Genomic DNA, 57,671 nt, shown 5'->3' on the forward strand with positions numbered 1-57,671 from the left:
CAAGCCAAGTAACGGGTGGTTTAGATACACTATCTGCAGGAGCAGGCCAAATGACAGGCGGAATAACGCAATTAGCAAATGGATCTGGTCAAGTAACAACAGGATTAAGTACATTATCAACCGGCTCAACCCAGCTAATCGACGGAGTAAATAAACTAGCAGATGGATCAGGAAAAGTAACAGATGGCCTCGTAAAAGTAAATGATGGTTCAGGTGAACTTGCTGAGAAACTTGGCGAAGGGGCAGAGAAAACTGGTGAAGTGAAAGGAACGGATAAAACGTATGATATGTTTGCAAGCCCTGTAAAAGTGAAGACGGAGAAAATGGCGGAAGTTCCAAACTACGGAACAGGATTCACACCGTATTTCTTATCACTCGGTTTATTCGTTGGGGCATTACTATTATCTATCGTATACCCATTACGCGATACAGTCGGCGTTCCGAAATCAGGATTCAGCTGGTTTATTAGTAAGTTTGGTGTTTTACTATCAGTCGGTATTATTCAAGCAATAGTAGCAGATGTCATATTACTATTCTGGTTAGGTGTAGAAGTACAAAGTATTCCATATTTTATACTCTTTAGTATTGTTACGAGCTTAGCGTTTATTTCATTAATTCAATGTTTAGTAACAGCATTCGGTGATGCAGGGCGTTTCATCGCAATCATCACATTAATTATTCAGCTTACAACAAGTGCTGGAACATTCCCGCTAGAGTTGATTCCGAAGTATTTACAACCATTTAATGCTTGGTTACCGATGACATATTCTGTATCAGGATTGAAAGCAGTCGTATCAAGCGGAGACTTTAACTTCATGTGGCAAAATATTGGGATACTCATGATCTTTATCGTTTTATTATCACTTGGAACAATTGCTTCATTAACTTGGATGCACAAACGACAGTTTAAAAATATTGCTGAAAATCAATCGATTGAAGCGTAGAAAAAAAGCACCTTTTCGGTGCTTTTTTATTTTAACTTATCGTTTGTATAGGTCAGTCTACTATGTTAGTGTTTCTTTTTATTTTAGTTCTTTAATTCCATTTTTATTCTTTTTAATGCTAATTCAGCTGCCAATTTCCCGTTATGTTGTCCATGTTCTTTAACCCAATTTAGTTTTTCGCTAGCTGGTACGTATCTATGGAAACCTAGAATTTCAGCCGCTCTCTCTTGTACCCACATATCCGGGTCGTCCAAGAGGGGAAGTATTTCATGCAATTGCGCGTAAGGAGTTAAAGCCATAATTAAAAATAAATAGTGAGCTCTTTTTTCTTCAGTTAATTCAGGTTGTTTAAGAAGGTTTTTCAATTCTTTAATGGTGTGTACATCTTGCTGTATTTGCAATTCATCCGTATTTTCTTTGGAACAAGGATAATGTTTTGGAAGTTCATACCAATCGACTTCAGGACTTTCTAATAGAGTGTTTATTAACGTTTGTACATTAGGATATACTGGGGACAAATCCATTTCTTCATGGTCTATAAAACAAACTCTGCCTGATAGCGGCCCTAACATGTAAACACCTACATAATTGGAGTTATCATCTGTCCATAATGGGAAAACTTCTGAAATAGTAACATCTTCATGTAGGTATAAATACACTTCCATGGCTTCTTCAAAGGATAATAAGCGTATTAAAAAGTCATTCTTGTGCTGCAAATAGATTGGATTTTTGAAAGCATTCATCATTTCTTGAGGTAATGATATGTTAAAAAAAGTTGCAATTTGATTAAATAAATTGTCCATTATGTATTCTCCATTCATTATATTTAAAACTAACTCGAAATTTGAACCTCTTCATAAATGGAAATGAATGTTTCTTGGGATTTTTCCGTCATCAACAATTTCGTATTCTATTTACTTATACTCCTATAAATTTTTTACTATACATTTATAATACAAAAGTCCTTTGCAATAACACCAATGTTTTAGAAAATAGATTTTTTATTTTCTTCATTAATTCGGCTATTCTAGAGGCTCAAACAATTTGTCTTTGGAGCTATTGCTTTTAACTTCTGATTGCAGTCTAAACAAAAGAAAAGGAATTACAACAATTTACAGAGAAAACTAGAATAGAGGAGTTGATACGATGAAAGGAAACCTTACTTACTATTTTATCTTATATCCGCTAATCTTCTTTCTTGTTTTCACCCTTTCACCTATCTTGTTTCATAAAGAAGAATATACAAGTATGAAAGATACATTTGGAATACTTACATTCTACTACGTGTTAATGATTGGGAATTACTTTATGGATGTTGTAAGTAAAAGAATGAAGAAAAATAGTAAGGACAAACAATAAAGTTTTATTACATAAAAACTGATGGAGGACAACAAAATGACCGAAAGCCAAATGAAATTTCGTGATACGACCATTCGCAATTTTTTCGATAAAGAGGATCGTTTAAAATCGATTCCAGGTCAAAAGAAGAAAAAACTAGTATTGTTAGAGTATTTAGTGAGCAAGTTAAACGCTGAAAATCAATATACAGAAAAAGAAATTAATACATTCATAAAACAATATCATGATGATTTTTGTACGATTAGACGAGAATTCATAGTGCATGGATTTATGGATCGTGAGGATAATATGTACCATATAAACGGGAGAGAAGTGTGGACGAAGTGGGAGGAGTTATAAGTGTAATAAGGAAGGGGAATTTTCTTGCAAGCTAGTAGTCTTATGCATGAAGAGATTTCGGGAAAACCATCGATTATTGGGATATTCACTTCACCAACACTACAATTCAAAAGGATGAAGAATCAAAGAAATATATTTTTCCCGTTAGCTCTTTTAATTGTGCTTATTATAATTTCAAGTGCCTTAATGTCTTGGAATTCTTTAAATAATCCTGCACTCAGTATGTTTCATGATAAAACGGGATTTACTGCTCCGAAATACATAACTTTCTTTACTACATTTGGATTTTCAGCAGTCAGTGGAATCGTAGCTATACTTTTTGCACCTATATTCTATAAGAACATTATGATTTTCTTTGGAGTTGATATTAACTATAAAGAAACATTCCCAATAATCATTTATGCTTCGTTTGTATTAAGATTAGGGATGATTTTAAACGGATTAATTGCATTTTCTCTAAGTGGGTATGAGATATCTTATACAGGTTTAGGTGCAATAGCGACAGATAATATGATCTTGCATACAATTGCTCAAAGAATAGATATATTTAATATTTGGTATTACGTTTTATTAGGAATAGGTTTAAAAACGATAACGAATTTAAATAAAGACAAACTTATCCCTCTTATTATTGTACTTTTCGTTTTCACTAGTTTATTAGCGAGCATGGCTGGGTTTATGCAGGAAATATCTAAAGCGTAAGGATAGGTGGGAAGTATAATTATAAGCTTGTATGAAAAAGGTGGTTTGGATATGGACAAACCACCTTTTATCATTCTTTACACTAAAACTTTTATCTCCAATCTTTCTTTCTGACGAAGATGATGTGCAAAATGCATAGAAATAAGCTGGAACCACTCTGTCGCATTTAAGTAACCAAGCCCAGGATGCTCTACTTTACAATCATTTGGAATAGAAGTAAGTGTTGGTTTAATGTCTTTAACAATTGTAATTAACTCCAGAAAATGTTCTTGTACTTCTTCTTTAGTAGTTCGATTTTCGGGTGTATATCCCGGATAATCTGGCACTTTTATTTGTATGTCAGGAAAAGCCCCCATTATATATACTTTTTCACCCATATCCGTTTTTTTGTTAGCTACAGATGGTGTTTCAGTTTTACATTTCTCGATTGCATCTAATTGCATATACGTAGCCGAAAGTAAATGATTATACATTTGACCGAGAGACCATTCTTCAGCAGAAGGTTTTGTCCTAAATTGTTCAAGAGAGTACTTTTCTAATTCCTCTAAGTAATACGTTGCTAAACTTTCAAATTTCTCTAAAGTGGTAGTACTGTTCATATTGTTATCCCCTTTTTAAGAAAATGTATTTGTTAATACCTACAATAAAGGAGGGATGCTGACAACATTATGTCAGTAGTAAAATGAAAAATTAAAGTTTTAACATTTTTTTTACTTCATCATATATTTTCTCAGAAAGAATTTTTGGCTCTAGTACTTGCACTTGGCTTCCCCAGCTTAATACCCATTGAAATACTTCGTCTATGCTTCTTGATTTCAAAAAGACGTGAAAATCATTATCTTTATGCTCGTATGAATCTATAAAAAAGTATCGTGATTCAATAATTTTATGTGCAATGTGGGCTGGGAATAATAAATGGATCGTAACAGTACGATTGTTTTCAGGTTGATAGTCTTGTAAAGAAAAGTCCTTCGGTTTTGTAAAAAATTCTTGTTCTTGCTGTAATGTATCCATACGGTCTAAGCGAAAATTACGTATTTGTTTTCGCAGTAAACAATGAGCAACGATGTACCAAATTCCAGAAATGTTGACTAAACCGTAAGGATGAACGGTACGTTTTGTTTTTGTAGTTTCTCTCGGTTTACGATACGAAAAAGAGATAGATTGCTCTCTTTGAATAGCTTCTTGTAACAAGAAAAGTTGGCTCTCTAGTTTTTCTTGCTCGGCTTGCTGGTTTGAAAATATAGGAGAAAGGAAACGGAAAGTTCCTCGCAATTCCTCAATTTTCTTTTGTTGATCAGTAGGGAGGACTATCTCAAGTTTCTCTTTTGCTGATTGCGCATGTACAGAAAAAGAAGAGGTGAAAGCTTTCTCAATATAATCACCGCCCAATAAAAGAGTAACGGCCTCTTCTGGCGTAAGCTGAATGGGTGGTAAGAAATAACCATCCATTAATGAATAGCCGTGACCAGGCATTGAAAAAATGGGAACACCGGATTCGCTGAGTGCGTCCATATCTCGATAAATAGTGCGTATACTTGTCTCGAATTTTTCAGCTAAGCTTTGTGCTGTGACAGTTTGTTTTCTTTGTAATTCAATTAATATAGCTAATAAACGATCCGTCCGATTCATGAAATATCATCCTTTATTTTATAAATATTCTTATTGTGAAATTCTAAAAGTAGTGTGTAATTCCCTGCCATTAACAGACTTTTCCCTATGTATAATATTAATATAGTAAAATCATAAGAACCTATATTGCAGTTTCCAATAATATACTATATAATCAGGATAAGAAAACGTTTTCATGCAAAGGGGGAAATTTCGTGTCGACTATCGAGGACGTGGCGAAATTAGCGGGGTTATCAAGGACAACGGTTTCTAGGGTGATCAATAATCATCCATATGTTTCAGATGAGAAGAAGAAAAGGGTTCAATTAGCAATGAAGCATTTAGGCTTCGTTCCTAATTCTGCGGCGAGAAGGCTTCGTAAACAAAAAACAGAAACAATTGCGGTGCTTGTTCCAAGGATTACAAATCCTTTTTTTAGTAGATTTATTGAAGCAATCGAGATTGCTGCTTCTGAACATAAATATAAACTGATTATTTGTCAAACAAGATATTTACCGGAAAAAGAGATGGAGTATTTACAATTATTATCTACGAAACAAGTAGATGGGATTATTCTATGTTCACTAGAAAATCCATGGGAGAATGTGGAGCCATACTTGCAACACGGTCCAATCGTGTTATGTAATGAATATATTGAGGAAGCAAATGTTCCAACAGTGAAGTTCGATCATGCACAGGGTGCATACATAGCTGCCAATCATGTATTAGAACAAGGATATCGTAATCTGATTTTTTGCCGTGGCAACGAAACGAAAGTAGTGAGCCAACAGCGAAAAATGGGCTTTTTACGCGCTATTACTGAAAAGAGTAGAGAAGTGGAAGCGATCGATTTTCTTGAAAACGCTTTCTCTTGGGATGATGGAAAACGAATATTCAATGAAGTATTAAAGGACAAAAAAAATCCTACCGCGATTTTGGCAGGAGGCGACGAGGTTGCAGCTGGAATTATCTCAGAGGCGAAACGCCATGGTTGGAGTATTCCAGAAGATCTCGCTGTGATCGGTTTTGATAATCAAATTTTAGCGCAGATTACAGAGCCAGGTATTACGACAATTGAACAACCAATCGACGAGATGGCCCGAAAAGTTGTCGACTTAATGATGGATAAAATCCATACGAAAAATTATCGACAAAAAGAATTATATGAGTTTGAACTGGAGCTCTTGGTGAAAGGTTCAACGATGAAGGATAAGATGTTATTAGCCTAGTAGACTATGTCTGCTAGGTTTTTTTATGTTTACAAACTACTATTCTTCGTGAACGCAATCGTCACATTTGTTATGGTATGCTTCGTGCTGCTCATCAATTTCCTTCCCGCAATGAGCACAAGTTTTCGTCGGTAAATTTCGGAAAAACTCCATTGGTTGATCGATCATGTCAATCCCTCCATTTCCATTTCTTACTATCATTGTATTAGTACAAAAAACAAAAGTCAACAACTGTTTTATAACAAAAGTGAAAATTAATGAAAAAGTTTAGGAAATGGATTATAGTTAACAATGTAGGATGTAAGTAAAAAACTTTCTCAAGTACGGAGAAAAACGGCATTCCTACGCGGTTTTAGAAAGGATGGATACATATGAAGATGACTGTTGTCGGCTTTTGGGGCGGCTTTCCAGAAGCGGGAGAAGCAACGTCGGGGTATTTGTTTGAACACGATGGTTTTCGTTTACTTGTAGACTGTGGCAGTGGTGTACTAGCACAGCTTCAAAAATATATAACACCATCTCATATAGATGCAGTTGTACTGTCGCACTATCATCACGATCATGTTGCAGACATTGGGGTATTGCAATATGCAAGATTAATTATGAGTGCGACAAAAGGACAACTACCGGAATTACCAATATACGGTCATACGTTTGATGAGAATGGATTCCGTTCTTTAACACATGAACCGCATACGAAAGGAATCGCGTACAACCCAGAAGAAACACTTCAAGTTGGACCGTTCTCCATTTCATTCTTAAAAACTGTTCATCCTGTTACATGCTTTGCGATGCGTATTACAGCTGGCGATGACGTCGTAGTATATAGCGCTGATTCCAGTTATATTCCTGAATTTATTCCATTCACAAAAGATGCTGATCTTTTCATTTGTGAGTGTAATATGTATGCACATCAAGAGGCTGCAAAAGCAGGGCATATGAATAGTACAGAAGTAGCAAGTATTGCGAAAACTGCGAATGTAAAAGAACTTTTATTAACGCACTTACCACATACAGGAAACCCATCTGATTTAGTAACAGAAGCAAAACAAATTTTCAGTGGCCATATTACGCTAGCGCATAGTGGCTACATTTGGAACTCATGAGGTGATACGATGTTATTTATTGATAATAAAGGGATTACAGATCCTAGAATAAACTTAGCAATTGAAGAATATTGTGTGAAGAATTTAGATATTAACGAAACATATTTACTGTTCTACATTAACAAACCTTCGATTATCATTGGTAAAAACCAAAACACAGTAGAAGAAATTAATGCAGATTACGTAAAAGAACAAGGTATTCATGTCGTTCGTCGTCTATCAGGCGGAGGCGCAGTATATCATGATTTAGGAAACTTAAACTTCAGCTTTATTACGAAAGATGATGGAGATAGTTTCAGCAACTTCAAAAAGTTCACAGAGCCTGTAACGAAAGCGCTTGGTAAATTAGGCGTAAATGCAGAACTAAGTGGTCGTAACGACATTTTAGCTGAAGGTAGAAAAATTTCAGGTAACGCGCAGTTCTCAACGAAAGGTCGTATGTTCAGTCACGGTACGTTACTATTTGACTCTGAAATCGATCACGTTGTATCAGCGTTAAAAGTGAAAATGGATAAGATTCAATCAAAAGGCATTAAATCAATCCGTAGCCGCGTTGCGAACATTACAGAGTTCTTAAACGAAAAAATGACGACAGAAGAGTTTAGACAACTTCTTCTAGAAACAATTTTCGAAGGTGAAACAGAAATTCCAACGTACGAATTAACAGAAAATGATTGGAAAGAAATCCATAAACTTTCTGAAGAGCGCTACCAAAATTGGGATTGGAACTACGGAAAATCTCCGAAGTTCAACTTACAACATTCACACCGCTTCCCAGTTGGACAAGTTGACGTTCGTCTTGAAGTGAAAAAAGGAACAGTAACAGAATGTAAAATTTACGGTGACTTCTTCGGATCACTAGATGTTCATGACATTGAAGAGCGTCTAACAGGCGTACAATTTGATAAAGATACATTCACTGTAGCTTTAGAAGGCGTAGATATCGTACGCTACTTCGGTAATATTACAACAGAAGATTTCTTACATTTATTCTTCTAAAAATGAGGGAGGCTGCCGTAACGGGCAGCCTCTTTTTTGCGTAGATTGTCACGTTTTGTCGGTAAGTCGATATATTTTAAAAATCGCTGATATATTTCGAGTTACGTTCGATATATTCGAAAAATCGCCGATATAATTTCACTTACCGTAAAACGTATATTTACAGGACATCTGCTCCGTATAAAGGAATATATATACTAAAAGGAGGGTGATCGAAATAAAAAGGATAATACACTTTATATTATTGATCAGCTTCGTTATAGGGATGACAGCTTGTAACGATGAAACGTCCTCAAGTCGCACACTTTTATCTATTGGAAAGCCAGCGAAGGATAATGTCATATATTATACGCATACAGATAAAAAACGAAAGATAGATGATATACAAACTATGTTTCAAAATAAGAAATGGAAAAGAAATGAAACGTTTAGTACCGTTTGTAAAACGCCAGATCTTGTCTTGTCGATAGATGGGGACAATAAAGGATTGCCGACATTATATGTTACAGTCTACTTGCATGAAAATGGAGCGGACGCTCTCAATTTGTATGGAGAGTATACGGCTTTAAATAAAGAGGAAGTTGAAAAACTTAGAGAGAAGATGAGTGCATATTATCCTAAAATGATTTTAGCTATAGTTTAACTATATGTTTGTACCTGTTTTTTTTACATATAATTCTCGTATCTTACTAAAGTATTCTGGAAGAAAGTGGTTTATGTATATTCGATTAATAGAATATCACTTGCTACTTTAATTTTCTTTTAATATAATTAATTTAGAATTTTTAAATATTCTAAATTTTATAAAGGTGGGATTTGTGTGAATCTCGTTCAATCTTTGGCTGAAACGGCAAAAAATAAGGGGGATAAACCGGCATACATATTTATGGATCAGTCGGTCTCGTATGACCAATTAAACAAAGTGGTCACTAGGTTTTCTAGCAATTTAGCAAAAATGGGCATTGGAAAAGGGGACAATGTCGCATTAGCTGTAGGCAATTCACCACATTTTTTAGTCGGTTTATACGGAACGATGAAAGCTGGAGCAACTGTCATTCCGATTAATCCAATTTATACAGCAGACGAAATACATTACATATTACAAAATGGAGATGTAAAAACAATCATCGTACTCGACGTCCTTCTACCTGTTATACAATCTCTTACAACAAGACTTCCTTCACTTGAAAATATCATCATATGCGAAACCTCATCAGATTTTACTCATACAGAAACTGAAAAAATGAAAACGTTTACTAGTTTTGTAGGAACTGGAGATGTAACTTACGAAGGTCCTGAACTAGATGAAGAAGATGTAGCTGTTATTTTATACACTTCAGGTACAACTGGAAAGCCAAAAGGCGCTATGTTAACACATAAAAATTTATATAGTAATGCAAGCGATGTGGCGTCGTATTTACAATATACTGCGGACGATCGCGTCGTTGCGGCACTGCCGATGTTCCATGTATTTTGCTTAACAGTGGCGGTCAATGCGCCGATTGTGAACGGGGCGACTATTTTAATGTTACCGAAATTTAGTCCGAAAGAAGTATTCCGTATTTGTCGCACGTACGAACCAACGATTTTTGCTGGTGTACCGACAATGTACAATTATTTATATTTATTCGAAGAAGCAAGCGCAGAAGATGTGAAGACGCTTCGTCTTTGTATTTCAGGTGGTGCGTCAATGCCTGTTGCGCTTCTGCAAAACTTTGAAAAACGTTTTGACGTTATCGTTTCAGAAGGATACGGTTTATCAGAAGCATCACCAGTTACTTGTTTTAATCCATTAGATCGTCCTCGTAAACCAGGTTCGATTGGTACAAATATTTGGCACGTAGAAAATAAAATTGTGAACGAACTTGGGGAAGAAGTACCTGTTGGTGCAGTTGGGGAGTTAATTGTTCGCGGACCTAACGTTATGAAGGGTTACTATAATGCGCCAGAAGATACAGCTGCGACACTTAAAGACGGCTGGCTATATACAGGTGACTTAGCGAAAATGGATGAAGAAGGTTACTTCTATATCGTCGATCGCAAAAAAGATATCGTCCTAGTTGGTGGTTATAACGTATACCCTCGTGAAGTAGAAGAAGTATTATATACTCACGAATCTGTGGCTGAAGTTGTCGTAATTGGTGTACCGGATGAAAACTTAGGAGAAGCAGTGCGAGCTTACGTCGTTCTGAAGCAAACGAGCGTAACAGAAGAAGAGCTTATGCATTACTGCACGTTACATTTAGCGAAATATAAAGTGCCAATGAGCATTGAGTTTTTAACAGAATTGCCGAAGAATACAACTGGTAAATTGTTAAGAAGAGCTTTGAGAGAGAAGGCATTGCAAGTATAAAAATAAAGATATCCATCACTATGACTACATGTATAGAGATGGATATCTTTTTGTCCAAAAAAGCTGGATTAGTTTGGATGGACAAAATCCCTACTCATTAAAGTTTCACGTTATTTTTTAGAATTGGTTAAGCTATAAGCCCATATATTTAAACCGTAATATGACTAATAAGGAGGAGATATGTATGGAGCAGAAGGAATTACGCTTACGGAAAGTACAATATCTTATTTGTGACATTATGGATGAAATGAATATGAAGAATGAAAAGAAGAACTTAGAAACATTGCAAAAGGTAATTGATCACCTTTCAGGGGCAATTGGGGATTTAGTGGATCCATCGGGTACGTATTCATTAGATTATTTAGAGAGAAAAGTGCATACTGCTCATTATTTATTGTTTAAAAATGATCGGAAAGCATATTTGTGTAATAAATAGGAGTATTTGTTTAATCTTTTATTTGACATTGATAATCATTATCAATATGATAGTTATGTTGGGTATATTTATATAAAGGGAGATGTCATGTTGATAATGATTAAGAAAAAATATATTAATGCATTCGTTATAGCCGCAACTTTAGCAGTTCCACTAAGTGGTTTCAATGCGCCAATTGCAAAAGCAGATGTGATTGAAATGAAGGCAGCTAGTAAACTTGCAGATGGTACATATGACGTTATTTTAAAAACGTATAAAGATCAAACGAATGAAACATCTGTTGCTTCTACGTATTTAAAAAATGCAAAAGTAACAATTCAAGGTGACAAAAAAATTGTTACGTTAACAGTGCAAGATAGTAGCTATTTCCAGTATCTTAAAGTAGAAGATACTAATAAATTAGGGACATTCCATGATGTGAAAGTGATCTCTGAAGATAAAACAAATAATGGTACGAAAGTTGTTCAATTTGAAATCGATGAGTTCTCGAAAAAATATAATATGCAAATGCATATATTAATTCCAGCAATTAAATATGATCATAAATATCAAGTGCAGTTTGAAATCGATGCGAGTGCAATTGAAAAAAAATCTAAGTTCTCAGATGTACCGACTTGGGCACAAGAGTCAGTTCAATATTTAGTAGACAAAGAGGCAGTACACGGTAAGCCAGATGGTACATTTGCACCAGCTGAAAATATCGATCGTGGTTCAGCAGCAAAAATATTAGCTACTGTTTTAGGGTTAGAAATTAATAAAGATGCGAAGCCATCATTCCGCGATGCTCAAAATCATTGGGCTACACCTTATATCGCAGCAGTTGAAAAAGCTGGTATTGTAAAAGGTGATGAGCAGGGTAACTTCAATCCGAGTGGACTAATTAACCGTGCATCAATGGCTACTATGCTAGTAAATGCATATAAATTAGAAAGAAATGAAAATATTAAATTACCAAAAGAATTTGCGGACTTAAAAAATCATTGGGGCGCGAAGTATGCGAACATTTTAATCCAAGAAAATATTTCAGTTGGAACAGATAATGGATGGGCTCCAGATAAATCGGTAAGCCGCGCAGAAGCAGCTCAATTTATTGCGAAGACAGATAAGTTAAAGAAATAAATCGAAACTAAAATCAGTGGGATTCTATTCCCGCTGATTTTTAGCTTGTAGGAAGTTTCTTATATAATAATTCCAAATTCCAAGTTGACACATGTGAATTACGGAATTAAAATGGAAAGAAATCAAACAGAATACAATAGAAGCTCATCAGAGAAACTGAAGGCGCACAACGTTCACTTTTGTGAATAGATTGTGTGCCTTTTTCTATTGTACAAACTAAGGGGGCTTTATATATGAAACAGTGGAGTAAGACAGCATTAATGAAAAGTACAGGTGTTTTATTATCAGCATTTGTCCTTTTGTCAGGGTGTGGTTCGGCAACATCCACTAACAATTCTGAAGGAAGTGCAGATAAGAAGACAGTCGAACTTTTAAATGTTTCATATGATCCAACGCGTGAGTTATATCAGGATTTCAATAAAGACTTTGCGAAGTATTGGAAAGAGAAGCATGGTCAAACAGTAAATGTAAAGCAATCACACGGGGGATCTGGAAGTCAGGCACGCTCCGTTATTGACGGCTTAGAAGCAGACGTTGTAACACTAGCGCTCGCTTATGATATTGACGCGATTAGTAAGAAGAAACAACTAGCAGAAGATTGGCAGAAGCGACTTGCGGATAATTCTACTCCGTATACATCAACGATTGTATTTCTTGTGAGAAAAGGAAACCCGAAAGGAATTAAAGATTGGGATGATTTAACGAAAAAAGGTGTGTCTGTCATTACACCAAACCCGAAAACATCTGGGGGAGCACGGTGGAACTATTTAGGGGCGTGGGGATATGCACTGAAGAAATATAACAATAGTGAAGATAAAGCGAAAGAGTTTGTCGGTCAAATTTATAAAAACGTGGAAGTACTAGATTCAGGAGCACGCGGGGCAACGACGACTTTCGTTGAAAAAGGAATTGGTGATGTGTTAATCGCTTGGGAAAATGAAGCGTTATTATCACAAAAAGAACTTGGAAAAGATAAATTTGAAATTGTAACACCTTCGATTAGTATACTTGCCGAGCCGCCAGTAGCAGTTGTAGACAAAGTCGTTGATAAAAAAGGAACGAAAAAAGTAGCAGAAGGATATCTTGAATATTTGTATTCAGAAAAGGGGCAAGAAATTGCGGCGAAAAACTTTTATCGCCCTCGTAATGAAAAAGTAGCAGAAAAGTACGCATCACAATTTCCGAAAGTTCAATTATTTACAGTTGATGAACTATTTGGAGGATGGAAAAAAGCACAAGAAAAGCATTTTAATGATGGCGGCGTATTCGATCAAATGTATAAAAAATAAGGGGGGATGAGGTGACGTTATATGAGGAAGAAGCGTGTCTTACCAGGGTTTGGATTATCTCTTGGATTTACAATGCTATATATGAGTTTATTCGTACTTATACCACTTTCTATCGTATTTATTCAAACTTCGCAGCTAGGTTGGAAGAAGTTTGCTGGGGTTATAACGAGTGAGCGCGTGTTGCATTCGTATCAAGTAAGTTTCACAACTTCACTTGCAGCGGCAATCATAAATGCCATTTTTGGTTTATTAATTGCTTGGGTACTCGTTCGCTACACATTTCCAGGGAAGCGGTTATTAGACGGACTAATCGATTTACCATTCGCTCTTCCGACTGCTGTAGCTGGTATTACACTTACGACGCTTTATGCGGAAAATGGATTTATTGGAAAAATATTTAGTGTGTTTCATATAAAAGTAGCTTTTACCCAGCTCGGCATTATTGTGGCGCTTACGTTTATTGGCTTACCATTTGTCGTGCGAATGGTGCAACCAGTGCTGCAAAGTATTGATAAAGAAGTAGAAGAAGCAGCTTCTAGCTTAGGGGCGTCACGCTTTCAAATATTTGTAAAAATCATTTTGCCAGAAATATTCCCGGCCTTGCTTGCTGGTTTTTCACTCGCCTTTGCTCGGGCGTTAGGGGAATATGGATCTGTCGTGTTCATTGCAGGTAATATGCCGATGAAAACAGAAATCGCACCGCTTATGATTATGACGAAACTAGAACAATATGATTATGCAGGCGCAACAGCTGTAGCGGCTGTGATGCTTATTATTTCTCTCCTTTTCCTACTATTTATTAATATGATTCAAACTTGGAGCAGAAGGCATGAATTGAAAAGCGAATAGGAGGGGAGAAAATGGAACCAACATTATTAGAAAAGAAAATAGTAAAAAGCGTATCAGTTAAAAAAGAATCTAAATTTGTACCCATTCTATTCATTACGATAACAATTTTATTTTTATCTCTCTTTCTATTACTGCCGCTCGTGACAATTTTTATGAAAGCATTCGAACGAGGAATTGATGTATATATTGCCGCTGTAACAGATCAAGAAGCATTTTTGGCAATCAGGTTAACACTTCTCGTTGCATTAATTGTTGTACCGCTGAATACGATATTCGGAATAGCAGCAGCTTGGCTTATTACGAAGTTTCAGTTTAAAGGAAAGCAAGTATTATTATCTCTTGTTGAACTGCCGTTTGCTGTATCACCAGTTATCGCAGGATTAGTATTCGTTTTACTTTTTACACCTCGTGCAGCCTTTGGCGGATGGTTAATGGAACACGGGATAAAGCTCATCTTCTCTGTCCCTGGCATTATCATTGCGACGATCTTTGTTACGTTTCCGTTCGTTGCGCGTGAATTAATCCCGGTTATGCAGGCGCAAGGGAAAAGTGAAGAAGAAGCAGCTCTATCACTTGGCGCAAGCGGCTGGAAAATGTTTTGGCGCGTCACATTGCCAAATATAAAATGGGGTCTATTATACGGCATGATTTTATGTAACGCCCGGGCCATTGGTGAATTCGGAGCAGTTTCCGTTGTGTCTGGTCACGTGCGCGGCATGACAAATACAATGCCGCTTCATATTGAAATTTTGTACAATGAATATCAATTTTCAGCAGCGTTCGCTGTGGCGACTTTAATGTCACTCATCGCAGTTTTTACGCTCGTTATAAAAAACTGGATTGAATGGAGAATGGAAAAACGACAATAAGGAGTGAGTGCGATGAGTATTCAAATTCAAAATGTATCAAAACAATATGGTACATTTCAAGCGCTGACAGACATTCATTTGGATATTCCAAAAGGAGAACTTGTTGCCTTATTAGGCCCATCAGGTTCTGGGAAAACGACGTTATTACGAATTATTGCAGGACTAGAAGAAGCGGATGGAGGTTCGATTTCATTTGATGGAGAAGATTTAACTGATATTCACGTGAAAAACAGGCAAGTCGGTTTCGTCTTCCAGCACTATGCACTTTTTAAACATATGAATGTATTTGAAAATGTCGCTTTCGGTTTAAAAGTAAGAAAGAAAAACTTACGACCTTCAGCTGAAGTAATAAAAGAAAAAGTAACAGAACTATTGAAACTAGTAAAAATGGATGGTTTTGCAAAACGATATCCAGCGCAATTATCTGGCGGACAACGCCAACGTATCGCACTAGCCCGGGCACTTGCAGTCGAACCGAAAATTTTATTGCTAGATGAACCGTTTGGTGCACTTGATGCAAAAGTGCGGAAAGAATTGCGAAGATGGCTCCGGAAACTACATGACGAATTTCAAATTACGAGCGTATTCGTAACGCATGACCAAGAAGAAGCGTTAGACGTTGCGGACCGCATCGTTGTAATGAATGAAGGACGCATTGAACAAATGGGAACGCCGGAAGAAGTATATGAAAAACCAGCAAGTCCGTTCGTATATGACTTTTTAGGAAACGTGAATTTATTTCACGGCCGCGTTCATAAAGGTAAACTAAATGTAGGATCGGTGGAATTAGAAGCACCAGAGCATAAGCACGTTTCAAACGTAGACGGAGTGGGATACGTAAGACCACATCACTTATCAATCGATCGTACGAAACAAAGTATAGATGCCATCCCGGCGAAAGTAACATACTCTCACGCAGTTGGCCCTGTCGTATATGTAGAATTGAAGCGCGACGGAACAGATGAGTATCTAGAAGCAGAAATTAGTAAAGAACAGTTTAGACAGCTAGGCATTCAAACAGGTGAGTTTGTATACGTACATCCGAGAGAAGTGAAAGTGTTTATTCCAGAGGATTTTGTTATTTAATAATAAGGTGCGGTCCCTATATGAATATGTATAGGGGCTGCATTTTTTTGTTTTTGGGATAAGGATTTTCAGGGAAAAATTGATGCTACTGATCGGTATATTAAGGGGAATAGGTAATGAAGGAAAGTTATTTTATGGGTTTAATTTCTTGTATTTCCATTATTCATTCATCGCAAATAAGATAGATAGTACACCTTGTTTGATGTTTATTCGTATAAGAAAATATTTTAATTCATTTGCACTAACATTTTAAACGCGACATTACAAAATGGAAGAAGTAAATCTTGCACATATGATAGTTTTAGAAACCGTATAAGTGTTAAAGTTGTAGAGAATGGAAAAGAAATAAAGTCTGTAACAGCAACATTCAGTGATGGGAAGCAGCTTGGATCGATTGTAAAGGTATAAATAAAAAGAAGGTTTCCAGGAGTGATAGGAATTAGATTATTATTGATTCATTGGAGGTTTGTTAGTTGTGGGAAAACTAGTATTTAATCAGCGGATGGATTTTTCATGTGTAGAAGGGGAAATTCTCTGCATTACAACGGGAAATAAACAAGATATTATAATTTTAGTATTGGATAAAAAGGTTACAGAAACTTATTATTATAAAATTATACACTCGTTGAAATCTGGCGTTTTGAAACAATATACTATAGAAAATAATCAATATTTTAACTTCATTCAACCTTTAGGAGAAAATTGGATTTTGGTTAAAAGTTTCGTTGAGAAAAAGGAAGATACAACGGCTACAATTTTTGATAAAAAAGGAAACATCGTTGCTTCATATTACTTAGGAAATGGAATAAAGTATTTTCAAGTTGATGAAGAAGAACATTTATTGGTTGGGTATAGTGAAGAAGGTATATTTACTTCTGTAGAGGAATTGTTTATTTCAGATGAAGAGTTTGATTCGATAGATTGGGAAAATATATATGATATTAATAAATTTGAAAAGAGCGGATTAGCTATTTTCTCTAAGAATGGCGATTTAATTACTAATGAATTTAATAATTCAATAAAGCAATCTATTTGTGATTGTACAGCGATACATATACAGAAGACAGGTGATATTTTAATGTCTTACTATAACGAGCAAGGAACGTATACATTCACACAGATTAATAAAGAACGATGCGAACAAGTTATTCTGTATGAAACAACATTGAATCATACATCACTATATTTAAAAGTAAAAAATTATATTATTTTTGGTGTAGATAACAATCAAATACATACATATTCACTTGTAAATAAAAAATTAGAAACGCTGTTAACAGTAGATAGCGATGGAAATCCTATTCAATTTGAGTATATTTTTTCAAGGGATCAAACAATATATGCTGTTAAAGGGAAACGAATATTTTGTTGGCTATAAAAACATAAGGATAAACGCTATACTATCATTATAATTCTAACGTGAAAAAAGGTCAGACACTTTCATTACCAATAAGAGATTAGCAAAACTTATGCATTTATAAGTTTTGCAAGTATAGTTTAAATTAGTTATTTACTAACTAAGCTGATATGTGTAGGAGGTATAAACAATGGAATGTTTCCATATAGGCGAGCAGGATGATAATTTCATCAAGGTTGTTATAACTGACTTTGCAAATGAAGGAGATAGTTATTTTGGTGGAGCTTATTTCAAAGGAGAATGTGAACTAGGCTGTTCTGGTTTTAAAGTGAAAACGACATCATTTTATTTTGACAATAATGATATATATCACTTTTACAAAGACCTTCAAAAAATATATACCTTGGGATCTGGAACAGTACATTTTAAATCAGAATCAAATGAGTTATCTTTAACTTGTCACTTGGATATTGATACATCTTTCAAAATTTCAGTTAGTTTTAAAGAGCTTGAAGGAGATAGCACGCTAAGTTGTTATATATATGAATTCCATGAATATATACTTAGTATTAAAAGTCAGCTTTCTTCATTTTTAAATACTTTTAAATTTAATGGAAATGAGTCTTGAAGGTTTTTCTGCCGCACCAATCTGGGAGTGGGATTAGGAGAATGAAAGGGTAGTATTTAAAATAACAATTGAGAGCGAGCGTCAAACTTATTAAAAGTATAGAAGTTTGACGCTTATTTTTTATGTTTAGAATCAATGAGAGGATTTTCATCTATATGAAAGATATTGTATGTAAAGAGGTAGTAAGTTTTAAGGATATTGTTGAAGCTTATCAATTTAAAAAAATGAGTTTGGATTATAAACAAAATGTAATGTTACTAGTACAAGACAATCAGAATCGATCTTGTATTATTTATTTGGATAAAAATAATGTGAATATAAGTAAATTCAATTTAAACGTAGATATCGATGTTGAATCTGTGCGATGTATGCAACGAATCGGAGAGAAATGGTTACTTATATTTAATTATGAAGATGATAATGCGGTTATTTATAATTCGGACGGAAGTGAACATTGTAAGTTTTATGCCGGCGAAGGGATTCAAGATTGTCAGGTTGATGTGAATGAAGATATATGGGTTAGTTATTGTGATGAAGGGGTTTTCGGAGAGTGCCCAATTGGAGTAAACGGGATAGTTGCTTTTGACTCTACAGGTCACTTGATTTTTAATAATTATGATCAATATGTAGAAAGGTTTAATGTACCTCCTATAGATGATTGTTATGCAATGAACGTTATAGATGGAGACGTTTGGCTCTATTATTATTCAGAATTTCCTTTAGTTCAAATGAAAGATAAAAAAATTCATATGTCATGGAATGAAATAAATTTAATTAGGGAAATATGGTCGGAAAGTTTTGCGGTTGCTCAAGATAAAGTAGTATTCATTACTCAAGATAAAAAGTTGGTTGTTTATGATTTAAACAATAATCATGTGTATGATAGTAATCCTTGTAATGAACTAGGTGAGACAATTCAATTTGTTACTTATTATAGCCGCGGATCTGTTATGTATTTTCAGACGGATGATACGCTGTATTATGTTGAGTTACTTAATACATGAGGGGATAAATGTGAGCGAACGTTTAAAGAGAATTGCAATGTTAAGAGAAAGGGTTGTCTTTATACGCAGGGTTTTATCTTTGGTATTCTACAGGTAAATATAATTATAAACAGCAAAATAGGCCAGCCTATAACAAGGAATATGTGAATAAAGCTGCTAGAAAAGCAGGTTAAAATTAGGTCTCAAAGCATTTGTGGGCGTTAGATTAATAGAAAATGCTTATGTTTTGGATAGGCAGTATACAAAGGAAATAAACAAACATATAAAAACTAGCGTTAAAATAATAAAAAATCCAGAAAGTGATCTTGGTGAATTTGATGATGAATTTTAATAGTGTAGATAATTTATTTTCGATACTTTTAAAGTATCCAGTACGTATAATTTTAATATGTATTGGAATCGGCTGGATTTTTAAATGTATCAAACAAGGTTTCTTATTTTCAGCTGCACTTATGTTAACGATACTTACACTACTTTGTATTGTTACATTTACAGACATATTAGCGTCTGTTTTAAATGGTATTCCTCTTGCTATACAATATAGTGGTGTAGTATTTTTGGTAATACTATCATGTATTATATTTGACTATGAATCTTCTCGTCAGTAAACTACTCACCACTTACCGTTCTTGCAGACTGTTTTTCTATGTAGGTGTGTTGGTATAGCCAGTGGGATTTTATAAAAAGTAGTTCTTATAATTAAGTGAAAATAATGAAAAATATAGCGAAATCAGCGGTCAAAGGAGCGCTATTCACTGGTAGTAAAGCTGTTGGAGGGATAGGATGGATTCCGGACGCGGCGGTTTTTGTAGATGGATATTATAAGGTGTATAAAAAAGGATATACGGATTATAGACCGAAAAAAACTAATTCTAAGAAAAGGTGGTTTTAATATATCAGTTACAAAAAAATGTCCGATTTAATGCAAGAGGATCATAAATAGCAGGTTACTATAAAGAAAACCTGTAAAAATAACTTTGTGCTGTAGCAGATAAAGCAGCTTATTACGGTCCGTTTGGAATGCTTAATATTTACGTTATTGGCACATAACAAGATATAATAGAAGAAATCAATAAGGAGGCTAGCAGTGAAAAATTTTCGTTATCTCAATATATTCACTATTTTAATTGTATACACACTACTCATGTTTTACATCGGCTGGAACGGATGGGTTTGGCTCAGTACGGTGTTCGGCTGGGAATCTTGGGGATATTACGCTTTCATAGTCGGATTTATTTCATATGCGTACATTCTCGTACAAGTGTTTAAATTCCTTCCTTTCCTGCGAACGGTCGGTTCAATTTGGTTTGCGGTTATACAATACGCGCTTATGTTATTGCCGTTAGCCGATATTGCCGTCTTATTATTACAGTTTTCAGTGGAGAAAGAGACGGCAATTATTTGGACAGGAACGGTCGTTTTACTCGTATTCATCTTTATCTTTGCATATGGAGTATTCAACGCATATAGTCCAGTAGTAAGAAAGTACGAAGTGCACATACCGAAAAAAGTAGAGGGACGTAAAAGTTTACGCATTGCGATGGCCTCTGATATGCATTTCGGTAAACTGTCTGGAGTTGCTCATTTAAAGAGACTCGTTCGTCATGTAAATGAAATGAAACCAGATATTATTTTACTGCCTGGTGATATTATCGACGATCATCCGGGTGTATTCATTCAAAAAAATATGGGGCCAATCATGAAACAGATGAAAGCTCCATTAGGCGTATATGGTGTGTTAGGAAACCATGAATATTACGGCCGAGCTGTTCCTGAGTTTTTACAAGAGATGGATAAGATTGATATTCGTATTCTTTTAGATGAAGTCATTACAATTGAAGATGATTTTTATCTCGTTGGAAGAAGAGATAAAACAGAGCGTGATCGTCAAAGCTTTGAAAATCTAATGAGTACGGTAGATAAATCGCTTCCTGTTATTGCAATGGATCACCAGCCATTTGAATTAAAACAAGCAGCGGACGCCGGCGTTGATTTATTATTATCCGGTCACACGCACCGCGGACAAATGGCGCCGAACCATATTGTGACGAGAAGAATGTACGAACTAGACTGGGGATACGCACAAAAAGGTGCATTACACGCAATTGTTTCTTCTGGGTTTGGATTCTGGGGACCACCGCTTAGACTGGGAAGTAGATCCGAGATTGTGCAGGTTGAAGTTACATTTGAATAGGATTGTGAAATAGAGAGCTGAGTGCTCTCTATTTTTAAAAATGAAAAAAGGCTCCATATAAGGAGCGCTCAATAAAAACAAATGAATTAAAACAAATAGAAGACTCTGCTCGAAAAGGGGGATTTTAAGTGATCATATCAGATGTCATATACGGTGAGTTTAAAGTAGATAAAGTGTTAGAAGAATTAATTTTAAGTAAACCTGTACAAAGGCTGAAAGGGGTTCATCAAGCCGGAGCAAGTTACTTAATGAATGAGAAATGGAATGTAACACGTTTTGATCATTCAGTTGGTGCTATGTTGTTAATTAAAAAGCTTGGTGGTTCAGTAGAAGAACAGATTGCTGGTTTACTGCATGACGTATCGCATACTGCTTTTTCTCATGTGATTGATTATGTTTTTGATAACGAAAATGAAAGTTATCATGAAGAAATATTTAGTGCTGTCGTGAAAAACTCGGAAATCCCGGCGATTCTTTCAAAACATGGTTATAACTATGAAGATATTTTGTTAGATGATTCGAAGTGGACATTACTTGAAAAATCTGCGCCAGAATTATGTGCAGACCGAGTGGATTACACATTACGGGATATGTTTACATATGGATATATTTCTTTAGAAGAAGTTCATAGTTTTTTAGAGGACTTAATCGAAGTAGATGGGAAAATGGTTCTTCAAAATATTGAAATTGCAGAATGGTTTACGAAGACGTATTACAAAGAAGTAATTGATTTCTTTATGAAACCAATGAATATTTATGGAAACGATATGTTAGCTAAGACGTTAAAATTAGCTCTTCATAAAAAGATAATCCATCCAGATGATTTTCTTCTTGAAGATCATGAGCTTATTACGAAATTGCGGCTATGTAAAGATCAAGAAGTAGATGCTTTATTAAGAAAAGTTCATCCAAGTATAGAAGTAAAAGAAGATAGAAATGAGTATGATCTACATCAGAAAAATAAAGTGCGTCTTATTGATCCTCCATTACTTCGTGAAGGTGAAGTTGTTCGATCGTCTGTTGTATCGGAAAAAATAAGACAGATGAGCGATATCGCTTATGAAAAGGCGATAAGAGGGATGTATGTGAAAGTGATTTCTAATTAGTTTATTTGTAATAGGAAAAGGTGTCATCAATTATGATGACACCTTTTCGCTTTAAAGGGTTGTTCGTATGGAAATGTGTTACATTTTTACGAGACTATAATATTTTACCAGAGAAATACCTTTTATAGTAAAAAAAATTTTTTATAAAGTTTTCCATCAAAAATAATTTGTGAAAAAAGTACTAATTTTTAATGTGACAAAAATAATATATTTTTCAATAATCGCTTTAGAATCTTTCGTTCTTTATATATGGATTGTTATATTTTTTAAGGTAATTTAAAGATTTTTGTCGTTTTTTGTTGTAATTTTCATATTATGATAAAGAAAATGTTCGGAATCATCCATTATAACAGAAAAATTTTTAAAAAACAGAATTGAATCATATTGCTTATTTTAATATAATTTATTTGTTAATTAATAACATATTTAGGTTATAATTCTTTATTGCGGTGAGAATTCTTTTTAGCATAGGAGGATTTACAGAATGGTTAAAACGGCAAAACCTGAAATGATGAGTGAATTAAAAGAAACAGTTTACAAATTCTTTCCGAAAAATATTGTGAAAGAAGAGGGATTGTACGAGGAGTCCAAAGAGCATAAAAAGTTTGTATCCTTAAAAGAGAGTTTTATAAAAAACGAAAGCTCTCAAAAGGAAATTTTGTCTTTAATCGAGTCAACATTTTGTGATTATCACGTGTCAGACTATACAGATTTAAACCTATATAATTGTCTAGAATATAATGTGTTACTAAACGGAAAAGAACCGATGTTAAATGATGATATTGATTGGATAAGAAAATCAAGAGGCGAGCGCCTTGATTTAGGGGTTTTTGTTAGCTTACTTGATAAATATTATTATTACTACGTATTAAAAACAACATATGATGAAGAGTTAAGAGAGTGGGCTTTTGAAATCATTGATATAGAAATGGATACCATTTGTAAATTTGAAAAACTAATGAATACAAAAGGATTTGTAAGAGTAGAACGAGAGGTTGCTAGAACTACAATTCCTGATATAGAAACGGAATGTTTACGTATGGGGGAAGTTAACGTATTCCACGCTTTATTCACGGATTCTGTTAGTGAAATATAGGTTTTAAATTATTAAAAAGGTTGTGTAGAAAATAGCTGCTATTTTCTACGCAACCTTTTTATTTTCACTAATCAAACCAATTCCAAACCTCAATATCTCCAAGAGTCGCATAACGTACGTGCGGGGAGTTTTGTAATTTTAATAATTCTTTCGACGGCCCAGTAATGACAATGCCGTATACTTTTACGCCGTTATCTTTTACATATTTATAACGTTTATCTAAGTTCAGCTGACCCTCAGGTAGCATAGCAACTTTACTTACAGTTTTTTCATGCGCAGAAAGAATACGCATCATTTCAATAACTTTAGCCTCTTGTGTTTTCAGATTTTCTGTTTCATCATCAAGGAATCCTATATGTTCTGGAAATCCTATAAATTCGTCCCCAGATAGGATGAAATCTTCTTCGTTTATTCTTTCTTGTCCCGTATCTAAGGCGTACCATACAGGAGTTGGAGGGAGTTCTTGTGCTTCGAATACGCCATATAAAAGTGGTTCTAATTCCTGTAAAGTGTAAGGTTTGTCAAAAGATATTGCTACTTCTGCAACGGTTCCCTCATGTACCTTTGCAAGTGTATCCCAAACCTTTTTAGATGCTTCTTTCAAATAATCACCTTGTTTTATTTTTGGATGAACAAAGTGGATGTTCGGTTGATAGTGCATGTTCACCCAAGATTTATGTGTGATATTTAAAGAAGATAAGAAGCTGTTCGTTTCTATTGTACCGAGTGGCATTTCTTTTTTACCAATCGTTTTGACTAAATCAAATTGGCTGTTTGTTCGAAAGAAAGCTTCTACACTTGTTCCGCCCCCCATGACGCGGCTATTTGGGATAGTTGCTTCAAGCGCAAGAGAAGGAACATCTCTTATTTCTTTTAGCCTTTTATCATTATCAGCTTGAAAGTAAAAGGCAGATAATACCCCGCCAATCATATATATAACGATACAAATTGCTAGTATAAAACCAACTGTTTGTAATCGATGTTTCCACTTAATCCTCCAAAAAGGAACTTTAAGATCTTTTGGCGGTAACCTTTTCTTAACGGGTTCGGTCTTCGCAAGCAACTCATCCAAATGCACTTCACACTCTTTGCATGTCTCAATATGACTTTCTAACTTTTCTTGTTCGTCATGTGTGAGCGTTCCTTTTTCGTATTTCGTCCACAGTTTTTTAAACTCTGCACAACCCATCTGTATCACTCCTTTATGCTTTTCGTTTCTTTTCTTCCTCGGTGTAACTCAATTTTTACTTTCGCTAGTGTGAGACCAGTCATTTCTGCTATTTCCTTATACGAGAATCCGTAGTAATCTCGTAGTAGCAGGACATTTCGTCTTTCAAGGGGAAGGGAAGATAAGCTGTCTAACCAACTCGCAATCTCATGTTTTACGAAATAAGAGTGCTCTGTACTTGGCACATTTGGTAAATGGAATTCTTCAATTTGCGTTGTTTTATACTTCTTTTCTTTTCGGTACCAATCGATAAAGGCGTTGTAGGCGATTGTAAATAACCACGGCCTAATTTCTTCTCCTTTATAATAGTCAATATGGACGAGCATCCGGTAAAATGTTTCTTGCATGAGATCTTCAGCACTATGAGAATCTCCGGTTAGGGAGAGAAGATAGCGAAATAAATCTTGCATATGCTCTGAGTAAATTTCTTCTAATGATTGTTTGCGTTTCACTACATTTCCCTCCCTTCATATATAACAACGAAATACATATAAAAAAGTTACATTTTTTTATGGAATTATAGTAAAAAACGTCAAGAATTGGATAGGATTCTCTTTTATCATAATACATATAAGGCGGGTGAACAGAGATGGAAAGCTATGAAACACAAATTCAAAGGTCAATTGATTATATTGAGGAAGATGTAATGGAAAAACAAACGCTGCGTAATTTAGCACGTGTTGCAGGTTTTTCTGAGTCGCATTTTCATCGTGTATTCCAGGCGTTAGTAGGCGATACAGTAATGGAGTATGTTCGAAAGAGGAGGTTAGCCCGGGCAGCTTATCAACTTTCTCATACGGATGAAAAAGTTATTGATATCGCATTTGAGCATGGCTTTCAATCTCACGAAACGTTCACGAGAGCCTTTAAAAAATTATTTCAAATGACACCAAGTGAATATCGAAAACAAGAAATTGAAACACCAATGTATTATAGAGTGAATGTAAAACAAAGAAAATTAAATCCATATTTAGGGGGCATACAAATGGAATATCGTATTGTAAATAAACCAGAATTTTTAATGGCGGGTTATGAGCTGAAGACGACAAGTAAAGAAGGAAAAAACCATCAAGATATCCCAGTATTTTGGCAAGAATATTTACAAAAAGATCTTGGAACGACGATTCCGAATCGTAAAGATACGAGCCAATGGGTAGAACTTGGATTATGTACTGATTTTAATTTAGAAACAGGGGACTTCACTTATATTATCGGAATGGAAGTTACAGACTTTGAAAATGTACCAAATGCAGTTGCAAAGCGTACATTCCCTGCGGCGACATATGCAGTATTTACAACGCCAAAAGTTCCTCATGAAGAAATGGTATCGTCTATTCACCAAACGTGGAATGCAGTATTCTCAGAATGGTTTCCGCATTCAGGATATGAACATTGCGGAGTTACAGAGTTTGAACAATACGATGAGCGTTGCCATGCAGATAAAAGTGAGTTCGCTCAAGTTGAGCTTTGGATACCAGTGAAGAAGAAATAATAGGAGGAAAAGCGAGCCAGAGAGGTTCGCTTTTTTATCCGTAATACGGGGGGGAATATTGAATTGTTTTTTGTAAGGAGTATGAAACACAGATCCTCTTATAATATAGATTGCTACATTTGACGATTTTTGTCGACAAATCGATATATCTTGAAAATCGCTGATATATTTCGAGTTACGGTCGATATATTTGAAAAATCGCTGATATATTTTGAGTTGCGCCGATATAATTTCATTTACCGTGGAACTCCCCCAGAAAAGAAAAAAAGGCGCCATATAGCGCCTTTTCTACGAACTAAACGGAAACACAAGTATAATCGTCGTTCCTTTTCCAAGTTCACTATCAATGAAAATCGTTCCGTTATGGGCATGAACGAGCTGTTTTGTAATGGCGAGACCAAGTCCAGTTCCGATGTTGCTTTCTTCTGTATTCGTTCCTCTGTAATATCGCTCGAATAGAAGTTCTTTCGTTTTATCATCCATGCCTTTTCCATTATCTGAAATAGATAGTGTAAATGAATTTGCATTTTGCGAAAGTTTTACGATTACGTTTGTCGTTTCATTATTATGTTTTACAGCGTTTGCGAGTAGGTTTTCGATAATACGTTGGAACCATTTTTCTTCAATAAAATATTGGATTTTGCTTGAACTTGGCACGAATTCAATGTTTTGATTTTGTAGTGTCGGGTTATTAATAAATTGTAATAGTACTTTTCGGACGAACTGATTAATTTCAACATTTACGTGTTGCGCAGGAAGCGTATCATTTTTTAATTGATATGTTAAGCTTAAGTCGTCAATTAATGTAGTCATATATTGAGATTTTTCTTTCATTACATGGCCAAATTTTTCAATGTCTTGATCCGTCCAATTATATTGCTTCGATTCTAGTAATAATGCATAGCCGTATATAGAGCTAAGCGGTGTTTTTAGATCATGCGTCAGGCCGGTAATCCACTCTTCACGTGTTTGTTGCAGTACTTTTCTCATTGCATCGTTCTTTTTCAAAGTAATAGAAAGGTGCTCTAGTGAGTTTGTAACGTCTTTGAATATACGGAACGACCATTTTTCTTTACCGGAGCGCCGAAACCGAACTGGTTTGCCTTTTTTACTAACAGGTTCTTCATATTTTCCTCCGGCTATGTTTTTAAGCCAGCGCATCGTGTGTAATAAAGGCTTTCCAAACTTATTTCCATACCAAATTGAAAGAATGACTAAATAAACAAACACAATAAGGAGGATTAAGCTGCATCCGATTAGAAGTTTCTTGGTAAATATATCATCTAATTCATCATCTGGATAATAATGAACGTTTGGGGCGGATACAACGACGAGATGACCGCTATTTGAATCGTAAAAACTAGATGTATTTTCTTTATAATTCCACGGTTCTTTTTCATTAAGAGCCGTTTTTATAGCCGAAAATGTTTTTTTCTTCCCAGTTGGATAGGAAAAAACTTCTTCGCCATTGTTATTAAATATTTGCAGTGTTGCTTTTTCTTTAGAAAGTAATTGTTTTTCTTGTTCAGTTAATGCAAATTCATTTAATGACAAAGAAGGGTGTCCTTGTTGTATCGTTTTTAGTAATGCATTACTTTTTAGTTTGGCACCGTAAATAACGATCACTGGTTTCTTTTCTAATTTAATTTCCCAATAGTTAAATTTATAAATATTGTTGTTACTATTCTGTAAATACGTAAGTAAGGATGTCTTTGTGTAAGAGGTCGGAACATCGTTAGGCGTATTAAAGTTGTAAAGGACCTTTCCATCTTCATCTACAATTTGAAGCCAATCACTCTTTTCTGTTATTAAATCTTTTACCTCAGATTTTAAAGTAATGTTATTGTCTTCAGAAGAAATATATTCGGAGATTGTAAAGGTATCATAATCAGAAATATTAGGTTCATATAAAGTACTATTAAGAAGAAAAATTAAATAAGAAAAAGAAGCAATTACTGCGATAAGTAACGTAACTAAGACAAAAACGTGTTGTAAAATAAACTGGATTATAAGTCGTTTATTAAAATTCATATCTTTAACCTACTTTGTAATGAACTTATAGCCAAGTCCACGAACTGTTTTTATGTATTCTGGTTTACTTGGATCTTGTTCAATTTTTTCACGTAGTTTTCGAATGTGAACCATAACAGTATTATCATCTCCATTATAGGCAGGTGCTCCCCAAACTTTTTCATATAATTCTTCCTTCGAAAATACGTAGTTCGGATTCTCACAAAAGAATAGTAGTAGTTGAAAGAGTTGAGCGGAACATTCGACAACATTTCCATCTACTGTTAGTTCCGCAGAATGTTGGTCAATTTCAAATCTCCCAAAAGAAAAGGAGTATATTCTTTGTTCTTGTATGTTTTGTTTCATATGTCTTCGGAGTTGAGCTTTCATACGAGCGACTACTTCTAGTGGATTAAATGGTTTCGTAATGTAATCATCCGCACCGTATGAAAATCCGGAAATTTTATCTACATCAGATGTTTTTGCTGTTAGGAAGAAGATAGGGCAATCCGTTTTTTGGCGAATGATTGGACAAATGTCAAAACCGGATTGTCCAGGAAGCATTACATCTAAAATAATTAAATCGTAATTGTTTTGCTCGGTGAGAGATAAGGCTATTTCCGCAGATGTTGCAGTTGTAATATGAGAAAAACCTTCTTTTTCAAGAATGGTAGTTAGTAATTGTAAAATTGCTGTTTCATCATCAATGAGTAGAATATTTGCGTGATACATATGAATCCCTCCTAATTTCCTCGAATATCATATCATCTTTTTGTAACTTATGGAATTTTTAAGGAAATTTTAAGGTTTTCTTTCACAAAAAATTAAGATTCAAATGATATGATAAAAGTAACATGGGGAGGAGATGAATGTGAATCCGTTTCAAACGATGCGAGCTAGATATTTTTTAATTGTATTTGCACTATTAATTTTAATAGCACGAAGCAGTAATGAATTGCTAGAAAGTACATTTCATATACAAAATTCATCTTTTATAAATATGCTTATATTTTATATCCTTCCAATAATATGGATTTTTTACGGATATAGAAAGCATCGTGTTTCATTTTCATTATTTATTAATAGAAACGAAACATTTAACCTAGTGCAAGTTTTGTACATCGCGATTATGCTTTGTATGTTTAGTTACGGCTATCTTATTTTATATATGTACAGCTTTGCATGGATTACACCAGATTTTATTATGAATGCCTTGCATGAACCGATTATAGATAGTACCGGGGGATATGTATTTCAATTTATTAGGGTTGTATTTATCGCGCCTATTGTCGGAGAATTTGTTTTTCGAGGATTTTTACTACAGCGTTTTGCAGCGAAATGGGGTACTAGTATAGCAATGGTCGTTGTAGCACTTTTATTTGCTTGCTTACATGTTGATTTCCTTGGTGCAGTTGTGTTTAGCGTCGTACTATCAATCGTATATATTCGTACGAAAAGCTTGCTCATGCCAATTGCTATTCATATGTTAAACAATGCCCTTGTGCTTAGTTCTTCTTTTTTAGTAAGTAGAGAAAAGATAATGAGTTTTGCCGATTTTTCGCACTATACGACGTTCTTTCCAGGACTTATTATTTTTATAACGGGATTAAACTTAGTACTCATCTTTTTATTTGTTAACCGCAAATATTGGAATAAAGAAATGCCGGCTATATATGTAGAGCAGGAAAAGAGTTTTTCAGATGTAGTGGGCGGTAAGTAAGATGAAGAAAACGTTTGAAAAAATATTGAAAGACATTATAGAGTCTACGTCTCTTACAGATATGTGTGATAAAAGCGTTTGTCATTGGTTACAACCTGTAGTAGATACAATTGCGTTTCCAGAGTATTACTTATTTTCTAGTACTCATTTAAAAGAAAATATTATTTCTCTTCTTATTGTGTTAGGGGTTTTACTAATATTTGGTCTAATTGTAGAAGAAATGATGAAGCGCATCTTCAAAAAAAATGAAGAGAAGTATATGTGGGTTCATAAAGTATTCGAGAAAGTAATGGTGGCTTTCCTTTTGTTTTATGGCATGAAAACAATCATTTACTTTATAGCTTTGAAACATCATTAATTCGAAATTTGAAAGGGATGTATAAAATTATATGAATGAAACAATATCATCAAATAAGTTTTTTTATTTGATTGTGCTTAGTATAGTGCTGATAACGACAGTCAATGTTATTCTTCGCTGGGAGGAAGCGTATTTCTTTATGTATTTAGCGCTCCATTTATTAGGGGTTCTATGCATAACGGGCGGAGTAGTTGCTGAGAAAAAGCATGAAGAAAGTATTAATTATATGTGTGTGATGGGTCTTATTTTACTTTTAACTGTACAAGGTATTATGAAATATAGTTCATTTTCTTTGCAAGATTTTAGTTTGTTAATAGATGTACTTCCTTAAGAAGGATTTTAAGGACTATGAATATATACGATATGTAAAAGGCACTTGTTTGTAAGTACATTTCTTATACTAGATTATGAGCCGGTGAAACTCTTCTTGTAATAGAAGAGTTTTTTTATGTAAATTGAACGAGCTAGAACAATTATCACGATTAGCTTGTTCTAATTTTGAAAGTACGAACTTACAATAATAATAGACAGGCAGCATAGAGGAGGGAATAGCGTGAGGAAAGTTATTGGGTGGTCGCTTTTTTTGTACGTTGGGTTTGCGTTACTTATATATTGGTATTTATTTGGATGGAATCATGAACTCATTCCGGACATGTATAAAGGAACGAGTGCAGATCCAGAAACTTTTATGAATGCGAGGGAGCTTACGCTAAGTCAAGATTATTCGCGTGTGAAAAATTTACTGTTCTTTTTAGCGACGCCTCTTGAATGGATTATTTTATTATTTGTACTCGTGCTCGGTATTTCAAAAAAGTTTGAGAAATGGTCGAAGGAAACGACCAAAATAAATGTCTTACAAGTTGCGATTTATTTCTTTTATTTATCACTACTAACAACAGTTCTTGCATTACCGATGCAGTGGATCGGGCGTAAAGTGTCCGTTGATTACGGCATTTCCACGCAAAGTACACAAAGCTGGATAAAAGATCATGTTATCGATTTTTGGGTGAATTATGCGACTATGTTACTCATTGTTACAGTTCTTTTATGGCTTATCCGTAAATTCCCGAAGAGATGGTGGTTAGCAGGATGGGCGCTCTCTGTACCATTTACAATCTTTTTAACGTTCGTGCAACCTGTTATTATTGATCCACTTTACAATGATTTCTCGACGCTAAAAAATAAAGAATTAGAAACGAAAATTTTGACAATGGCAGATAAAGCTGATATTCCAGCTAAGCACGTATATGAAGTAAATATGTCGGAAAAAACGAATTCGTTAAATGCGTACGTAACGGGAATTGGCCTTAACTCTCGCATTGTAATGTGGGATACGACGCTTAAGCAATTAAAAGATAAAGAGATTTTATTTATAATGGCTCATGAAATGGGACATTACGTAATGAAACATATATATTGGGGCGTTGCGAGCTATGTGTTGCTATCGTTTATAGGTATGTATTTAATTAGTCGTATTATAAATATGTGTATTCGAAAATGGGGAGATACACTGCAAATTCCAAAATTAGCATGTTTCTCAATTTTACCTTTATTTTTCTTAATTTCCTCTTTATTATCTTTTGCAGCACAACCAGCAACAAACTACGTTTCTCGTATAGAGGAACGGGCGGCAGATCAATACGCTCTAGACATGACGAAAGATGGAAAATCAGGTGTGAAAACTTTTCAATATTTATCAAAAACAAGTTTAAGCCAAGTGAATCCGCCTGCGTTAGTGAAGTTTTTCTTATATACACATCCACCAATTTTCGAAAGAATTCATACGTTTGAACAATATGAAAAACAGAAAAAAGAAAGAAAGAAGTAGCGATTATGCTACTTCTTTCTTTCTATAAAAATATAAGTTTGAGAATGGGAATATTTATCATTGCTTTTTATTGTGATTTTGTAAATAATAAGCTATAAAATTCTAAAAATCTATATATAAAGGAATAAAGGTGAAATATGTATTTTTTACAAAATTTAAAAGTGAAACATAAATTACTCTCGCTTATCTCATTAGCAGTTTTGGGCATGGTAATTATGAGTTGTGTAGCAGTTAATTCAATTAATCAGATTAAGTATGATACGGAAATTGTCGTAGATGATTATCAAAATTCAGCAATTTTATTAGAAGGGATGCTTCGTACACAAAATTCACTAGAATATAACTTACTAGAATTAATTACAGTGTCACAAAATGAGGGGACAAATAAAGAGGGGATTATTGGTAATGTTGAAAAGGATCTAAAGAAATATGATTCTTTATTAAAAGAATATGATGATGGCGTTAATTTAAGTAAGCAAGAGGATGAACTGTTTCAGAAGATGAAGAAATCTTTGCCAAGTTATATGGATACATATAAAAAGTTGTTTGAAAAAGCGAAGGTGACAAACGAACCCCAGCTGGTAAACGAATTTCATAAGGAATTAAAACCAAAGGGAGTAGAGTTAGCTAGTTATGCGGTAGATCTAGAAGCATATGTTTCAAACTTAGCTGATCAAGTATTTAAAGATTCTCAAAAAATGATAGATCAGTCCGTTATTACTTTTATCATTCTTGCAGTAGTTACTACAATCGTTATATGTATAGTAAGTTATATTATTAGCAAGCTTATAGTTGCTCCTTTACAAACGGTTAGTCGTATGATGGAAAGAGCAAAAGAAGGGGATCTAACTGTATATGGTGATTATAATGCTAAAGATGAATTGGGCTTATTAGTAAGTGATTTTAACGAGATGATTGCAGGGCTAAGAGCAAATATGCAAGAAGTAGATAATAATATTCAGCTTTTATTCCAACATGCAGACGGAGTAGTATCTGCATCGGAAGTATCTAGTGGTGCAGCGAAGAAAATCACTATAGATATTGAAGAAGTTGCAAATGGTGCAGAGAGTCAAATGCAAGCAATGGAGCAAACTGCGGGTGCGATGGAAGAGTTGACACAAGGAATGCAGAGTATAGTGAATACATCATCCTCTGTGAATGAATTGTCTGCTCAATCAGCATTAGATGCAGAGAGTGGTAACAAATTAATGAAACAAATGATTCAACAGATGGATACAATCCAAAATTCAGTACATAGCGGTGTCAAACAAGTTGAGACTATGAAGGAACAATCAGAAGAGATTGTTAAAATCATTGATGTTATGCAAGGTATTACCTCTCAGATTAACTTATTAGCATTAAATGCCGCAATTGAGGCTGCACGTGCTGGAGAAAGTGGTAGAGGATTTGCAATTGTGGCAGATGAAGTAAGAAAATTAGCAGAACAATCTAGTGATTCTGCAAAACAAATTGAGAAACTTATTATTCAAGTTATGGGAACAACGAACCATACGGTAGACATGATGGGGAAAGTAGATAATGAGGTACAGGCAGGTACACAAGTAGTGATGAATACAGAAAAAGTATTTGGAAAAATCACTGAAAAAGTGCAGCAAGTATCTAATCAAATTCAAACTGTATCTATGTCTACAGATGAAATTGCAGCGAGTAGTGAGGAGATTTCTGCTTCTGCAGAAGACATGGCTCAAATTTCCCAAAGATCATCTGATCGAACTGATAGGGTAAAAGAGTCTATTCATCAGCAAGAAAAATCAGTTCAAGAAATCTCAGTTTCAATTGAGCATCTGCATAGCGTAGCAGGAGGATTAAAGCAGATTGTTTCACAATTTACTCTTCAAAAATAGTATATTTAAGTTTGTATATAGTGAAATTCCTCTGAATAAATAGCAAAGAAATCATCCTTTATAAGAAATAAAGGATGATTTTTTTATTATGAAAATTTGGTGTGAATTCTACTCTTTACATTCTATTTTTTTACAGTTTTTCAATTGTGATATATAATGATATGTAATGTTTTTAGAATTTTTAGTTTATAAAGAGATGATTGTAGGGGGAGGAGAAAATTGTTTCATTCAAAATCAATGCCGGCTATAAAAATGATCCTTTCGATGTCTATTTTCGGATCGATTGGATTTTTTTCTGTCCAAACGGGTTTACCATCTTTTGAATTAGTATTTATTCGTTGTATTTGTGCGACTTTATTTTTAACGCTATGTTGGTTTGCGACAGGACAATATAAAAATGAGAAATGGAATAAAAAAGAAATTGTGCAAATATTAGCATGTGGCGTATTTCTCGTTTTTAACTGGGTGTTTTTATTTAAAGCGTTTGAACTCATGTCGATTACAATTGCGATTTCAGTGTATCATCTCGCTCCAATTATCGTATTAATGATCGGTAGTATCGTATTTAAAGAGAGACTTACAGTATTTGCTGTTATGTCCATTGTTATTTGTTTTATCGGCACAGTGCTAGTAGCTGGAGTGGACGGTAGTATGTCGCTTGAGAAATTAATGTCATCTGGAATGGTATGGGCACTTCTTGCGGCTTTATTTTATGCTTTTACCACGTTACTAGGAAAGGGGATTCAGCATACGAGCGCATATGCGATGACCTTTTTACAAACGTTTTTAGGCATATTTTTATTGCTACCATTCGTAGATTTCGGGAAATTTCAAGGATTAACAGAGATGAACTGGATGATGATCACAGCGACAGGTCTTATACATACTGGGTTTGTATATTACTTGTTTTTTGACAGTTTAAGAGATTTACCGACGAGACTTATTTCTGTATTAGTGTTTTTAGATCCTGCTGTTGCAATTTTGTTAGATACGATCTTTACCGGTTTTAGACCGACTAGTATGCAAATTGTAGGGATTATTCTTATATTTGTAGGAATGGCATTTACTTTTCGAAAAACGAAGGATGAAAAAGTGGTGGTAAAAGAAAATACGTATTATGAAGTGTGAAAAATTACCTCCTATCGCATTTAGAATTTTCTTATTTTTTGTGCAATATAAAAGTGGGAAAATAAAGGAAGAGGCGGATGAGAGAGATGAAAAAGTTATTAAAGATAGCGACATCATTAACTTTAATAGGGGGGATATTTGTTAGCTGTAATATTGTTTCAGCAAATACAGATGGAATTCAACAATCTCCACCTCCACCTGATATTATGCTAGAATTTGATGATTTAGCAAATGATCATTGGGCCTATAATGAAATTATGAATTTAGTATATCACCGTATTATGTATGGATATGGAAACGGTAAGTTTGGGGTAGAAGATAATATAACACGTGAACAAGCAGCAGCAGTACTACATCGCGCACTCAATTTAAAAAGAAGTCCATTTGAAGAGAATCCATATGGAGATATTAGTGGGAAATCAACAATGTTCCCTTACGAAATTTTACATTTAACAAGCCTTGGTATTTTTAAAGGAGACGAAAATGGGAATTTCCGTCCGAAAGCAACATTGACTCGTGCAGAATTAGCACAAATTTTAACGAAAGCATATACGTTAAAAGCAAAGCATCCGCATACATTTACAGATATACTAGAAAACTATTGGGCAAGAGATGCAATTAGTGCATTGCAGTCTAATAAAGTCGTGGTAGGAACCGGAGATGGTAAGTTCGAGCCTGAAATGCTCGTTACACGTGGGCAATTCGCTAAGTTTTTACAACAAGCAATTTATAATTCACCAGGGAAATGGGAATAAATAAGAGTATAAAAAAAGTACAAGTAGATTATACTTGTACTTTTTTGTCTGAAAGGTGAAGTTTTTAGAAATAAAGGTTTTCTAAGTGAAAGAAAAACATACATTTACTGACATACCAGAAAACGATAGGGCTAAAGATACGATAAGCACCTTACAATCTAATAAAGCTATAGTTGGAACTGGTAATGGTTTATCCCGCTATTTGTGGGCAGTAAAACTCCCACCTCAAAATTTAGATGGAGCAAAGAAGTTAGGTGGAAGCCCTGCTGCCCGTAAACGCCCGATTGGTGAGAGCTAATAATCAATGGGGGATGAACAAAACCCCCACTGATTAAAGTTTCACTTTATTTGAACCAGAAAAACTTGTAACCCGTGAACAGTATGCGAAGTTCTTAAATAATGCAATTCATAGATTCTACGCAAACGATTAATCTATGAAGATCGAAAAAAGCGCAAATATGATATTTGCGCTTTTTTTGTCTATAAAGTGAAATTTTTATAAGTGAAGGACTTGATTAGTAGATAGTAGAATATTGTATATATAACATCTTTGCAAAAGCTTTTGTTTATCCTTTTTGAAAATCAAACAGAGAAACTAGAGCGCAAAGATAAGAATATTTCTTCAAATGATTTGCATGCAATTCAGAATACCAATTGGAATTGAGAGCGAATTGGCTCTCCTAGTAATCTTCAAAATAATAGATGTTAAAAATGCAATATATTACATAGGGCTTGCAAATACAGCATATGTAATATGGGGAAAGAATTTAGTCTATTATGTTCCACTTTTAATAAAGTGGAAATGAAGGAGCGAGGACTATGAAGAAAAAAATGTTCCGTATAATGGCGGCAGCGACTATTATGGGTGGATTATTGGTAAGTGCAAATGTTCCTAACATAAAAGCAGAAGAATATCCTGAAATGATTGTATTTGACGATGTCCCAGTAAACCATTGGGCATATGATTATATTCTAGATGCGGCATATAATAAAATTATGCTAGGTTATGGAAATGGAAAGTTTGGTGTAGGTGATAACGTAACACGTGAACAAGTGGCGGCAGTACTGTATCGCGCACTTAATATAAAACATGAAGGCCCATTAAAAAATCCTTATAAGGATATTTCTGAAAGATCAACAATGTTTCCAGATGAAATTTTAGCATTAACAGAGCGCGGTATTTTTAAAGGTGATGAGAAGGGGAACTTTAGACCTAGGGAAACAATTACACGTGCAGAAGTAGCGCAAGTTCTTACACAGACATATTCCTTTGAAGTGAAGCAACAGCATACATTTAAAGATGTACCGAATAATTACTGGGCGAAAAATGCAATTAGTGCCTTGCAATCTAATAATGTCATAGTAGGAACAGGAAATGGAAAGTTTGAACCGCATAAAATTGTAACACGTGAGCAATATGCAACATTTTTATATAAAGCTATTATTAATTTTAATTTGAAAGATGAATAACATGAAACGGAAGTTTTTAAAAATATAGTACAAGAAAAATAAAATTATATTAATATATCATATTTCTTTAAAAAAAGCGCGGAAATTACGCGCTTTTTTCTTATTTTAAATTGTTTATCTGTATATTTATTCTGCTGTTCATAGTTCCGTGGTTAGTATTTATGGAAAAAATAGGTTAATTATAGTTACTTTTTATTGAAAAAAAGTACGATTTAGTAACTTTATTGTTAATTAAGTATAAAGATAAGTATGTGAAATACAGTTCACAAATTAGACAAACATTATATGGATAAGTGTATTGTTACTTTTCCATAAATTCTTTATATTAGAAAAAAATATGTTTTTTTTAGGGAGAGAATACAGTGAAGAAAAAGATATTAAAAGTAGCAACAGCTTTAACAATTATGGGTGGAGTTGCATTTAGTGCTGAAGGCGCTACAGCGAATGCTGAAGTAGCTGCTAAGCCTAAGCCACAACAAGCAAGTCAGGCTATCTTTAAAGATGTACCAGCAGGACATTGGTCTTACGAAGCAATTCAAACTTTAGCACAAGAAGAAATTATGCTTGGTTATGGAAATGGCGTGTTCGGTTTTGGACATAACATAACTCGTGAACAAGTAGCTGCTTTAATTTATCGTACTATCGATTTCAGTGAAGTATTCGAGGAAGGCGATATCCTTGAGAATCCATACAAAGATATTAATGAAAAATCAACAATGTTCTTAGAAGAAATTTTAGTATTAACAGAGGTAGGTATCTTTAACGGTGATGGAACTGGAAACTTTAGACCGAAAGATACACTAACACGTGCAGAAATGGCTCAAGTGCTTACAGTAGCATATGAATTAGAAGTAAAAGGAACACAAGGATTTAAAGATGTACCGAAAGGACATTGGGCATACAATGCGATTAATGCAGTAGGTTCAAATGGTATTTCTGTAGGAGATGGAACTGGAAACTTTGCTCCAAACATGAAAGTAACACGTGAACAATATGCGCAGTTCTTATTTAAAACAATTTTTGAATAAATAATAAAAAAGAGTCAGTGTTATATAACACTGACTCTTTTTTTGCTTGAAATCATAATGGATAAACACAGTTTTGTAAAAAAACCATTAAATTTTCAAAAAAAACTTCCTTTTCTGAAGATTTGTTATATAATATAAAACATAAAATCAAATCTGTTATAAGACAGTTTAAAAAGGGGATGCTAATATGTCGACGCAAACTTCACGGGTTACACTGGCCGGAGAAATGTTACCAGCGTACAACGAAATATTGACACCTGAGGCGCTTAGTTTTTTAAAGGAACTGCATGAAAATTTCAATGAACGCCGCACGGAACTTTTACAAAAGCGTGTGGAGAAACAAAAAAGAATTGATGCAGGGGAGTTTCCTACGTTTTTAGAAGAAACAAAGCATATACGTGAAGGGGATTGGACAATCGCCCAGCTTCCGAAAGATTTAGAGGATCGCCGCGTGGAGATTACTGGACCGGTGGATAGAAAGATGGTCATTAACGCTTTAAATTCAGGAGCACATCTTTTTATGGCAGACTTTGAAGATTCGAATGCACCAACTTGGAGAAATGCTGTCGAAGGTCAAATTAATTTACGAGATGCTGCTGTGAGAACGATCTCACATAAAAATGAAAACGGAAAAGAATATCGTTTAAATAGTAAAACAGCTGTATTAATTGTGCGTCCGAGAGGGTGGCATTTAGAAGAAAAGCATATGCAAGTTGACGGCAAGAACATGTCTGGCAGTTTGGTAGATTTTGGATTGCACTTTTTCCATAATGCGAAGACGCTTTTAGCAAAAGGAAGTGGCCCATACTTTTACTTACCGAAAATGGAAAGTTACTTAGAGGCAAGATTATGGAATGACGTTTTCATATTCGCTCAAAAGTATATCGGTATTCCGAATGGAACGATTAAAGCGACTGTGTTAATAGAAACGATTCACGCTTCATTTGAAATGGATGAAATTTTGTATGAACTAAGAGATCATTCTGCTGGTTTAAACTGCGGACGATGGGATTATATATTTAGTTTCTTAAAGAGCTTCCGTAATCATAATGAATTTTTACTTCCGGATAGAGCGCAAGTCACGATGACAGCGCCGTTTATGCGCGCGTATTCTTTGAAAGTTATTCAAACGTGTCATCGTCGTAACGCGCCAGCAATCGGAGGGATGGCGGCGCAAATCCCAATTAAAAATGATCCAGAAGCAAATGAGGCAGCTTTCGAGAAAGTGCGTGCTGATAAGGAGCGCGAAGCTTTAGACGGTCATGATGGGACTTGGGTTGCCCACCCGGGACTTGTACCGGTTGCAATGGAAGTATTTAATCACATAATGAAAACGCCAAATCAAATTTTTAGAAAGCGTGAAGAAATACGTGTAACAGAAAAGGATTTATTAGAAGTACCGATGGGAACGATTACAGAAGGTGGTCTTCGCACGAATATTAACGTCGGTATTCAATATATTGCATCTTGGTTAAGCGGGAGAGGAGCAGCTCCAATTTATAACTTAATGGAAGATGCGGCAACAGCGGAAATATCAAGAGCACAAGTATGGCAGTGGATTCGTCATGAGGGTGGAAAGCTCAGTGATGGCCGTAATATCACTTTTAAATTGATGGAAGAATTGAAAGAAGAAGAACTAGCAAAAATAGAAAGAGAGATTGGTAAGGAAGCATTTAATAAGGGGAGATTTGAAGAGGCTACAAAACTGTTTACAAACCTTGTTCGTAATAACGAGTTCATGCCGTTTTTAACATTACCGGGTTATGAAATTTTATAAGAAACAAGAAAAGGGGATGGAACATATGAAAAACGAAAGAATTGATAAATTGCAGGAAAGCTGGGAACTAGATACGCGCTGGAAAGGGATAACACGTCCATATACAGCTGAAGATGTAATTCGTCTGCGCGGATCGATTGATATTGAATATACGTTAGCGCGCTGCGGTGCAGAGAAGCTTTGGAAATCACTTCATACAGAAGATTATATTAATGCACTTGGGGCATTAACAGGAAACCAAGCGATGCAACAAGTGAAGGCTGGATTAAAAGCAATTTATTTAAGCGGTTGGCAAGTAGCGGCAGATGCGAACCTTTCTGGACATATGTATCCTGACCAAAGCTTATACCCGGCGAACAGTGTGCCAGCTGTTGTAAAACGAATTAACCAAACACTTCAACGTGCTGATCAAATTCAGCATATGGAAGGTAGCGGTGATACAGATTATTTCGTCCCAATTGTGGCGGATGCTGAAGCTGGGTTTGGTGGACAGTTAAACGTATTTGAATTAATGAAAGGGATGATTGAAGCGGGTGCATCTGGCGTGCACTTTGAAGACCAATTATCTTCAGAGAAAAAATGCGGGCATTTAGGCGGAAAAGTATTATTACCGACGCAAACAGCGGTGCGTAATTTAATTTCGGCACGTCTTGCTGCGGATGTAATGGGTGTACCAACAATTATCGTCGCAAGAACAGATGCAGATGCGGCAGATTTAATTACGAGCGATATCGATCCAGTTGATCAAGAGTTTATTACAGGTGAAAGAACGCCAGAAGGGTTTTATCATACGAAAGCAGGTCTTGATCAAGCAATTGCACGTGGTTTAGCGTATGCGCCGTATGCAGATCTCGTTTGGTGTGAAACGTCGGAGCCAAATTTAGAAGATGCAAAACGCTTTGCGGACGCAATTCATAAGAAATATCCAGGGAAGCTACTTGCTTACAACTGTTCCCCTTCTTTTAACTGGAAACAAAAATTAGATGAAAAAACGATTGCAAGCTTCCAAAAAGAAATTGCATCGTACGGTTATAAATTCCAGTTCGTAACGCTTGCTGGATTCCATTCGTTAAATTACGGCATGTTTGAATTAGCGCGTGGTTATAAAGAGCGCGGCATGGCAGCGTACTCTGAATTACAACAAGCAGAGTTCGCAGCAGAGAAATACGGTTACTCTGCAACGCGCCATCAACGCGAAGTAGGAACAGGATACTTTGATGAAGTAGCACAAGTGATTACAGGCGGTACTTCATCAACGACTGCTCTAAAAGGATCCACAGAAGAAGAACAGTTTACGAAATAAAGGTATAAGTAGGTGCCCCAAAAAATATTTTTGGGGCACCTTTCTTATTTATTATTACGTCGCTGACATTGTTAAACTTTGTCGGAAAGTGGATGTGATTTTATTTGTCGTCGTATTGTGGGACGTTCACTTCTATTTAAAATATCCAATCCAATATAGTGAATATACCAATAATAGCAGTAAAAAGAAGGAGTGCGAATAATGATAGACAGCCCCATGTAAATAGTTTGTCTTTCCATGTTTCTTCATAATCATCAATTAGTTCCTCTATCACTTTTTTCTGCAATGGCTGTAAGGGACGTTCGGTGTGTAGTCCTGTAATAATGTTACGATCTCCTTTGAATTTTAAAGCACGTACAATATGATAAGAGTCGTTTCCCATCGATTTTTCAAATTGTAGACATGCCGCGTGCATAACATCTGTTTTCTCTTTTTCAAGATACCAATACCGTCCAGCCATTTCTGGGTATTGTAATGTAAAGTAAATGTCACCGAGTTTTTTCCTAATTTCTAATTCATTCGGATAAGTAGCGATTAATCCGTGTAATCTATCTCTTGCTTTTCCAAGGTTGTTATTTTCAATATCTTTTTCAATTCTCTTTAATGTTTTTTTAGGGATTATTTCTGTCATACACGCCTCCTTATTAGAATAGGTGTGGTTATATTTTATAAGAAATACTAAAATTTAGAAACTTTATTTTTAAAAAGGATTGTACATTCTATTTTAAGTATGCTATGATAATACCAGTTGAATAATTAAATTAAGCAATCCATATATTATCAAGTGCCGAAAACAAACGGGGAAAAGTATGTGAGAACTAGTTTATGTTTCGAATTTGATAATGTGTGGATTCTTTTTTTATACATGAAGACTAAATAATAAAATGTATTTTCTTAGGAGGAAATAATTATGACAGTTACAGGACAAGTAAAATGGTTTAACAACGAAAAAGGCTTCGGTTTCATCGAAGTTCCAGGCGAAAACGATGTATTCGTACATTTCTCTGCAATCGAAACTGATGGTTTCAAATCTTTAGAAGAAGGCCAAAAAGTTAGCTTCGAAATCGAAGATGGCAACCGTGGACCTCAAGCTAAAAACGTAATCAAACTATAATTTTATAGTTTATTATAGAAAAAAGGATGGCTTATGCCATCCTTTTTTTTGTTGTTGAGATATACGATATTTATATTAGTAATAAAGACAGCCTAAAAAGTACGATTGAAGAAATAAAGGCGTACTCGAAAACTTATGAAAATGATAAAGTGACGGTAATTGATCTGAGGAAGTCTCATTCTCGTTATTTAGATCAAGAACCATATATAATCATAGTACAGGTTGAAAGAGATACAGAGAATCTTGGAAGAAAAAATAGTAGGTTTTTTTGAGGATGAAGAAGAATGAAGGAAATGGTAATCAGTATGTAAAAAGGCTTTCCTGTAAAGGAAAGCCTTTTAGTGTTCTTTCACAGCTTTTTTCTTTTCACGTTTCTTGCATTCTGGACATTTAGATTTACGAAAAGGCTTCGCGAAGAACAGTAAAATAAAAAATAAACCGAATATAATACTCGCTGAATTTTTTACGATAACAATGCTACTATTTTTCATTTGAATTGTTGGATGATCTTGATTTTCTTCCATGAGAGACCTCCGTATATTTGATTTATATTTTAATTATAGCAAAATTAATTGCTGTAATTATATGAAAAGGGGAGTGTGTTAAACATATTACAAATGATATAAATTCTTTTTTCGTATATAGAATCCTTTTTTTATACAGATTATTCCTTTGATATTCATATATCATTATTAACAGATTTGTATTATATTTGATTTATTATAAGTATTTGTAAAGAATCGTGGAATGTAAACCATTTCCTTTTCGTAGGTGCTACTATAAAAGGGAAATGAAGAAGGGAAATTAAATAGCAATCGAAAATTAAAAAAAGAGAGGTGAAAAATCTGTTACTAACAAAAGAGCGAGTATAGATAAAAGTATTCTTAGCGTGCAAAAACTACATACTTTAAGGATATACATTTGCCTATATTTGTAGTAGCAGACAGTAGACTATGGAAAGTAAAGTAGAACGTTATGTCGAAAACTATGTTGTAAGCAAAAATACAATGGCCTTACTTCCTGTTGTTCTAGGAGAAAAAAAAGTTGTTACGCGAATTGTTGAAATGGAAGATTCTTTTTTCGTATTTCAAAAGCCTCTTGATATTATAGAGAGAAGTTGCCGGAAGCATGGTTCTAGTTTCTTTGGAAGAAAAGAAGGAACGAAGGAGTTAACTCGTATTACACATAAAGCTCCTATCGCAATTAGCCCGACAGATCAACTTTATTTTTTCCCTACGTATTCTTATTCTCGAAAAGAGTGTGCGTGGTTATCTCATTTTCATATTGAAGATAATAAAGAATTAAAAGATGGAAATCTTATTATTAGATTTATAAATGGTTTCGCTGTGAAACTAGAAATGTCAAAAAGTAGCTTTGAAAATCAGCAAAATCGTACAGCGAAATTACGGACAGAGTATGAAGATCGTAAGAAAAAACAAGGAAATCCTTGCTTTAAAGAGATTGATAAAAATGAAGAATCTAAATTAACACCAGCATATGAGAAAGTGTATTTTGTGAAGGAAGGCGAAGTGTGAGAGGGAAAGGATGGGGAGACTCATCCTTTTTATTTGTCTGTTTTTGTCGGAAAGTCGATAAAAATCAAATTGTAGTCGATGTATTCAGAAGATTACCGAAAAAATTATCAAAAAATATTGTTCCTCAAACAACCAAACGTACAACAAACCTTGTCGAATATTGAAAGATTATCATAGCATAATAATGAAGGAATTCTAGCGAATGATATGGAAACTTTAATAAATACATCTCCATATGTCGTATCTACCATTTCCTCTTTCATTTAAGCGATGATACAGTAGAGGTAGTAATTAGAGTAAAGGGGTAAAGTGTAGAATGGATTTTCAAACAATCAAAGAGTATTTTTCACCAGAAAATATGGATCATATTGTTGAAAGTTATCGTGCGTTCGGACCGCTTCTCGGTATTGGCTTACCGATGATAGAGGCGCTTATTCCGGCATTGCCACTCATTGTGTTTGTGTTGGCGAATGCTGTTGCATTTGGTTTTTGGTTCGGTTTTCTTTATTCATGGATTGGGTCAGTAATTGGTGCAATGCTTGTATTTTTCATTATTCGTAGCTTTGGAAGAAGTCGTTTCTTTTCTTTTGTAAATAAGCATGAGAGAGTGCGAAAAGCGATGGGATGGATTGAAAGAAAAGGGTTCGCGCCAATCTTTGTTATATTTTGTTTTCCGTTCACACCATCTGCGCTTATAAACGTTGTAGCTGGTTTATCTCGCATTAGCGTAAAACAGTTTGGACTAGCATTAGCATTTGGAAAGCTTGTTATGATCTTTATTTTAACGTATATCGGTCATGATTTAGTGTCATTTATTCATAAGCCGGTGAAATCGGTTATTGTGGGCGTTGTTATTTTTATTTTATGGTATGTCGGTAAAAAAATTGAAGTAAAGTTAGAACTACAGTAGGAAAAGTCTTCTTTGTCCCGCTATTTGAGGGCAATAAAACTCCCACCAAAAAATTCGACTGAAGCAAAGAAGTTAGGTGGGAGATCAAACTGCCCGTAAATGCCCGATTGGTGCGGGCTAATAATCGGTGGGGGATGAACAAAACCCCCACCGATTAAGTTTCACTTTATAAATGCAAGCTTCATTATTAAAGGGCGAGGGGAGAAGCGAATGAAGAAAACTTTGAAAAAAGAAGGGCTAGAGTGGATAAGAACAATTTTAATTGGTGTACTATTAGCTGTATTTTTTCGAACGTTTTTCTTTTCAACGTACGTTGTAGAGGGGAAGTCAATGATGCCGACATTGCAAGATGGAAATATGCTCGTTGTGAATAAGGTGAGTTATCAAGTAGGGGACTTGAATCGATTTGATGTCGTCGTTTTTCATGCGAATAAAAAAGAGGACTATGTAAAGCGAATTATCGGTTTACCTGGGGATCATATCGAATATAAGCATGATAAATTATATATAAACGGACAATTCGTGGAGGAACCTTATTTAGAGACGTATAAGAAAGAGACGAATGGACGGCAATTAACAGGTGATTTTAAATTAGAAGAATTAACGAAAGAAAAGTTTGTACCACCCGGTTCTATTTTTGTAGTTGGTGACAACCGCCTTGGTAGTTGGGATAGTAGGCACTTCGGCTTTGTGAAAGCTGATACAGTTGTCGGTAAAGTTGATTTACGATATTGGCCGATTCAAGAGGTACAAACGAATTTTTCAAAAGGCTGATATAATAAAATGAAGTATAAGGAAAAGACAAACGAGTATGTTTGTCTTTTTTATCGTCCTATAATACAATTGTGATAGCAAACTAACGTTCGTTATGTAAGTGAAAGGTGGGGTTACATGTCACTTCGATTTGTGATTGGTAGAGCTGGAAGTGGAAAAAGTACACTTTGTTTACACGAAGTGCAAGAAGAGTTAAAACAGCGCCCAAGAGGGAAAACAATATTATATCTTGTGCCAGAACAGATGACATTCCAAACGCAGCAGGCGTTAATTGGGAGTGAAGATGTAAGAGGTTCTATTCGGGCACAAGTTTTTAGTTTTTCGCGATTAGCGTGGAAGGTGCTGCAAGAAGTTGGCGGAGCGAGTCGTCTTCATATTGATGAAGCTGGTGTACATATGTTGCTTCGTAAAATTGTAGAATCTCGTAAAGATGGACTATCTGTGTTTCAAAAAGCAGCGGAGCAAAACGGTTTCTTTGAACATCTTGGTAGTATGATTGCTGAGTTTAAACGTTACAATGTGACGCCGTCTAACGTATATGAAATGTGGCAACAATTAGACACACATAGCAGTAGTGCAGAGCAAAAGCTACTAGCGAATAAAGTGTATGATTTACAGTTACTATATGATGATTTTGAACGTGCTTTAATCGGAAAGTATTTAGATTCAGAAGACTACTTACAATTATTAATTGAGAAGCTTTCAGACTCTGAGTATATAAAAGACGCGGAAATTTATATAGATGGATTCCATTCATTTTCTCCTCAAGAGCTAGAAATCGTTAGAGGGCTAATGAGATTAGGAACAAGAGTAACAATAACATTAACGATAGATGAAAAAACGTTAGCGCAGCCAGTGAATGAACTAGATTTATTTTATGAAACGACGTTAACGTATGAAAAAATAAAACAAGTAGCGCGTGAAGAGAAAATAGAAATTGAAAAAACAATTCCACTTATGGAACAACCGCGTTTTCATTCTCCAGCATTAGCTCATTTAGAAACGCATTATGAAGCGCGTCCGAATGAAAAGTATCATGGTGAAGCGAGTGTGACAATTAGTACAGCAGCTAATTTACGAGCTGAAGTAGAAGGTGTAGCTCGTGAAATTAGAAGACTTGTGGCGGATGAAGACTATCGTTACCGAGATATCGCAGTCCTTCTTCGTAACGGAGAAAGTTATTACGACGTAATGCGAACGTTATTTACGGATTATAATATCCCGCATTTCATCGATGAAAAACGCCCAATGTCACATCATCCGCTAGTAGAATGTATTCGTTCTGCACTCGAGATTATTAGCGGGAATTGGCGTTATGATGCAGTATTTCGCTGCGTGAAAACAGAGCTTTTATATCCATTAGATGTAAGAAAAGAAGCGATGCGCGAAGAGATGGATGAGTTTGAAAACTACTGTTTAGCGTACGGTGTACAAGGGAAGAGATGGACTTCTGAAGATCCGTGGATGTATCGTCGTTATCGTTCTCTTGATGATGCGAGCGAAATGATAACAGACAGTGAGCGTGAAATGGAAGAGAAAATAAATCGACTTCGCGACGTTGTAAGAACGCCAGTTATTCGTATGCAAAAAAGACTGAAGCGTGCTGGAACAGTTATGCAAATGTGCGAAGCGGTATATTTATTTTTAGAGGAGCTTGACGTTCCGAAAAAACTAGAAGAATTACGTGTTCGTGCAGAAGAAAATGGAGATTTCTTATTTGCGACAGACCATGAGCAAGTATGGGAAGAAGTGATGAATCTTCTTGATACGTTCGTTGAGATGCTTGGCGAAGAGAAGATGTCCCTTTCAATGTTTACGGAGGTTATGTCGACAGGTCTTGAGGCACTTCAATTTGCGAACATTCCGCCGTCACTAGATCAAGTGTTAGTTGCTAATATTGATCATTCTAGATTATCAGATATTAAAGCGACGTTCATTATTGGAGTAAATGAAGGAGTGATTCCAGCAGCGCCTATGGATGAAGGTATGCTTTCTGATGAGGAAAGAAATGTTCTCACCGCTGCAGGTATCGAATTAGCACCAACGACGAGACAAACTTTATTAGAAGAACAGTTCGTTATGTATCAAATGGTGACGAGAGCATCTGAGAAGTTATACATTTCCTGTCCGCTTGCGGATGAAGAAGGAAAGACGTTACTTGCTTCTAGTTTTATTAAAAAAATAAAAAGAATGTTCCCTGATGTGAAAGAATCGTTTATTACGAATGATGTAAATGACTTATCGCGTTCGGAACAAATCTCATATGTAGCAACGCCAGAAGTAACGTTGTCTTATGTCATGCAGCAACTGCAAACGTGGAAGCGATACGGATTTGAAGGGAATTTAGACTTTTGGTGGGACGTATATAACTTCTACGTTACTTCAGATGAATGGAAGCAAAAAAGTAGCCGTGTGTTATCAAGTTTATTCTACCGAAATCGTGCACAGAAACTAAGTACAGATGTAAGTAGGGATTTATATGGAGATACAATTAAGGGAAGCGTTTCTCGTATGGAGCTATTTAATCGCTGTGCGTACGCTCATTTTGCTCAGCACGGTTTATCGCTAAGAGAGCGTGATATTTTCAAACTTGATGCGCCAGATATCGGTGAGTTATTCCATGCAGCGCTGAAGAGAATTGCAGACAAGTTATTACGTGAAAATCGGACTTGGGCGGATTTATCAATAAAAGAGTGTGAACACCTTTCTGCTTTAGTAATAGAAGAAATTGCACCGTTATTACAAAGACAAATTTTATTAAGTTCGAACCGTCATTTCTATTTAAAGCAAAAACTACAACAAATCATTTTCCGTACGTCACTTATTCTTCGTGAACATGCGAAGTCGAGTGGATTTGTACCAGTTGATTTAGAAGTACCGTTCGGTATGGGCGGGACTGGATCTCTTCCACCAATGGAATTTGCGTTGCCAAATGGTGTGAAGATGGAAGTAGTTGGCCGTATTGACCGTGTTGATAAGGCGGAAGATGAGAGTGGTACGTTCCTTCGTATTATTGATTATAAATCAAGTTCGAAAGCGTTAGATTTAACAGAAGTGTATTACGGACTCGCACTTCAAATGTTAACGTATTTAGATGTTGTTACTTCAAATGCACATACGTGGATGAAAAAGGGCAGTACTGCATCACCGGCGGGTGTATTGTATTTCCATATTCATAACCCGATTGTTGAGATGAAAGGCGATGCATCTGAAGAAGAAATTGAGAAAGAAATTTTAAAGAAATTTAAAATGAAAGGTCTCGTACTAGGAGATGCTGACGTTGTGCGTTTAATGGATAATAAACTTTCAACAGGAAGCTCTGATATTATTTCTGCTGGTCTGAAAAAAGATGGTAGTTTTAGTGCGCGTTCTAGCATTGCAAGTGAACAAGAGTTTAACGTACTTCAAAAATATGTACACCACTCGTTTGAAAATATCGGAAAAGACATTACAGAAGGTGTTATCGATATTGCTCCTTACAAAAAGGGGAATAAAGCGGCATGTACGTTCTGTAACTTCAAATCTGTTTGTCAATTTGATGAATCACTTGAAGATAACCAATTCCGTACGTTAAAAGATATGAAAGATAGCGAAGCGATGGAGAAAATTAGAGAGGAGGTTGGCGGAGAATGATAGAAAATTGGCCTCAGAAACCAGAAGGTAGTCAATGGACAGATGACCAGTGGAAAGCGGTTGTAGCGAACGGACGTGATATTTTAGTCGCAGCGGCAGCTGGATCAGGGAAAACAGCGGTATTAGTTGAACGTATTATTAAAAAGATTATAAGTGAGGAAAATCCAGTCGATGTCGACCGCCTGCTCGTTGTAACATTTACGAATGCAGCAGCGCAAGAAATGAAAAATCGAATTGGGGAAGCGTTAGAAAAAGTATTAATTGATGGGCCAGGTTCACAGCATATAAGAAAGCAGCTTAGCTTATTAAATAAAGCTTCCATTTCTACAATTCATTCATTTTGTTTACAAGTTATTAGAGGATATTATTACATGCTTGATGTCGATCCTCGTTTTCGTATTGCGAACCAAACAGAAAATGAGTTATTAAAAGAAGAAGTGCTAGATGACATATTAGAAGAAGAATATGGAATCGAAGATAATAGTATTTTCTTTGAACTAGTTGATCGTTATACGAGTGACCGTAGTGACGATGACTTACAACGAATGATTTTAGCGCTTCATACAGAATCAAGAGCGCATCCAAACCCGGAGAAGTGGCTTGATAAATTAGTAGAAGCATACGACGTTGAAGGAAAGACGATTGAAGATTTAGTGTACGCTTCTTACTTATTAGAGGATGTGAAGTTTCAGCTTGAAACAGCGGAAAAGCATATTCGTAAGGCGACTGAACTCGCAATGCTTCCTGATGGTCCAGCGCCTCGCGTTGAAACTTTACAAGCGGATTTAGCTTTACTTGGAACGTTATCCTCAGCAGCGCGTGGATCGTGGACAAGCGTTTATGAAGCGATGCAAAATGTATCGTGGCAAACGTTAAAGCGTATTAAAAAAAGTGATTACAACGAAGATGTTGTAAAACAAGTAGATTCTCTTCGTAATAAAGCGAAAGATGAAGTGAAGAAATTACAAGAAGAGCTATTTAGCCGCAGACCCGAAAGTTTCTTACGAGATTTTCAAGATATGCATCCTGTATTAGAAAAACTCGTGAAGCTTGTAAAAGTATTTACAGAGCGTTTCCAAGCGATTAAGCGAGATAAAGGAATGGTCGATTTCACAGATTTAGAGCATTTCTGTTTGCAAATTTTAAGCGAGCAAAGTGAAGACGGTGAAATGAAGCCGTCAGCAGTAGCACTTCAATATCGTAATAAATTTGCTGAAGTACTAGTCGATGAATATCAAGATACGAATTTCGTACAGGAATCAATTATTAAATTTGTAACGAAAGATTCCGAGAGTGAAGGAAACTTGTTCATGGTTGGTGACGTAAAACAGTCAATCTATCGTTTCCGACTAGCAGAGCCTGGTTTATTCTTAGGAAAATATAAACGTTTCACACAAGAAGGATCGGGCGGCGGAATGAAGATTGACTTAGCGAAAAACTTCCGTAGCCGTCATGAAGTGCTAGCAGGTACGAACTTTATTTTCAAACAAATTATGGGCGAAGAAGTCGGCGAAATCGATTATGATGCTGACGCTGAATTAAAGCTAGGTGCTAGCTATCCAGAAGGTGAAGATGTAGCGGCAGAGCTATTATGTATTCAGCAAACTGATGAAGAAGTGCAAGACGGTGAAGAAGGTGCCGAAGTAGAAAAAGCGCAGCTTGAAGCTCGTCTTATGGCGCAGCGTATTAAAGCAATGGTCGATTCAGGCTATGAAGTGTATGATCGTAAAACCGATAGTATGCGCCCAGTGCAATATCGTGATTTCGTTATTTTACTTCGCTCCATGCCATGGGCGCCGCAAATTATGGAAGAGTTAAAACTACAAGGAATTCCGGTATATGCTGACCTTGCGACTGGTTACTTTGAAGCGACAGAAGTAAATATTATGATGAACGTATTCCGCGTCATTGATAACCCGATGCAAGATATTCCGCTTGCAGCTGTACTTCGTTCACCGATCGTTGGACTAAATGACGAAGAACTTGCGACGCTTCGTGCTCATGGAAAGAAAGGCTCGTTTTATGAAGTGATGAGCTCATTCTTAAAGGGAGCGCCGCTTGAAGAAGAACAAGAACTGCATGATAAATTAGAGTGGTTTTATAACTTACTGCAAGGGTGGCGTGAATTTGCGCGTCAACAATCTCTTTCTGATTTAATTTGGAAAGTGTACGGTGAGACAGGCTATTACGACTTTGTCGGCGGTTTACCAGCCGGAAAGCAAAGGCAAGCAAACCTGCGTGTACTTTATGACCGTGCAAGACAATATGAAGCAACATCGTTTAGAGGATTATTCCGCTTCTTACGCTTTATTGAGCGTATTTTAGAACGCGGTGATGATATGGGAACGGCGAGAGCTTTAGGTGAACAAGAAGATGTCGTTCGTATTATGACGATTCATAAAAGTAAAGGGCTAGAGTTCCCAGTCGTATTTGTAGCGGGACTAGGTCGTCGTTTTAATACACAAGATTTAATGAAACGTTTCTTACTGCATAAAGACTTCGGTTTCGGTTCACAATTTATCGATCCTCGTAAACGAATTAAATATACGACATTATCGCAACTAGCAATTAAGCGTAAAATGAAAATGGAATTAATCGCGGAAGAAATGCGCGTGTTATACGTAGCGTTAACGCGTGCGAAAGAGAAGTTAATTTTAATTGGAACGGTTAAAGATGCCAATAAAGAAATGGAAAAATGGCTCGATGCAAGAGAGCATAGTGAATGGTTATTACCAGACCATATACGCGCTGGAGCGTCATGTTATTTAGATTGGATTGCACCTTCATTATATAGACATCGTGATAGTGAAAGGCTTCTTGAATTAGGACAAGGAAATATTCCAGGTGAAATTTATGAATATAGTGCTAGCTGGAAAGTAGAAGTTGTTGAAGGAAAAGATTTACTTGCACCAGAACCAGTTCAAGAAGAGAAACAAGAGTTATTAGAAGCGCTTCGCGATAAAAAAGCTGTTCCGTTAGAAAGTGAACGGAAAGAAGAAGTATACGACAGATTGATGTGGGAATACGGGTATGCAGACGCGACATCTCACCGTGCGAAACAGTCTGTTACAGAAATAAAGAGAAATTATCAATCTGAAGAAGGTAGCGATAACGCCTTTATTAAAAAACTTCGTGCACCAATTAAAACACGTCCGCGCTTTATGGAGAAAAAAGGGCTAACATACGCAGAGCGAGGGACAGCAGTCCATGCCGTTATGCAGCATGTAGATTTGAAGAAACCAATTACGATTGAAGTTCTTCAAGAACAAATTGCAAGAATGGTAAATAAAGAACTATTAACATTTGAACAAGCTGAAGAAATAGCGGTTGAAAAGGTAATTTCATTCTTTGACAGTGACTTAGGTAAAAGGGTATTAGCAGCAAAAAGTGTTGAGCGCGAAGTACCATTTACGATGATGCTTTCAGCAGAAGAAGCGTATCAAGATTGGCAAGGGAAGAAAGGCGAAACAATACTTGTCCAAGGGGTTATCGACTGCATGATCGAAGAGGAAGACGGAATTACTTTAATCGACTTTAAAACAGATACGATTGAAGGAAAGTTCCCAGGCGGATTTGATCAAGCGAAACCAATTTTAGAAGACCGATACAAAGTACAGCTTTCACTATATGCAAAAGCACTTGAGAAAAGCTTAAAACATCCTGTGAAAGAGAAATGTTTATATTTCTTTGATGGAAATCATGTTGTAAATATTGACGAATAGAGCTTAGAAAGGGGTTATGGATTATGGCGACGTTAAGAACTTGTGATCAAGGACACGAGTACTACAAAGTAGCGATTGTCCAACTTGCCCAACCTGTGAGAAAGAGAGAAAGCCAAAAGAAGGCTTTCTTTCTCTTCTTTCAGCACCAGCAAGGCGAGCGTTAGAGCACCATGGAATTCATACTCTAGAAGAACTTTCAAAGTATAGTGAAAAAGAAATTTTGAAACTGCACGGTATAGGGCCAGCATCTTTACCTAAATTAAGAGCGGATTTAGAAGATAAGGGATTATCATTTCAATAAAGAAAAACTAATCATTAGTGAGGAGTAGCATCTTAACTAATGATTAGTTTATATAATCGAATTGATTATAATATTAAGAAAGGAAGTGCAACACTATGGATTTTGAAACAGTAATGCAAGAGCTTGAAACTCTCGGCAAGGAACGAACTAAAAAAATATACATATCCAATGGTGCAAAGGAGCCACTTTTTGGAGTAGCTACAGGTGCTATGAAACCAATCGCGAAGAAAATAAAAATCAATCAAAGTTTAGCTGAAGAGCTTTATGCTACAGGTAACTATGATGCGATGTACTTTGCAGGCATTATTGCAGATCCAAAAACTATGAACGAATCGGATTTTGATCGTTGGATGGATGGGGCGTACTTTTATATGCTGTCCGATTATGTGGTGGCAGTAACTTTATCAGAATCAGATTTTGCACAAGACGTTGCTGATAAATGGATTGCAAGTGGTGACGAACTAAGAATGTCCGCGGGCTGGAGTTGCTACTGCTGGCTTTTAGGGAATCGAAAAGACAATGAATTTTCCGGAAGTAAGATTACCAGTATGCTAGAAGTTGTGAAAAATACAATTCACGATGCGCCAGAACGAACGAAATCCGCTATGAATAATTTTCTAAACACTGTGGGGATTTCATATGTGCCGCTACATGAAAAGGCAGTTGAAACTGCAAAGGAAGTAGGCATAGTGGAGCTAAAACGGGACAACAAAAAAAGCAGTTTTCTAAATGCTTACGAAAGTATTCATAAAGAACTTGATAGAGGAAGACTCGGATTCAAACGTAAATATGTAAGATGTTAAAATTAAAAGAAACAGCCCTAGCTCTACACAAAATAGAGCTAGGGCTGTTTCTTTTTTACGCTGTTCCAATTTGATCTTGGTCTGCTACATCAGAATCAAATGTATTCGTTGCGCTAACACCGCTAAAGGTGTTGACGACAAATCCGACATTGGAAGCCCCAGATCCGTTATAAGCTTTCGTATTTTCTTTCGGAGACACGTTATAAAAATCTCCTAAGTTGAAAGAGCCGTTACTGTTTTGAACGACAAGATTTCCTACAACCGAAGGCATACCATCCACCTACTTTACTAAGCTTTTTAATTACTATATGAATTATTTAGATGAAGGTTCATCAGTAATAAATTGGCGGATTTGTAGCGTGCGAGAATTATTAAAAACATAGTCAACATTGCCGATTTGGAAGCACGCGGAATTTAAAAGCGTTCGCAAGTGAACATCATTTACTTCAATAAAAGGGCACTCATTTACAATATTTAGTTTTACATCTGTTGTTCGCTTTGGAATTGTAATGTGTTCATCTGTAAAGATTTCAAACGCATCAAAACGACCTTCACCTTTTATATAACAAGGGATTTCTCGATGAACGATAAGCGCTCTATTTTTTAATTCTATTTGATTAGCATCCCCGGCCTGGAAGACAGCTGCAACCCCCATAGAAATGATAGAAACATTTTGTACAACTGAAGTATGACGGAGCATAATTTTTCCTCTCCTCAACCTGGAGTCGGAGGGACATCTGTTACTAATGGTACAAATGGTCCCTCTGTAACGGATTCGAATGGCGTATCAAGAATAGAAGAAAGGATGAGAAGGTTAGCATCTCCAATTAAAAATAATGCGGAAGAAGAAACCCCGTTCATTTTAATCTGCCCTACTTTTAACTCGCGGTTCACAACATTTAAATTCATACATACTTACTCCTTTCGGAAATTACCTGGTATGTGTTGAATAAAGGAAAGAAAGGCTTTGTCAATATCTTGTTTCATTGCTTGAATAATGACGTCTCGTAAATAATCGGGATCTGAGGAAATACCCTCATACGATTGAACTTGTGATAAATAATATGGAAGTCTATGTTCCATCTGTTTTTTTATGTCATCCACCATCATTTGTCGATACATCTCATCAAGCGGCGTTCTCTCTTCTTGTTCAAAATGGAGAATTCGACTATATGCTTCTTCATCTAAATAGCGATGCATTTCTTGAAGGATACCTTGATAAAAATCTGGATTTGTTTCTGTTTCAGGATTTACTTTTAATGTTTCTGTATCCACTTGAAAATCTTCAATTTGTTGCCCCTTTGATGAAAATGGATTCAAGCCAATATTTAAAGTGCCGTTTAAATTTTCTACTTTTAATTGATCGAATTTATATTCCACTTTTCCTATAGAAGAGGAGGGACGACTTTTTAACTCATTAAGCTCTTCTTGTAGTAGGCGAACTTGCTCTTCAAGGTTTAGAATAGTTTGCTGCTGTATTTGGAGAGCTTGTTGAAGTTGGTGTAGGTAAGTATATATATCTTGATTCATTTGTGAAACCTCCTTTTCAATAGGGAGGGGAAATATATTCCTGCTATATATTTATGACAAGGATACCTTAAGAAGAACTAGTTGATGGTTTGATGGAAATAATTTGTCCTTTCGCCTGTAATGGACGAAGAGGTTCTGTAAATCCGCCGGAATTTGAGAATTTAGAAAGAGCTTTAATACTACCTGCAGTTCCAATTTGAAAAACGGAAGAGGTCGTAATGCTATCGATTTTAATGCTGTTAATGATGATACTTTGGTTCACATAAAAATTCAATGCAATCGCCCCCTTTAGTTCGAACCAATTATTGCTTGATCAATTACATCTGAATCATTGACGGTCGTTGAGCTTTGATAATTGTAGACAGAGACGTTATCCCCAACATTAAATGAACCGGCTCCGGCAAAAGCGCGTGAATAACTAATAGGCCTAATCGCAAATACATCTCCAATATGAAAAATACCACTTGATCCAATGTTAACGATACGAATATGTCCGACCATAGCTGGCATACAAAACACCTTTCGTTTTTAAAATTTTCTTTTCTACTATTGTATGGGCGTTTTCAATAAAATGTGTATTTTTTCGAAATAAAAGAAACACATACGTTATTGCGTATGTGTTTCGAACATTTGAGTATGTGTGCAATCTGTATGTATAGGCCAAACAACATTTAAGAGCCTGTCCAATTCCTGGCTACAATCTACTGTTTTTTGAGAAGTCATTCCGTAGCGTTCAGCAAAATAGATCATTTTTTCGCGTTTTTTTTCGATAGCTTGCTCAAACATTGAAATCGGCTCCATCTCTCAATAAATTTTATGTATATATGTAGTACATATTATACAAAAATCCCATAAAAAAGAAACATCTTCGCTAAAAAAAGTATAATTTCTACATTTTATGTCAAATAACGGATGAGGAACAAATGTAAGAATGGTTGAATATTGTAAAAATTATCGTGTATAAGAAGGTTTTTTTCTTAAGGATGCGAATACAATTATAGGGTGTGAGTTTTAGGATGGAGAGTGGAAATGTTGCGTTTTGTAACGGCTAAGAAAGAAGAAAAAGTATTTGTAGGTATTGTGGATGAAGAGGAAGAAAAGGTATTACATTTAAGAGAAGCGCAAAGACAAAAAGGGGAAAAGGTTACGATCCCGATTACTATGTTAGAGTGTATTGAAAGAGGAAGCGAATGTCTTGAGAAAGTGTGCGACATTGTAAATTGGGCGAAGGAAAATGCGGGATCGGCGTATTATCCGTTAGCAGAGGTGAAAATATTAGCACCGATTCCAAGGCCGAGAAAAAATATTCTTTGTGTTGGAAAGAACTATCGTGAGCATGCGGTAGAAATGGGCGGAGTAGAGTCTATCCCTGAAAATATAATGATTTTTACAAAGGCGCCAACAACAGTTATCGGAATTGATGAGCAAATTAATGGTCACCCTCACGCGACGAATGAACTTGATTACGAAGGTGAACTAGCAATCGTTATCGGTAAGCGAGGGAAACAAATAAAAATAGAAAAAGCTCTTGATCATGTTTTTGGATATACAGTTATAAATGATGTAACTGCTCGGGATATTCAAAGGAAACATAAACAATTTTTCCTAGGGAAAAGTTTCGATACATTTTGTCCGATGGGACCGTATTTAATTCATAAATCGATGGTTAGAACGCCGAATGCATTACACATTGAAACAGTGGTAAATGGAGA

The 57,671-nt window shown here is 35.5% G+C and carries 61 protein-coding genes and 5 pseudogenes (2 of these 66 cut by a window edge); 49 read left to right on the plus strand and 17 right to left on the minus strand.

Annotated elements, in window-relative coordinates:
* Positions 1–944 carry the final stretch of a YhgE/Pip domain-containing protein gene (locus MR155_RS11105; RefSeq protein ID WP_242309781.1) on the plus strand. 2,092 nt of this gene lie to the left of the window's left edge, so the window shows 944 of its 3,036 coding nt (coding positions 2,093–3,036); the start codon falls outside the window, past its left edge; its stop codon occupies positions 942–944.
* Between the two features lie 83 nt (positions 945–1,027).
* Here MR155_RS11105 and MR155_RS11110 read toward each other — a convergent pair whose 3' ends face one another.
* Positions 1,028–1,747, minus strand: a complete 720-nt coding sequence (locus tag MR155_RS11110; protein WP_242309784.1) for a hypothetical protein — start codon at positions 1,745–1,747, stop codon at positions 1,028–1,030.
* Between the two features lie 343 nt (positions 1,748–2,090).
* Here MR155_RS11110 and MR155_RS11115 point away from each other — a divergent pair, with 343 nt between their 5' ends.
* From MR155_RS11115 to yknW, 3 genes are read left to right on the plus strand one after another with little or no spacing between them, the layout of a single operon-like run.
* Positions 2,091–2,303 (plus strand): hypothetical protein, encoded by a 213-nt coding sequence (locus MR155_RS11115; RefSeq protein ID WP_242309787.1) that lies wholly within the window; start codon positions 2,091–2,093, stop codon positions 2,301–2,303.
* A gap of 36 nt (positions 2,304–2,339) precedes the next feature.
* Positions 2,340–2,642 (plus strand): DUF2087 domain-containing protein, encoded by a 303-nt coding sequence (locus MR155_RS11120; RefSeq protein WP_219301550.1) that lies wholly within the window; start codon positions 2,340–2,342, stop codon positions 2,640–2,642.
* Positions 2,643–2,666: 24 nt separating this feature from the next.
* A complete protein-coding gene (gene yknW / locus MR155_RS11125; protein WP_219301552.1) occupies positions 2,667–3,344 on the plus strand; it encodes a YknW family membrane protein in 678 nt (225 codons plus the stop codon).
* A 77-nt stretch (positions 3,345–3,421) separates the two neighbouring features.
* On the opposite strand, the gene MR155_RS11130 is transcribed toward yknW, so the two are convergent.
* Both MR155_RS11130 and MR155_RS11135 read right to left on the minus strand, forming a co-directional pair.
* Entirely contained in the window at positions 3,422–3,943 is a 522-nt protein-coding gene (locus MR155_RS11130) for a DinB family protein (protein WP_242309790.1), read from the minus strand.
* Positions 3,944–4,034: 91 nt separating this feature from the next.
* Positions 4,035–4,976, minus strand: a complete 942-nt coding sequence (locus MR155_RS11135; RefSeq protein WP_242246134.1) for a helix-turn-helix transcriptional regulator — start codon at positions 4,974–4,976, stop codon at positions 4,035–4,037.
* 194 nt (positions 4,977–5,170) lie between these two features.
* On the opposite strand from MR155_RS11135, the gene MR155_RS11140 reads away from it, so the two are divergent.
* Positions 5,171–6,184, plus strand: coding sequence for a LacI family DNA-binding transcriptional regulator (locus MR155_RS11140; RefSeq protein WP_098167236.1), 1,014 nt, complete (start codon positions 5,171–5,173; stop codon positions 6,182–6,184).
* Positions 6,185–6,223: 39 nt separating this feature from the next.
* Here MR155_RS11140 and yhfH read toward each other — a convergent pair whose 3' ends face one another.
* Positions 6,224–6,352, minus strand: coding sequence for a protein YhfH (gene yhfH / locus MR155_RS11145; protein ID WP_000567010.1), 129 nt, complete (start codon positions 6,350–6,352; stop codon positions 6,224–6,226).
* Positions 6,353–6,555: 203 nt separating this feature from the next.
* Here yhfH and MR155_RS11150 point away from each other — a divergent pair, with 203 nt between their 5' ends.
* From MR155_RS11150 to MR155_RS11235, 19 genes and pseudogenes are all read left to right on the plus strand, one after another.
* Entirely contained in the window at positions 6,556–7,290 is a 735-nt protein-coding gene (locus MR155_RS11150) for an MBL fold metallo-hydrolase (protein ID WP_242309792.1), read from the plus strand.
* A 9-nt stretch (positions 7,291–7,299) separates the two neighbouring features.
* Positions 7,300–8,289, plus strand: coding sequence for a lipoate--protein ligase (locus tag MR155_RS11155; RefSeq protein WP_002134871.1), 990 nt, complete (start codon positions 7,300–7,302; stop codon positions 8,287–8,289).
* 217 nt (positions 8,290–8,506) lie between these two features.
* Positions 8,507–8,932, plus strand: a complete 426-nt coding sequence (locus MR155_RS11160) for a hypothetical protein (protein ID WP_242310035.1) — start codon at positions 8,507–8,509, stop codon at positions 8,930–8,932.
* Between the two features lie 177 nt (positions 8,933–9,109).
* Positions 9,110–10,642, plus strand: coding sequence for a fatty acid--CoA ligase family protein (locus tag MR155_RS11165; RefSeq protein WP_219301563.1), 1,533 nt, complete (start codon positions 9,110–9,112; stop codon positions 10,640–10,642).
* Between the two features lie 184 nt (positions 10,643–10,826).
* Positions 10,827–11,078, plus strand: coding sequence for a hypothetical protein (locus tag MR155_RS11170; RefSeq protein WP_002134875.1), 252 nt, complete (start codon positions 10,827–10,829; stop codon positions 11,076–11,078).
* A gap of 96 nt (positions 11,079–11,174) precedes the next feature.
* Positions 11,175–12,197 (plus strand): S-layer homology domain-containing protein, encoded by a 1,023-nt coding sequence (locus MR155_RS11175; RefSeq protein ID WP_242310037.1) that lies wholly within the window; start codon positions 11,175–11,177, stop codon positions 12,195–12,197.
* 233 nt (positions 12,198–12,430) lie between these two features.
* Complete coding sequence (locus MR155_RS11180) at positions 12,431–13,486, plus strand: sulfate ABC transporter substrate-binding protein (RefSeq protein WP_002011197.1); 1,056 nt, start codon at positions 12,431–12,433, stop codon at positions 13,484–13,486.
* 21 nt (positions 13,487–13,507) lie between these two features.
* Complete coding sequence (gene cysT / locus MR155_RS11185; RefSeq protein ID WP_242309795.1) at positions 13,508–14,335, plus strand: sulfate ABC transporter permease subunit CysT; 828 nt, start codon at positions 13,508–13,510, stop codon at positions 14,333–14,335.
* 11 nt (positions 14,336–14,346) lie between these two features.
* Positions 14,347–15,204: a sulfate ABC transporter permease subunit CysW gene (gene cysW / locus MR155_RS11190; RefSeq protein ID WP_242309798.1), complete on the plus strand. Its 858-nt coding sequence runs from the start codon at positions 14,347–14,349 to the stop codon at positions 15,202–15,204.
* Positions 15,205–15,216: 12 nt separating this feature from the next.
* The gene (locus MR155_RS11195) at positions 15,217–16,290 is read left to right on the plus strand and encodes a sulfate/molybdate ABC transporter ATP-binding protein (protein ID WP_002125843.1); all 1,074 of its coding nucleotides are present in this window, start codon (positions 15,217–15,219) and stop codon (positions 16,288–16,290) included.
* 246 nt (positions 16,291–16,536) lie between these two features.
* Positions 16,537–16,677 (plus strand): annotated as a pseudogene (locus MR155_RS32230) (Wall associated protein); the annotation flags it as partial.
* Between the two features lie 88 nt (positions 16,678–16,765).
* Complete coding sequence (locus tag MR155_RS11200; protein ID WP_242309801.1) at positions 16,766–17,668, plus strand: hypothetical protein; 903 nt, start codon at positions 16,766–16,768, stop codon at positions 17,666–17,668.
* 169 nt (positions 17,669–17,837) lie between these two features.
* The gene (locus tag MR155_RS11205; protein WP_088038821.1) at positions 17,838–18,275 is read left to right on the plus strand and encodes a WapI family immunity protein; all 438 of its coding nucleotides are present in this window, start codon (positions 17,838–17,840) and stop codon (positions 18,273–18,275) included.
* Positions 18,276–18,430: 155 nt separating this feature from the next.
* Positions 18,431–19,279, plus strand: coding sequence for a hypothetical protein (locus tag MR155_RS11210; RefSeq protein ID WP_242310039.1), 849 nt, complete (start codon positions 18,431–18,433; stop codon positions 19,277–19,279).
* Positions 19,280–19,596: 317 nt separating this feature from the next.
* Complete coding sequence (locus tag MR155_RS11215; protein WP_215587437.1) at positions 19,597–19,887, plus strand: hypothetical protein; 291 nt, start codon at positions 19,597–19,599, stop codon at positions 19,885–19,887.
* 104 nt (positions 19,888–19,991) lie between these two features.
* Complete coding sequence (locus MR155_RS11220) at positions 19,992–20,171, plus strand: hypothetical protein (RefSeq protein ID WP_235702226.1); 180 nt, start codon at positions 19,992–19,994, stop codon at positions 20,169–20,171.
* A gap of 195 nt (positions 20,172–20,366) precedes the next feature.
* Positions 20,367–21,473 (plus strand): metallophosphoesterase, encoded by a 1,107-nt coding sequence (locus MR155_RS11225; RefSeq protein ID WP_242309804.1) that lies wholly within the window; start codon positions 20,367–20,369, stop codon positions 21,471–21,473.
* A gap of 128 nt (positions 21,474–21,601) precedes the next feature.
* The gene (locus MR155_RS11230; RefSeq protein ID WP_242309808.1) at positions 21,602–22,579 is read left to right on the plus strand and encodes an HD domain-containing protein; all 978 of its coding nucleotides are present in this window, start codon (positions 21,602–21,604) and stop codon (positions 22,577–22,579) included.
* 484 nt (positions 22,580–23,063) lie between these two features.
* Complete coding sequence (locus MR155_RS11235; protein ID WP_219301585.1) at positions 23,064–23,675, plus strand: hypothetical protein; 612 nt, start codon at positions 23,064–23,066, stop codon at positions 23,673–23,675.
* A 67-nt stretch (positions 23,676–23,742) separates the two neighbouring features.
* On the opposite strand, the gene MR155_RS11240 is transcribed toward MR155_RS11235, so the two are convergent.
* On the minus strand, positions 23,743–24,864 hold the full coding sequence (locus MR155_RS11240; protein ID WP_242309811.1) for an anti-sigma factor: 1,122 nt from the start codon (positions 24,862–24,864) through the stop codon (positions 23,743–23,745).
* A 5-nt stretch (positions 24,865–24,869) separates the two neighbouring features.
* Positions 24,870–25,355 (minus strand): RNA polymerase sigma factor, encoded by a 486-nt coding sequence (locus tag MR155_RS11245; protein WP_242309814.1) that lies wholly within the window; start codon positions 25,353–25,355, stop codon positions 24,870–24,872.
* Between the two features lie 137 nt (positions 25,356–25,492).
* Between MR155_RS11245 and MR155_RS11250 the strand changes: the two genes are divergently transcribed.
* The gene (locus MR155_RS11250; protein ID WP_219301589.1) at positions 25,493–26,395 is read left to right on the plus strand and encodes an AraC family transcriptional regulator; all 903 of its coding nucleotides are present in this window, start codon (positions 25,493–25,495) and stop codon (positions 26,393–26,395) included.
* A gap of 288 nt (positions 26,396–26,683) precedes the next feature.
* Here MR155_RS11250 and MR155_RS11255 read toward each other — a convergent pair whose 3' ends face one another.
* Together MR155_RS11255 and MR155_RS11260 are read right to left on the minus strand one after the other, a co-directional pair.
* Positions 26,684–28,426, minus strand: a complete 1,743-nt coding sequence (locus MR155_RS11255; RefSeq protein WP_242309815.1) for an ATP-binding response regulator — start codon at positions 28,424–28,426, stop codon at positions 26,684–26,686.
* A gap of 9 nt (positions 28,427–28,435) precedes the next feature.
* Positions 28,436–29,137: a response regulator transcription factor gene (locus MR155_RS11260; protein ID WP_002064182.1), complete on the minus strand. Its 702-nt coding sequence runs from the start codon at positions 29,135–29,137 to the stop codon at positions 28,436–28,438.
* Positions 29,138–29,276: 139 nt separating this feature from the next.
* On the opposite strand from MR155_RS11260, the gene MR155_RS11265 reads away from it, so the two are divergent.
* The 13 genes and pseudogenes from MR155_RS11265 to aceA all read left to right on the plus strand — a co-directional run bounded on the left by MR155_RS11265 (position 29,277) and on the right by aceA (position 41,637).
* Positions 29,277–30,125, plus strand: a complete 849-nt coding sequence (locus MR155_RS11265; RefSeq protein WP_242309816.1) for a CPBP family intramembrane glutamic endopeptidase — start codon at positions 29,277–29,279, stop codon at positions 30,123–30,125.
* A 1-nt stretch (position 30,126) separates the two neighbouring features.
* On the plus strand, positions 30,127–30,483 hold the full coding sequence (locus MR155_RS11270) for a hypothetical protein (protein ID WP_113937636.1): 357 nt from the start codon (positions 30,127–30,129) through the stop codon (positions 30,481–30,483).
* A 31-nt stretch (positions 30,484–30,514) separates the two neighbouring features.
* Positions 30,515–30,814, plus strand: a complete 300-nt coding sequence (locus MR155_RS11275; protein ID WP_242309817.1) for a hypothetical protein — start codon at positions 30,515–30,517, stop codon at positions 30,812–30,814.
* A gap of 222 nt (positions 30,815–31,036) precedes the next feature.
* Positions 31,037–32,311, plus strand: a complete 1,275-nt coding sequence (locus MR155_RS11280) for a M48 family metallopeptidase (protein ID WP_113937638.1) — start codon at positions 31,037–31,039, stop codon at positions 32,309–32,311.
* 137 nt (positions 32,312–32,448) lie between these two features.
* Positions 32,449–33,228: pseudogene (locus MR155_RS32435) on the plus strand (MCP four helix bundle domain-containing protein); the annotation flags it as partial.
* A gap of 156 nt (positions 33,229–33,384) precedes the next feature.
* Positions 33,385–34,176 (plus strand): methyl-accepting chemotaxis protein, encoded by a 792-nt coding sequence (locus MR155_RS32440; RefSeq protein ID WP_407707571.1) that lies wholly within the window; start codon positions 33,385–33,387, stop codon positions 34,174–34,176.
* Positions 34,177–34,395: 219 nt separating this feature from the next.
* Entirely contained in the window at positions 34,396–35,304 is a 909-nt protein-coding gene (locus MR155_RS11290) for a DMT family transporter (protein WP_219301603.1), read from the plus strand.
* A gap of 77 nt (positions 35,305–35,381) precedes the next feature.
* Positions 35,382–36,059: an S-layer homology domain-containing protein gene (locus MR155_RS11295; RefSeq protein WP_219301605.1), complete on the plus strand. Its 678-nt coding sequence runs from the start codon at positions 35,382–35,384 to the stop codon at positions 36,057–36,059.
* Between the two features lie 85 nt (positions 36,060–36,144).
* Positions 36,145–36,357: an S-layer homology domain-containing protein gene (locus tag MR155_RS32235; RefSeq protein WP_219301607.1), complete on the plus strand. Its 213-nt coding sequence runs from the start codon at positions 36,145–36,147 to the stop codon at positions 36,355–36,357.
* 521 nt (positions 36,358–36,878) lie between these two features.
* Positions 36,879–37,529, plus strand: a complete 651-nt coding sequence (locus MR155_RS11305) for an S-layer homology domain-containing protein (RefSeq protein ID WP_242309818.1) — start codon at positions 36,879–36,881, stop codon at positions 37,527–37,529.
* Positions 37,530–37,891: 362 nt separating this feature from the next.
* Positions 37,892–38,557 (plus strand): S-layer homology domain-containing protein, encoded by a 666-nt coding sequence (locus MR155_RS11310; RefSeq protein WP_000727132.1) that lies wholly within the window; start codon positions 37,892–37,894, stop codon positions 38,555–38,557.
* 187 nt (positions 38,558–38,744) lie between these two features.
* Entirely contained in the window at positions 38,745–40,334 is a 1,590-nt protein-coding gene (gene aceB / locus MR155_RS11315) for a malate synthase A (RefSeq protein ID WP_242309819.1), read from the plus strand.
* A gap of 25 nt (positions 40,335–40,359) precedes the next feature.
* Positions 40,360–41,637 (plus strand): isocitrate lyase, encoded by a 1,278-nt coding sequence (aceA, locus tag MR155_RS11320; RefSeq protein WP_242309820.1) that lies wholly within the window; start codon positions 40,360–40,362, stop codon positions 41,635–41,637.
* A 136-nt stretch (positions 41,638–41,773) separates the two neighbouring features.
* Here the strand turns inward: aceA and MR155_RS11325 are convergent, their stop codons facing one another.
* Positions 41,774–42,268 carry a DUF6584 family protein gene (locus MR155_RS11325; protein WP_242309821.1) on the minus strand — a complete coding sequence of 165 codons (495 nt, stop codon included), beginning with the start codon at positions 42,266–42,268 and terminating at the stop codon, positions 41,774–41,776.
* 279 nt (positions 42,269–42,547) lie between these two features.
* Here MR155_RS11325 and cspA point away from each other — a divergent pair, with 279 nt between their 5' ends.
* Together cspA and MR155_RS11335 are read left to right on the plus strand one after the other, a co-directional pair.
* On the plus strand, positions 42,548–42,751 hold the full coding sequence (gene cspA, locus MR155_RS11330; RefSeq protein ID WP_002011282.1) for an RNA chaperone/antiterminator CspA: 204 nt from the start codon (positions 42,548–42,550) through the stop codon (positions 42,749–42,751).
* Between the two features lie 26 nt (positions 42,752–42,777).
* Positions 42,778–43,039 (plus strand): annotated as a pseudogene (locus MR155_RS11335) (hypothetical protein).
* A gap of 50 nt (positions 43,040–43,089) precedes the next feature.
* Here the strand turns inward: MR155_RS11335 and MR155_RS11340 are convergent.
* Entirely contained in the window at positions 43,090–43,275 is a 186-nt protein-coding gene (locus MR155_RS11340) for a hypothetical protein (protein WP_219301615.1), read from the minus strand.
* 302 nt (positions 43,276–43,577) lie between these two features.
* Between MR155_RS11340 and MR155_RS11345 the strand changes: the two are divergent.
* The 8 genes and pseudogenes from MR155_RS11345 to MR155_RS11380 all read left to right on the plus strand — a co-directional run.
* Positions 43,578–43,655: pseudogene (locus MR155_RS11345) on the plus strand (RNA-guided endonuclease TnpB family protein); the annotation flags it as partial.
* 49 nt (positions 43,656–43,704) lie between these two features.
* Positions 43,705–44,286, plus strand: a complete 582-nt coding sequence (locus MR155_RS11350; protein WP_002011279.1) for a competence protein ComK — start codon at positions 43,705–43,707, stop codon at positions 44,284–44,286.
* Positions 44,287–44,602: 316 nt separating this feature from the next.
* A complete protein-coding gene (locus MR155_RS11355) occupies positions 44,603–45,196 on the plus strand; it encodes a TVP38/TMEM64 family protein (RefSeq protein ID WP_002030302.1) in 594 nt (197 codons plus the stop codon).
* A gap of 210 nt (positions 45,197–45,406) precedes the next feature.
* Entirely contained in the window at positions 45,407–45,970 is a 564-nt protein-coding gene (gene lepB, locus MR155_RS11360) for a signal peptidase I (RefSeq protein ID WP_113937649.1), read from the plus strand.
* A gap of 117 nt (positions 45,971–46,087) precedes the next feature.
* The gene (gene addB, locus MR155_RS11365) at positions 46,088–49,603 is read left to right on the plus strand and encodes a helicase-exonuclease AddAB subunit AddB (RefSeq protein WP_242309822.1); all 3,516 of its coding nucleotides are present in this window, start codon (positions 46,088–46,090) and stop codon (positions 49,601–49,603) included.
* Positions 49,600–53,325, plus strand: a complete 3,726-nt coding sequence (gene addA, locus MR155_RS11370; protein ID WP_242309823.1) for a helicase-exonuclease AddAB subunit AddA — start codon at positions 49,600–49,602, stop codon at positions 53,323–53,325. Before addB ends, addA begins: the two co-directional genes overlap by 4 nt.
* Positions 53,326–53,348: 23 nt before the next feature.
* Positions 53,349–53,626: pseudogene (locus tag MR155_RS11375) on the plus strand (RNA polymerase alpha subunit C-terminal domain-containing protein).
* Between the two features lie 95 nt (positions 53,627–53,721).
* A complete protein-coding gene (locus MR155_RS11380) occupies positions 53,722–54,429 on the plus strand; it encodes a DNA alkylation repair protein (RefSeq protein ID WP_219301619.1) in 708 nt (235 codons plus the stop codon).
* A gap of 55 nt (positions 54,430–54,484) precedes the next feature.
* On the opposite strand, the gene gerPF is transcribed toward MR155_RS11380, so the two are convergent.
* The 7 genes from gerPF to MR155_RS11415 all read right to left on the minus strand — a co-directional run bounded on the left by gerPF (position 54,485) and on the right by MR155_RS11415 (position 56,745).
* Positions 54,485–54,700: a spore germination protein GerPF gene (gene gerPF / locus MR155_RS11385; protein WP_001141570.1), complete on the minus strand. Its 216-nt coding sequence runs from the start codon at positions 54,698–54,700 to the stop codon at positions 54,485–54,487.
* A gap of 42 nt (positions 54,701–54,742) precedes the next feature.
* Positions 54,743–55,129 (minus strand): spore germination protein GerPE, encoded by a 387-nt coding sequence (locus tag MR155_RS11390; RefSeq protein WP_219301620.1) that lies wholly within the window; start codon positions 55,127–55,129, stop codon positions 54,743–54,745.
* A 14-nt stretch (positions 55,130–55,143) separates the two neighbouring features.
* Positions 55,144–55,338, minus strand: a complete 195-nt coding sequence (gene gerPD, locus MR155_RS11395) for a spore germination protein GerPD (protein ID WP_001052805.1) — start codon at positions 55,336–55,338, stop codon at positions 55,144–55,146.
* A gap of 6 nt (positions 55,339–55,344) precedes the next feature.
* Complete coding sequence (gene gerPC / locus MR155_RS11400) at positions 55,345–55,959, minus strand: spore germination protein GerPC (RefSeq protein ID WP_002064204.1); 615 nt, start codon at positions 55,957–55,959, stop codon at positions 55,345–55,347.
* A 67-nt stretch (positions 55,960–56,026) separates the two neighbouring features.
* Positions 56,027–56,233, minus strand: a complete 207-nt coding sequence (gene gerPB / locus MR155_RS11405) for a spore germination protein GerPB (RefSeq protein ID WP_001012506.1) — start codon at positions 56,231–56,233, stop codon at positions 56,027–56,029.
* Between the two features lie 14 nt (positions 56,234–56,247).
* Entirely contained in the window at positions 56,248–56,469 is a 222-nt protein-coding gene (gerPA, locus tag MR155_RS11410; protein WP_001111190.1) for a spore germination protein GerPA, read from the minus strand.
* A 96-nt stretch (positions 56,470–56,565) separates the two neighbouring features.
* On the minus strand, positions 56,566–56,745 hold the full coding sequence (locus tag MR155_RS11415; protein ID WP_002087032.1) for an aspartyl-phosphate phosphatase Spo0E family protein: 180 nt from the start codon (positions 56,743–56,745) through the stop codon (positions 56,566–56,568).
* A 243-nt stretch (positions 56,746–56,988) separates the two neighbouring features.
* Between MR155_RS11415 and MR155_RS11420 the strand changes: the two genes are divergently transcribed.
* Positions 56,989–57,671 carry the 5' portion of a fumarylacetoacetate hydrolase family protein gene (locus MR155_RS11420; RefSeq protein ID WP_219301622.1) on the plus strand. The gene runs 220 nt beyond the window's last position, so 683 of the gene's 903 nt are visible here — the first part of the coding sequence; the start codon lies at positions 56,989–56,991; its stop codon lies beyond the right edge, outside the window.

The sequence above is a fragment of the Bacillus cereus group sp. BfR-BA-01331 genome (assembly GCF_022663915.1).
Classification (GTDB): Bacteria; Bacillota; Bacilli; order Bacillales; family Bacillaceae_G; genus Bacillus_A; species Bacillus_A mycoides.

What these genes read in the sequence shown, in the direction of transcription:
- MR155_RS11340 (WP_219301615.1), bottom strand. Translation starts at nt 43,275, where the DNA reads ATGGAAGAAAATCAAGATCATCCAACAATTCAAATGAAAAATAGTAGC.
- cspA (WP_002011282.1), top strand. Translation starts at nt 42,548, where the DNA reads ATGACAGTTACAGGACAAGTAAAATGGTTTAACAACGAAAAAGGCTTC.
- gerPD (WP_001052805.1), bottom strand. Translation starts at nt 55,338, where the DNA reads ATGAATTTAAATGTTGTGAACCGCGAGTTAAAAGTAGGGCAGATTAAA.
- MR155_RS11155 (WP_002134871.1), top strand. Translation starts at nt 7,300, where the DNA reads ATGTTATTTATTGATAATAAAGGGATTACAGATCCTAGAATAAACTTA.
- aceB (WP_242309819.1), top strand. Translation starts at nt 38,745, where the DNA reads ATGTCGACGCAAACTTCACGGGTTACACTGGCCGGAGAAATGTTACCA.
- gerPC (WP_002064204.1), bottom strand. Translation starts at nt 55,959, where the DNA reads ATGAATCAAGATATATATACTTACCTACACCAACTTCAACAAGCTCTC.
- gerPF (WP_001141570.1), bottom strand. Translation starts at nt 54,700, where the DNA reads ATGCCTTCGGTTGTAGGAAATCTTGTCGTTCAAAACAGTAACGGCTCT.
- MR155_RS11415 (WP_002087032.1), bottom strand. Translation starts at nt 56,745, where the DNA reads ATGTTTGAGCAAGCTATCGAAAAAAAACGCGAAAAAATGATCTATTTT.
- lepB (WP_113937649.1), top strand. Translation starts at nt 45,407, where the DNA reads ATGAAGAAAACTTTGAAAAAAGAAGGGCTAGAGTGGATAAGAACAATT.
- MR155_RS11135 (WP_242246134.1), bottom strand. Translation starts at nt 4,976, where the DNA reads ATGAATCGGACGGATCGTTTATTAGCTATATTAATTGAATTACAAAGA.
- MR155_RS11195 (WP_002125843.1), top strand. Translation starts at nt 15,217, where the DNA reads ATGAGTATTCAAATTCAAAATGTATCAAAACAATATGGTACATTTCAA.
- MR155_RS11325 (WP_242309821.1), bottom strand. Translation starts at nt 42,268, where the DNA reads ATGACAGAAATAATCCCTAAAAAAACATTAAAGAGAATTGAAAAAGAT.
- MR155_RS11355 (WP_002030302.1), top strand. Translation starts at nt 44,603, where the DNA reads ATGGATTTTCAAACAATCAAAGAGTATTTTTCACCAGAAAATATGGAT.
- MR155_RS11380 (WP_219301619.1), top strand. Translation starts at nt 53,722, where the DNA reads ATGGATTTTGAAACAGTAATGCAAGAGCTTGAAACTCTCGGCAAGGAA.
- MR155_RS11275 (WP_242309817.1), top strand. Translation starts at nt 30,515, where the DNA reads ATGAATGAAACAATATCATCAAATAAGTTTTTTTATTTGATTGTGCTT.
- MR155_RS11175 (WP_242310037.1), top strand. Translation starts at nt 11,175, where the DNA reads ATGATTAAGAAAAAATATATTAATGCATTCGTTATAGCCGCAACTTTA.
- MR155_RS11115 (WP_242309787.1), top strand. Translation starts at nt 2,091, where the DNA reads ATGAAAGGAAACCTTACTTACTATTTTATCTTATATCCGCTAATCTTC.
- MR155_RS11210 (WP_242310039.1), top strand. Translation starts at nt 18,431, where the DNA reads ATGAAAGATATTGTATGTAAAGAGGTAGTAAGTTTTAAGGATATTGTT.
- MR155_RS11110 (WP_242309784.1), bottom strand. Translation starts at nt 1,747, where the DNA reads ATGGACAATTTATTTAATCAAATTGCAACTTTTTTTAACATATCATTA.
- MR155_RS11260 (WP_002064182.1), bottom strand. Translation starts at nt 29,137, where the DNA reads ATGTATCACGCAAATATTCTACTCATTGATGATGAAACAGCAATTTTA.
- cysW (WP_242309798.1), top strand. Translation starts at nt 14,347, where the DNA reads ATGGAACCAACATTATTAGAAAAGAAAATAGTAAAAAGCGTATCAGTT.
- MR155_RS11130 (WP_242309790.1), bottom strand. Translation starts at nt 3,943, where the DNA reads ATGAACAGTACTACCACTTTAGAGAAATTTGAAAGTTTAGCAACGTAT.
- MR155_RS11295 (WP_219301605.1), top strand. Translation starts at nt 35,382, where the DNA reads ATGAGAGAGATGAAAAAGTTATTAAAGATAGCGACATCATTAACTTTA.
- MR155_RS11120 (WP_219301550.1), top strand. Translation starts at nt 2,340, where the DNA reads ATGACCGAAAGCCAAATGAAATTTCGTGATACGACCATTCGCAATTTT.
- MR155_RS11240 (WP_242309811.1), bottom strand. Translation starts at nt 24,864, where the DNA reads ATGGGTTGTGCAGAGTTTAAAAAACTGTGGACGAAATACGAAAAAGGA.
- MR155_RS11180 (WP_002011197.1), top strand. Translation starts at nt 12,431, where the DNA reads ATGAAACAGTGGAGTAAGACAGCATTAATGAAAAGTACAGGTGTTTTA.
- MR155_RS11235 (WP_219301585.1), top strand. Translation starts at nt 23,064, where the DNA reads ATGGTTAAAACGGCAAAACCTGAAATGATGAGTGAATTAAAAGAAACA.
- MR155_RS11205 (WP_088038821.1), top strand. Translation starts at nt 17,838, where the DNA reads ATGGAATGTTTCCATATAGGCGAGCAGGATGATAATTTCATCAAGGTT.
- MR155_RS11390 (WP_219301620.1), bottom strand. Translation starts at nt 55,129, where the DNA reads ATGCTCCGTCATACTTCAGTTGTACAAAATGTTTCTATCATTTCTATG.
- MR155_RS11350 (WP_002011279.1), top strand. Translation starts at nt 43,705, where the DNA reads ATGGAAAGTAAAGTAGAACGTTATGTCGAAAACTATGTTGTAAGCAAA.
- MR155_RS11215 (WP_215587437.1), top strand. Translation starts at nt 19,597, where the DNA reads ATGATGAATTTTAATAGTGTAGATAATTTATTTTCGATACTTTTAAAG.
- cysT (WP_242309795.1), top strand. Translation starts at nt 13,508, where the DNA reads ATGAGGAAGAAGCGTGTCTTACCAGGGTTTGGATTATCTCTTGGATTT.
- MR155_RS11220 (WP_235702226.1), top strand. Translation starts at nt 19,992, where the DNA reads ATGAAAAATATAGCGAAATCAGCGGTCAAAGGAGCGCTATTCACTGGT.
- MR155_RS11150 (WP_242309792.1), top strand. Translation starts at nt 6,556, where the DNA reads ATGAAGATGACTGTTGTCGGCTTTTGGGGCGGCTTTCCAGAAGCGGGA.
- MR155_RS11305 (WP_242309818.1), top strand. Translation starts at nt 36,879, where the DNA reads ATGAAGAAAAAAATGTTCCGTATAATGGCGGCAGCGACTATTATGGGT.
- gerPA (WP_001111190.1), bottom strand. Translation starts at nt 56,469, where the DNA reads ATGCCAGCTATGGTCGGACATATTCGTATCGTTAACATTGGATCAAGT.
- addA (WP_242309823.1), top strand. Translation starts at nt 49,600, where the DNA reads ATGATAGAAAATTGGCCTCAGAAACCAGAAGGTAGTCAATGGACAGAT.
- yhfH (WP_000567010.1), bottom strand. Translation starts at nt 6,352, where the DNA reads ATGATCGATCAACCAATGGAGTTTTTCCGAAATTTACCGACGAAAACT.
- MR155_RS32440 (WP_407707571.1), top strand. Translation starts at nt 33,385, where the DNA reads ATGCAAGCAATGGAGCAAACTGCGGGTGCGATGGAAGAGTTGACACAA.
- MR155_RS11250 (WP_219301589.1), top strand. Translation starts at nt 25,493, where the DNA reads ATGGAAAGCTATGAAACACAAATTCAAAGGTCAATTGATTATATTGAG.
- MR155_RS11170 (WP_002134875.1), top strand. Translation starts at nt 10,827, where the DNA reads ATGGAGCAGAAGGAATTACGCTTACGGAAAGTACAATATCTTATTTGT.
- MR155_RS11255 (WP_242309815.1), bottom strand. Translation starts at nt 28,426, where the DNA reads ATGAATTTTAATAAACGACTTATAATCCAGTTTATTTTACAACACGTT.
- addB (WP_242309822.1), top strand. Translation starts at nt 46,088, where the DNA reads ATGTCACTTCGATTTGTGATTGGTAGAGCTGGAAGTGGAAAAAGTACA.
- MR155_RS11270 (WP_113937636.1), top strand. Translation starts at nt 30,127, where the DNA reads ATGAAGAAAACGTTTGAAAAAATATTGAAAGACATTATAGAGTCTACG.
- aceA (WP_242309820.1), top strand. Translation starts at nt 40,360, where the DNA reads ATGAAAAACGAAAGAATTGATAAATTGCAGGAAAGCTGGGAACTAGAT.